Below are 57671 nucleotides of genomic sequence, written 5' to 3'. Positions count from 1 at the left end.
GTCGTCGGCTGCGCGGGTGGGCGTGAGCACGCCGTGGCGCAGTCGGAGCAGGCCCACCTGGCGCAGTAGGTCGTGCAGCACGGCCAGGGCCGGCAGGTTGTCCTCGGTGGCGGCGGGCCGCCCAAGTATGTGCCAGTGCGGGCGGTGTTGCTGCATGCTGCGCACCACGGTTCTGGGCAGCCGTCCGCCCGGAGTGAGCCGGATCCCGTCGGCGGCGAGATCGAGCAGTAGCCGCACGCTTTCGGGCACCGCACCGACGACGTTGCGCACGCGCTGGTCGGTGGCGGCCTTATCGAAGGGGCGCAGCCGGTTGCCGACCCAGCCGCGCGTGCGCTCGTGGTCGGGGCGGGTCGGGTCGGCGAGTACCTCGAGCAGTTCGGTGTAACCGCCGGGGCCGCCGCAGTCTTCGGGTGGGCAGGCGCCGGAGCCGTCCACGCAGCCCGGCGCTGGGCCGCCGGGGCCGAGTACTTCGATGTCGTGGGTCCAGTCGTCGCCTAAGTCGTAGAGGTACTCGAACCCGACGCCGAGGTCGGTGAGCGAGGCGCCGGTTTCGTCGCGTTGATCCTCCGGCCACACCTCTGCGCCGGGAATCTTCATCCCGTAGGTCGCTGTCGGCGTGACGAATTGGTGCAGATGCGAGTCGGTCCACCCGATCGCGACCTGCAGCACCGCGTGCAGCTCCGGCAGCGTCGCCGACGCGGGCACGTCGATCACCCGAACAACCGCTGGCTCGACATCGCGCAGCACCACCCGCAGGCGTGTGGTCTTCACTGTTCTGCGTCAATGAGCGACGTTGCGGCGCAACACTTCTTGTACTTGCGCCCCGACCCGCACCAACACGGTTCGTTGCGACCCGGCGGCCAGACGACCAGATCCGGGTCGGCTTGCGTCGTCATGTACGCGGCATAGGTGGCACGGGATTCCGCGTCATCGGGTGGCGCTCCTCGTTCGGCGCACCACGCGGTAAACGGTGCCACCCGCACCGGCGCGACGAGAAGCACGGGCACGCCGGCTCCCGACAACTCGCGGAACTGTTGTTGCATCGCGCGGCAGTACTGATCATGCGGCAGCGGTCCATCGGGGCCGGCCACCACATCGCTGGCTGCCAGTTCCGGCCAGATCCTGACCACCTGCTCGTAGTCGCCGGCCGGCAGCCAGGCGACCGCCACCGCGTCGATGGGTTCCACTCCCGCATCTTCTCCCACCACTGCGACGCGCGCCAGTGCCACACTGGGTCGTCGTTTGATCGCCTTTAGTTGCAAGGCCTTTCGTTGGGCGCCCAGTTAAGCCGGTTTGTCACAAGAGTCACAGCGGAGCTGGCATGTGCTTTTTGTCCACCTTCGAGCGACAACGCGTCGATGACCTGTCGCCACGCCCGTAGCCATCGTCCTACGAAGGCAGGATCGTCAGTGGGCAGCGGGGGCCATGCGCGCGGCTCAACGGCCCGTCGAGCGTCACCACCGCGCACCCCAGGTGTTCGGCCAACGCGATATAGGTCGCGTCATAGGCGGTCATGTTGCGGCGCAATTCCCACACGCGCTCCAACAGGGGGGCAATGACGTAACGCGTTACCGCCAAGCTCCGCCATCGCGCGACCGCGCGGAAGCCCTCGTCGTCGTCCAAGGCGCCGGCCAGCACGCGACGCCGCAGTGCGTTGGTCACCTCGGCGTCGATCAAGTGTGGGGCGTGCAACGCGTCCGACGCCAGGGCTGCGCGGGCCGCCCCGTTGTGCAGCACGGCGGCCACCGCAGCCGACGCGTCCACGACAATCACCGCCGATCGGCCTCGATATCGGCCACGATCTCCGCGGGGTCGATCGGCAGGTCCGGCCACGACGCCATCAGCGCCGCGTTGTCGACCCGCCTGGTAGAGGCGTCCAACTCACGGATCGCCGCCGCAGTCACCGACATCTTTTGCTGGCGGGCCAAGCGTTCCAGCCGCTCCACCACCTCGTCGGGCACGTTGCGCAAGTGCAATGTCTTCACAGCCGCCATGCTAGCAAAATGCTAGCTTGGTGCTTGCGTGCATGCACACCCGCAGGGTGGCCCCAGATGAGCTGTTTATCTTCATGGCATGAGTAAGCGACTCCAGGTTCTCCTCGATGCGGAGGAGTGGGAGCAGCTCCAGGCGATTGCGCGCCGGCATCGCACGACGGTCTCGGAGTGGGTTCGTCGCGCGCTGCGTGAGGCGCGGGAGCGCGAGCCGGCCGGTGATCTCGATACCAAGCTGCGCGCCGTTCGCGCCGCAGCATGTCACACGTTCCCGACCGCCGACATCGAGCAGACGCTCAAGGAGATCGACCACGGAGCCAAAGCATTGCCGGAAGCCGCGCAGTGATCCTGGTCGCCTCGAATATTCCGATGTATCTGGTCGTGGGTCGGCGCGGTGCTCGATGTCTGGCTGCTAGCCGCGCTTGGTTCCGGGCGTGAAGGTGACCGGCAGCGTGCCCAGCCCGGTCATGGCCGGGTTGCCGCGGTAGCGGTGGACGCCGTCGAGGTCGACCCGGTAGTCGGGGATGCGGTCGAGCACCGCGCGGACCATCACCTCCGACATCAGCCGCGCCAGGTGCGAGCCGATGCAGCGGTGCGGGCCCAGCCCGAACGCGAGGTGGCGGTTGGGGGAGCGGTCCAGGATGACTTCGTCGGCGCGGTCGAACTCGTTCTCGTCGTGGTTGGCGGCCAGCCAGCTGATGATGGCGCGGTCGTTCTTGCGCAAGTGTTGGCCGTTGAGCTCGACGTCCCGGGTGACGGTGCGGCTCAGTTGCTGGTTCACAGAGAAGTAGCGCAGGAATTCGTCGGTGGCGGTGCGGTACAGCTCGGGGTGGTCGATGAGTTGTTGGCGCAGCGGCGGGTGGGTGCCCAGGTGCAGCAGGGTCAGCGCGGTCTGCGAGGTGGTGGTGTCCACGCCGCCGCCGATGAGGTTCCAGACGATGTTGAGCAGCTGGTCGTCGGTGAGGCGCTGCCCGTCGAATTCGAACTGGATGAGGAAGCTGGTCAGGTCGTCGGTCGGGTTGCCGCGTCGTTCGGTGGCGAAATCGATGACCTCTTGCATCATGGCCGGGACCTGGGAGATGGCGGCGAGGTATTCGGGGCTGTCTTGCGGGACGGCCATGACGGAGTGAAAGAGGTTGGCGTAGAGCTGCCAGTTGTCATACGGCAGGCCCATCAGCTTCATGGTGAGGATGGCCGGCACCGGGCTCGCGTAGTCGAGCACCAGGTCCATTTGCCCGGTGGTGATTTTCTGGTCGAGGAACTCGTGGGCCTTGTCTTCCATGAACGGCTTGAGCTTGTCGACGGCGCCCGGGGAGAAGAACGGGGCCAGCGCGTGGCGCAGGGCCAGGTGGTAGTCGCCGTCGACCTCGCCGATGCCTAGGGCCGGTTGGCCTTCGGGACGCGGGACGCCCATCTCGCCCTGGTAGTCGACGCCGTTGGCCGCGTGGGGTTCGTAGCGGTGGGAGAAGGTGTCGTCGTCGCGGGCGGCGTTGCTCACCGCGGCGTAGCTGCTGAGGTACCAAAAGCCGTCGTAGTTGGTGTTCCAGGCGACCGGGCATTTCTGTCGGAGCTCGGCGTTGATGGCGCGCTGGTTGTCGTTGAAGTCGTCGGAGTGGTGGTCGAAGTCGACGACGGCGTCGTCGGTGACGTCGGGACGGGTCGTCATCTGCTTGGGGCCTCCACCGCGACGGGAGCTCGGCTATTTATGCTGTCTTTGCATTATTACGCTTATGGGTTCTGGCGAGAAAGGCCGCGATGAGTAGTCACCGGACGACCTTCAACCATGTCGGCTTGTGCGTCGCCGATGGCGCGCGGTCGCGGCGGTTCTACGAGAACGTGCTCGGGTTTCAGTTCTGGTGGGAGCTTGATCCGCCCGACGGGCCCACCGCCCAGCTGGTGCAGTTGCCGCCGCCGCTGGGGGTGCATGCGACGTATCTGGTGCGCGACGGGTTTGTGCTCGAGCTGATGGACTATTCGAAGCGGCAGGTGCACGCCGGCTCGGAACGGGTGATGGATCAGATTGGGCTGACGCACATTTCGTTGTCGGTATCCGACCTTGCCGGCGCGCTGGAGAAGGTTGTCGAGTTTGGGGGAGCGGTGGTCGACGCGACGGTGACCGAGGCCATGGCGATGGTCCGGGATCCGGACGGGCAGTTGTTGGAGTTGCTTTCGGATGGGTGGTTGTCGGCGCTGCCGCCTCGGCCTTAGGGCCGTTGGTTTGATTGCCGAGCGACCCACGACGACGCCGCAGGCTGTTTCCGGGACACCCTTGGCTGTAGTGGCGCTGCCCGTGGCGACGTTGTAGCCGCAATGCGACGAACAGGTAAGTGGCATGGTAGGGGCATGAATCGCATACGCCTGAGCACGACTGTGGACGCCAAACTCCTCGGCAGTGCACGGAGCGTTCGCCCGGGAATCACTGACGCCGCCCTAATCGATGAGGCCCTCGCGGCACTGCTCGCTCGGCACCGATCTGCAGAGATCGACGCCAGCTACGCCGCGTATGACGAGCACCCAGCTGCGGAGCCGGACGAGTGGGGGCACCTGGCCTCGTGGCGGCGGGCCGCGGGCGCCTCATGAAGTGCGCTGCCCGCTCGCGGGGAGGTGTGGTGGTGCGAACTGGCCGAGATCGGCGCCGCGCGTGGTTGTCCTATCCCGTGACGCGGCGGTCCCCGGCTGCGATGTGCCCTCGTCGCTCCATGCACGACGACCGTCCGGGGCCTCACCAGCGAGGTTGTCCTGGAACCGGACTCGACCCCATCTCGCGTCGTTCGGCGGTCAACCTAGATTTGGTCGAAAGCGTCTCGGTCGCAGTCTTGGTCAGCTGCCTCGGCCGGCTTGTCGACACCAGGATGCGTGAGATCTGCGGTCCGCTTGAGGTCGCGGTTGACTACACCGGCTGATCCCAAGCAGCCGCGGTTGGCCTCTGTTCCAGCCCGCGGGTCACCCGGTCGGTTGCCCGCCGCAGGTGTGGCTGCTCCTCCAAAGGCGCCAGGCGGCTGGCCACCTTCCAGAATGGACCAGCGATGTCGTGTAAAGAGTGGCTTCAGACCAGATGTTTGATGTCCACGCCTTCCCAGTGCCTTGCGAGATACTCTGCGACCAACCGACGGTGACAATAGTCCGGCTTATCCTCGCTGCACAGCAACACCGAGTTATCGAGTAACTCGCGTGAGGCAGTCTCCTCAATGCGCCGCCTCTTCATCAGCTGTAGAAATTGATGTTCGTATTCTGCCCAGGTGCCGCCGCCCTTCCGATAGGCATCGAGCATTGGTTGCGTCGGTGCTAAGTCCGATCGGTGAACATAAGCCATGCCGCAAATTTCCCTCAGGAAGTAACGAAGGTCGTCGCGCTTTGCGAATCCAGCTAGTTGTGAAACATTATTCAGTCGAACATCGACTAGCGTTGAGGCGCCCGAGTCGCGCAGCAACCCGAAAAATCCGTCAGCAGATTTCTTGGTAAAACCAATCGTATAAATGTTCATGTTGGATATGCGCCATCGCCGACACGCAGCGACTCGTTGACGTATGCGATGCGGTGCTCCTGGCGGATTAGAGCCTCTTCGAGGAGCTCGGCACGACTATGGAATAGGTCTGCCTCGGCTAGCCCAAATTTAGCCATGAGACGTTGCATAGCCATGGCATGGCTTTCGATATGCCCGTCGGCGTGGATGTGGTCGATTCTAATACCCCTCTCCGCAAGCACACGGGCAACTAGTACTGTGCGATGGCAATCAAGCGGTTCTCGCTCCGCACACATAATCGCGATACCTTCTCTCTGCATCCCATCCAGTAGCCGTTCTATTCCGCAGTTGAACTCGGGAGTTTGCGAGAGGCGGTCGTATTGGACCCGCCCGTCAACGTAACAGTCAGTGTCATCCGTACGTGCCCCCAGCTGCTTGCCCATAAAGACATACTTGATGCCAGCCTCGGCTAAGCTGCGATTCAGTGCGTCACGGTTGAAATGGGGCGCAAATCGACTTACCGGGACAGATCGTACATCTGCCACCGCCGTGACACCGCTCTGTCGAAGCAGTCTGCAAAATGTTGCGATATCGTGCGTGGAGTGGCCGATTGTAAGCACCTTATTTAGCATCATTACCTGCCGCTTCCGGTACTTGTTGCGCGTTCGATTATTGCTGCTACCAACTTATAAACATAGCCATCATACGGTTCGCCCAAGCTAATCGTCAGGAATGCCTCGCCCAATGTATAATTGCCGTCTGATTCTGCCAGATACTTCCGTTCATAAACCGGATCGGTTACTCGCAATGAATAATCGCAACCAGAGTATTCGAAGCCTGCTTGCACGACACGTTTTGGATTGCCGAATGCAGCACCGGGGCAGTGCACGCGTAAAGTGACGCGGTCTACTCGTATGAGTTTGAGTGAGTGCGTCAATGTGCGAGCTTGTCGCTCGGGCACACGATCATTCACCCCGTGGTAGGTGCTGTATCCGTTAATCCACAAAGACGCGGGCCGCTCCTCGAATGCGAGCAGTCGATCCCATTCCGCGCGCCCGGTCTTTTTCCAGTAATACTCAGGATCGAGTAGCCAATTTTCGCTTTGGTAGCTATGCGGCCGGGCCTCGATAAGCGGGACGGAGACGATATCGAGCACCTGTGGGTCGGAGCCATCTTCGTACTGTCGCTCGTATTCAGACACCTCATGATTGGGACGCGAGCTGATGGGACGTATCCACTTCGCACGGTCATGGGCAACGACTATTCCCGCGACGCATCGGCCCGACATCTTGCGGGAGTTCGCCAGGCACACGATGGTTTTGGCCTCTGTCACGCGAGCACGCACCCTCGGATCTTGGACTGGATCGACCAATAGAGCGACTGTAGCGCGCTCCACCGACGGGGCGACGCTCCAACTCGGCCCGCGTCGGCACCCAGTGCGATAGTGTCCCTTGGTGCTGCAGTGCAAGTTGGGGTGGTATAGGAGTGTCTGTAGTTAGTTCTCCGCCGGAACCCGGTCAAGTTGTTGAGGTTCGCGGATCCACCTGGGCAGTAGCAAATGTCCAGGCCCAAGGCCTGCCCCGCAGCCCAGCAGACGAGGCCGCAGCCCAGCTAAACCACGTCGTCGACCTTCAATCCCTCGATGAGGACCGGCTAGGCGAACAACTGTCGGTCATTTGGGAGCTGGAGGTCGGCCACACCGTCACGCCGGCGCAGGGCCTCCCAGAGCAGATCCATCCGGAAGCCTTCGACGACCCGGAAACCCTCGCAGGGTTTATCGACGCCATGCGCTGGGGCGCGGTGACGTCGGCGGACCCCAACCGGTACCAGGCGCCGTTCTGGTCCGGCGTCGCAGTGGAGGCCTACCAGCTTGAACCCCTACGCCGCGCCCTGGCCAGCCCGCGTGCGAACCTGCTACTGGCCGATGACGTGGGTTTGGGGAAGACGATCGAGGCCGGTCTGGTCCTCCAGGAGCTTTTCCTAAGGCACCGTGCACGCACGGCGGTGATCGTCTGCCCGCCCAGCCTGTCGCTGAAGTGGCAGGACGAGATGCGTGACAAGTTCGGCCTTCAATTCACCATCGTCAACAGCGAGCTGATTGCCCAGGTGCGTCGCAGCCACGGCCTGCACGCCAATCCGTTTCTGCTGTACCCGCGGGTGATCGTGAGCATGGCGTGGCTGCCCCAGGTGCGGGCGCAGCGCATGCTGCGTGACGTGTACGCGCAAGCCTCCAACCCCAAGACCGCCAAGCGGTTCGCATTCGACGTGCTGATCGTCGACGAGGCGCATCACGTTGCGCCATCGAGCCCATCGGCGGTAGCCAGCGGCCGCGGCTATGCGGTAGACACCCAACGCACGGAGGCGGTCCGCCAGCTCGCGGACAAATGCGAGCACCGACTGTTCCTGAGCGCCACCCCGCACAACGGGCATCCGGAATCGTTCACCGCGCTGATGGAGATGATCGACCCGCGGAGATTCTCCCGCGGCGCAATCCTTGACTCGGTCGCACTCAAAGACGTCACGATCCGCCGGCTGAAAAAAGATCTAAAAGCCAAGGGGTTCAAGGACCGTCAGGTCAAAATTCTGTCGTTCGATCCCGACGACGGCGAGCAGGCGATGTTCGACTTGCTCGACGAGATCGTCACCAACAGTGCCAAACAGAACGGCACCAAGCCGGGTGGTGACATCGTGACGATGCTGCTCAAGAAGCGGTTCTTGTCCAGCCCGTTTGCGTTCGGGATGACGCTGAGCCACTACCTCAGCGCCCAGGCGGGCCGCGGCCTGATCGATGACTATGACGACATTTTCGGCGATGGCCAGGCCGACGAGGAAGAGGGGCTGTGGGAGCAAGACGAGTCCGAGCGGCTGCGTGAGTCGAAGGGTTCCGACCCGCTCAGTGCCGCGGCGCCGGGCCAGCTGGAAAAGCTCAGAGACTGGGGACTGGGCTACGAGAGCCGCCCGGACTCGCGCCTGGACAAGCTCATCGACTTCCTCGACGCGATCTGCCGGCCCGACCGCAAACACTGGCTCAACGAGCGGGTCGTCGTATTCACCGAATACGCCCACACCGTTGATTGGCTGCAGCGGGTACTGACACAACGCGGCTACGACAAAGATCGGCTGGCGGTGATCCAAGGTTCGACGCCGACCGAGGACCGCGAATACATCCGCTCTCAGTTCACAGCCGACCCCGCCCAGGAGCCGGTGCGGGTGCTGCTGGCCACCGATGCCGCCGGTGAAGGCATCGACCTCCAGACCCATTGCCACCGTCTGGTGAATTTCGACATCCCGTTCAACCCGTCGCGGCTGGAGCAACGGATCGGCCGCATCGATCGCTACGGCCAGACGGAGACACCGGAAGTCTTCCACTTCGTCCCGGACGAAAAGTCGTCGACCTACGGTGCAGATGTCGATTTCATGGCCCGGGTCGCCAAGAAGATCGCTCAAGTCGAGCTGGACCTCGGCTCAGCGAACCAGGTGATCGGCGAGGAGATCCAGCAGCACTTCACCGGCCGTAAACCAGCCACGCGCAAGGCCAAAGGGGTCGATGCCAACGAGGTAATCAACTCCGCGCTCGCCGGAGGGATAGAGCTCAACGCCCGGCTCACCCAGCTGGAACAGGGCTACGACGATTCGCGTGTCCAGATGCATCTGGAACCGGGAAACCTGCGCCGAGTCGTGGACACCGCGTTGCGGATCAACCACCAGCCACCGCTGATCCCGGTTGGTGATGACCGCACCGACGCCGACGTGTTTGCGCTGCCGACACTGACACCGGGTTGGCACGACACCCTTAAGGGCTTGGACACACGGCTGAAACCTGGTGTGCTGCGCCCGATCACGTTTGACCCGGCCGCGGCAGAAGGTCGCAGCGATCTGGTCTATGTGCACCTGGGTCATCCGATCGTCCAGAAGGCACAGCGGCTGCTGCGCAGTTCGCTGTGGAGCGTGGACTCCCCGCTCAGCCGGGTGACGGCGGTCGTGGTTGATGACCTACCGGAGTCGTTCGTCGCCGCGGTGACCCGCATGGTGCTGGTCGGGCGCGGAGGCGTACGGCTACACGAGGAGGTGTTTCTAGTGGGTGTCCGGCTGAGAGGCCGCCGGACGATGGCCGAGGAGAAAGCCGAAGCGGCCCTGGACCAAGCCCTCGATCACGACCGGCTCAAGTCGGCTAGTAAGCAGTTGCGCGATCGGCTGTGCGAGTTGTGGAACCTTCCTGACGCGCCGCTGCGCGCCCGGCTGGAGGCGTCAATGCAGACTCGCGCGGCGCGCCGCCAAGAGCTGGTGATGGAGCAGCTGGCCAAACGCCAACAAACCGATACCCAGCGCGCACGCGACATCTTCACCGCGTTCCGAGCGAACCTCCATGACTCGTTGGCTCAGTTACGAAGCAAGGAAGCCGAATCCGAGGCGATGCTGTGGGCCGACGACCAGCAAAAGCAGTGGCGCCGAGACATCGAGAGCATGCAACGCCGCCTTGACGACCTCGATGATGAAGAGACCCGCGAAATCCAAGCGATCATGCACCGCTACGCAGACGTCAAACCACACACGACCGCAGCCGCGGTCGTGTTCGCACTCACCCCGACGGACGCGGCAGAGGGGTTGCGCTGATGCCCGCGCGACGAAAGCCTCAAAGCATCATTAATGCCGCCGACCTGCACCGGCAGTGGCTAGAACTGGTCGACACCGAGGGCCCGTTCCTGGCGATTCCACCGCTCAAGCGGGTGTGGCCGCAGGGCATGCCACGTCTTTCCGACGACCGCAAGGAAGCATTGGTCTACGCCCGCAAGGACTTCGAGCCCGCATGGGAGTCGCTCGACCGCATGCCCGACGATTCGGCGACGCTGGACGCCTACCGTATCGCGCGCGACAAGTGGGTCGAGGCAATCTTGCGGGAGGTGGCTGGCTGGGCAGAGTCGCTGTCGTGGGGTGAGGTGGCCGCTGTGCCGGCCCAATCCCCTAACCGTGCGGTGACGGTGACAGCCAACGCCGCACTCACTGGCCCGGATGGCATCGGAGCCCTCGTTTCTGTCATCGACCCGGTCGATTCGCTGCGGCAGGTACCTAACGATCTTTGGGCTGCCACCCCGGTCGACCGGATGGAGGCGCTGCTGCGCGCCAACGGCGTTGAGGTCGGCATCGTCACCGACGGACGCTGGTGGGGACTGGTGTGCGCCCGCGAAGGCAGCATGGCTGCCTCGGGCATTGTCGACGCACTGACGTGGATCGAAGAGCCCCGCACCCGCGACGCGTTCCTGACCGTCATCGGCCGCCAACACCTCGTGGGCGGCGACCCGAACGAGCGGCTGCCGGTGCTGTTCGCCGAATCTGTCGCCGCCGCTGAGGAAATCACCGAGGCGCTCGGCGCCCAGGTGCGCCGCGCCGTCGAGTTGCTCATCGCGTCGTTTTCTGAATCGGCAGCCGATGCGCAAAATCGGGGACAACCCAACCCGCTGCCAGACGACCCTCACCAAGCCTACGAGGCCGCGGTGACGATCATGATGCGGATCGTGTTCTTGCTGTTCGCCGAAGAGCGGGGCCTGCTGCCATCGGGAGAACTTTTCGAACAGGGCTACGGCATCTCGGCCTCGCTGGATCGGCTGCAGGGCCGCGAGACCGCCGAGGGCGAAGAGGCGCTGGATGCCACCTCGATGATGTGGCATCGACTGCTCGCCACCAGCCAGGCACTGTATGCGGGCGCCTCATTTGAAGGCATGCGGATGCCGGCCTACGGGGGCTCTCTCTTTGACCCCGTACGGTTCCCGTTCTTGACCGCGACTACCGAACACGGCACTCTCGCGCTGACGGTGTCTGATCGGGTGATGCTGCATGTGCTGCGCTCGGTGCAACAGGCCGTCCTCAAGGGCGGCGAGGCACGCCGAATATCGTTCCGCGACATCGATGTTGAGCAGATCGGTTACATCTATGAGGGCTTGCTCGGCTACACCGCGGTCACCGTCGACCAACCCTATCTGGGCTTGCAAGGCAAGAAGGGTGAAGAACCCGAGATCCCGCTCGCGGTGCTGGAGGAGCTAGCTGCCGGCTACGCCACCCCAAAGAAGCTCGCCGAAGCGATCCGCGCCTGGGTCGAGCGCGACCAGCCCGGTGCGACGCCGCAATCGGCGACAGCAATCACGAAAGGCCTTGGTACCAAGCCTGAGCCGGGTGCGGTCAGCGCTCTCGCTCAGGCCGCCGGCGACGACGCCCATTTGCGCGACCGGGCGCTGAAATGGCTGAGTTTGATTCGCCAGGACCTGCGCGGCCGCCCGTTCGTTGTGCGCGCCGGCGGATTGATAGTCAAAGAGACCCCCTCCCGCAAGAACGCCGGCGCCCACTACACCCCGAAATCGCTGGCCGAAGAAGTCGTGCTGCACGCGCTGCAACCGCTGTGCTACTGGCCCGGCCCACACCGGACCGCCGACGAAGCGAAGTGGAAACTCAAGTCCTCCGACGACATCCTGAGCCTCAAGGTTACCGACATCGCTTGCGGCTCTGGCGCATTCCTCGTCGGCGCGGCACGCTATCTCGCCGAACGAGTAGTTGAGGCGTGGACCGCCGAAGACCCCGCCAACAGCCAACGCCGCGATCTGTATCTGCGGGCCATCCGTGAAGTCGTCGCCAACTGCATCTACGGCGCCGACATCAACGACATGGCCGTCGAAATGTGCAAGCTCTCACTCTGGTTAGTCTCCCTCGATCGCGACCTGCCGTTCTCATTCGTCGACGACAAAATTTTCCTCGGCAACTCACTGCTCGGCCTGACCAGCCTCGACCAACTCCGCAAACTGCACATCGATCCGAGCCGTGTACCAGCCACGGCGATGATCGACATCTTCGACGTCGACATCGACGCCATCATCCATCGAGCCGTCGAACTGCGTCGCAAACTAGCCACCGAAATCGACGAAAACGATCCCGCTCGCAACAGCGCTGCCAAACACCGGCAGCTCGCCCAACTGCACGACGTCACAGCCGAATTGCGAAAGATCGCTGACGGCGTGATCGCCGCTGGACTGTCCCTTGGCGGGAAACCGGACAAGGCACTCGACGAGGCGTACGAGAACCTGCGCATCGCCGTCAAGACCGCACACCCCGAATCTGATCAACCGGACTCGACAATGCTCGGCTCGATCATTGACGCCGGCCTGAGGCCAACGGTGCAGACAGACTACGAGCGATGGCGGCCGAATCATTGGGTCATCGAGGCACCGGATGTTGTCGTTGAACGAGGCGGCTTCGATGCCATCATTGGGAATCCGCCGTTCCTCGGTGGCCAAAAACTCACCGGTGCTTTGGGAACCAACATTCGCGACTGGTTCGTTAACGTACTCGCTGAAGGGACTCGGGGAAGTGCTGACCAGGTGGCGTACTTCTTCCTGCGCGCGCAGTCGTTGCTCTCTTCAGAGGGGACCGTGGGGCTCATCGCCACGAACACCATCGCCCAAGGCGACACGCGCGAGGTTGGGCTCGATCGAATGGTCGCCTCCGGATTCACCATCACCCGCGCGATCCAGAGCCGGTCCTGGCCCGCCGCCAGCGCCAATCTGGAATACGCCGCGGTGTGGGGCACTGTCGGGCCGGTGGCCGACGACGTGCCACGCATCAGCGACGACACGCCCGTCAAGAGGATCAGTACCCTGCTGGAGCCCGGCGGGCGGATTGCGGGTAACCCCGTCCGGCTCGCCGATAACGCGGACGTCGCCTTCCAAGGGTGCATCGTGCTTGGCATGGGCTTCGTCCTCGAACCCGACGAAGCACAGGCGTGGATTGCCGAGGACTCTCGTAATGCCGAGGTTCTGTTTCCTTACCTTGGCGGTGAAGATCTCAACTCTCGGCCGGACTGTTCCGCATCGCGCTGGGTGATCGACTTCTATGGACTAGCCGTCGAACAGGCGGCGCAGTACGTGCAGCCTTTGAACCGAGTGCGTCTTCGGGTCAAACCCGAGCGCGACAGGAATAGTCGGCAAGCTCGCCGCGACAATTGGTGGCTTTTCGCGGAGAACGCATCGGGCATGCGGAAGGCGATCGCTGGCCTCGACGAGGTGCTCGTAATTGCGCTGGTGAGCAAGACGGTCATGCCTGCGCGCGTTCCGACAGGACAAGTCTTCGCCCACAAGCTTGCGGTCTTTGCGGTCGATTCGTATGGCGACCAAGCGGTGCTCTCGTCGAGTCTCCACCAGATGTGGGCCATTAAATACGGTTCGACGATGCGCACCGATGTGAACTATTCGCCAACTGATGTTTTCGAGACTCTCCCACGCCCTGAAACAACAGAGTGGTTGGAACAAATCGGTCGGACGCTCGATGCGGAGCGTCGTGAGATCATGCTTCGCCGCGACCTCGGTCTGACCAAGCTCTACAACCTCGTCAACAACCAGCAGCTCGCTGATGCCTCCGATCCAGATGTGGCCCGGATGCGGGCGATTCACGTCGAACTCGACGAGGCGGTCATGGACGCCTACGGCTGGTCGGATATTCCGCTCGAGCACGGCTTCCACACCTACCGCCAAATGCAGCGTTGGACGGTCAGCCCCGCTGCGCGAGTCGAGATCCTTGACCGGCTACTGGAGCAGAATCACCGCCGCGCCGCCGCCGAAGCTAAGCAGGCGGCCAAACCGAAACGCAGGGACGGCCGCGGCCGGACGGTGTCAGAACGGCAAGGAACACTGATCCCATGAAGGAGACCACCGAGAAGTCGAACGGCGCCGAGGCTACCTACCAGCTGACTTATGAGCCCGACGGCACGTCGTTCACCGTGCGGGAGAACCTGGTCGACATCTTGAAACGTGAGCTGCTCGGGCCGATCCACGGCCCGCATGAGGTGCTGCCGTTCAGCCCTCGCTCCCAGTACCTGGTTGGCCACATCGCCCCGGTGAAACTCACCGGCGCCGCGCATACCGACGACGATGCCGAAGGCGACGCCGAGCGCGGACCCTTAGTGGAGCCGCGCGCCGACGGCGAAGGACTTGTGGAAGGCCACGGTGTGCCGGCCATCGCTGCCGACGACAATGATGCTGACGGCGAAGACGACGACGCCGATGACCGAGCGCCCAAGCAGGGGTTGATGATCGCGGCGTCGATGGGCCTGCGGTTTCAAGTTCCGCTCGATCTGGGGTCGTTCACGGTGACCGCGTCGTGGGGCACCTACGAGAGCGTGCAGACCGACCAGGTCACCAAGTCCGGTCGCCCGATTCGCCACTACCAGCGCACCCCCGTGGAAGAGGCACGCACTATCGCGTTGGCCGACCTGATGCCGGGCCGTACCACGACGGTTCCGTTGCAAGAGTCCATCTGCCTGCGGATCGACCGCTACAACGACCCGGCGTGCGGGCGCGTGCTCATTGAGATCGCGCTGTGCAACGACCGTGCGGCGCCCCTGCCGATCCCGTTGGGGATGTGGATGTTTCAAACAAAACTTCATGTCGACGCGGGCGGTGCCGAGGTGTTCCTGCCGGTCTGCGACGTGTTGGAACAAGAACTCCCCGAACACGATCCGGAGGTCCGACGGCTCAACCTGCAGTACCGCAACCGGCTGGAATACGCGATCGGGCGGACCTGCTCGGTCGACTGGTCGGTCAAAACCGGCTCGCGGCGCGCGTCAGCGGTGTGGACAACCTGGCTACCGGTCGCCGAAACCCCGCAGACTCGAGCTCGGCCTGTGGAGAACGCGCTGCTGTCCATGGACAAACTGTCCCGCGTCACACCCGATGAGTTGCGCAACGGGCTGCAGCCCCTGGTAACGGAATACGGCACCTGGTTGGACGGCCAGCAGTCGATCGCTGCCGAGCTGCCCGAACATCTACGCGAGACAGCGGAGTTGGTGTTGTGGGAGGCGCGTCAGGCCCACCAGCGGCTTCAGGCCGGGCTCGAACACGTCGCCACTGACGACGAAGCGCTGCGCTGCTTTCGATTCATGAACCAAGTGATGCGCGACCAACGCATCGCCACCCAGGTTGCGGCGGAGCGCGCCTCCGATCCGTCACTGTCGATCCCGGATGCGCAGAAAAAGGTTGCAGACAAGGGGGAGACCGCCGCATCCTGGCGGCCGTTCCAGCTAGCCTTCATCCTCATGCAGCTTCCCGCGTTAACCGACCCCACGGTGCCGCTACGCAGCGCCGAGCATCAAGCGCGGGTCGAGTTGCTGTTCTTCCCGACCGGTGGCGGCAAGACCGAGGCCTATCTCGGATTGGCGGCCTACACTTTCGCGATCCGCCGCAGGCAGGGCGTCGTCGAATCGAGCGAAGGACCCCTCGACGGCCGCGATGGGGTCGCCGTGTTGATGCGATACACGTTGCGGCTGTTGACCGCCCAGCAGTTCCAGCGCGCCACCGCGCTGATGTGTGCGGCCGAGCTGGTGCGACGTGCCGATGAAAGCACCTGGGGCAGCGAACCATTCCGGATCGGACTGTGGGTCGGCACTGATGTGAGCCCGAAACGGTTCGAGGAGGCCGACGAGCAACTGGCCCGGGCCAACGAATACGGTTCGCACCGCCTGACGGTGCTGCAGCTCCAGCGCTGCCCCTGGTGCGGCACCCCCGTCTCCGCCGCACAGGTCAAAGCCGATGCGACGCTGCGCCGCGTATTTGTCTACTGCGGAGATGAACTGGCCCAATGTCCATTTGCCAAGGGCGGCAGCGTGACCGAGGGTCTGCCGGTGTTGACCGTCGACGAGGAGATCTATCGGCTCACACCGGCATTCGTCATCGCCACTGTGGACAAGTTCGCCCGACTGGCGCGCGAGGGCGAGGCCGCAGCGCTGTTCGGCTACGTTAGGCGGCGATGTGGACGCCACGGCTACGTGCACCCCGACTACGGCGGCTGCAGCATCTCTACCGCGCACCCGGCCACGAACGGACAGCCCGCGGCCACGATTCGCCCAGTCGACCGGCTGCGGCCGCCGGATCTAATCATCCAAGATGAGCTGCACCTAATCACCGGGGCGCTGGGCACCTCCGTCGGCCTGTTCGAAGTCGCCGTCGAAACCCTCGCCTCCTGGGAGCGCGCCGACGGCAAACCGGTGCGGCCGTTGATCGTGGCCTCAACCGCGACGGTGCGCAACGCTACGGAGCAAGTACGGGGCTTGTATGGGCGGCGCGTCGAAATGTTCCCGCCGCAAGTGCTCGATGTCGCCGACACCTACTTCTCCGTGGAAATCCCGGTCAGCAAAGAGAACTCGGGCCGCCGTTACGTCGGGGTGAGCGCGCAAGGCGTGCGGTTGGCCAACGCACAGATCCGCGCCTCGGAGGTGCTGCTGTCGGCCGGGCAGCTACTGTTCGACCGCTGTGGCGCCGACGCCGACCCGTACATGACGTTAGTCGGCTACTTTAACGCCACCCGCGAGTTGGCGGGCATGACTCGATACTTGTCGGACGACGTGCAGGATAGGGTCAGGCGGCCGCGTCGGGGTTCTGGTTTTCCGCGTCGGCTGGGTGCCGCGTTTGGTCTGCTACACAAGGGCGAGCTGACGGCGCGCATCGCCTCCTCGGAGATCGGCGCGACATTGGACCGGCTCGGGCTGCAATTCGACCCGACCTACGACACCAACGAAGCGGCGCGAACCCGGATGGCCGACCAGAAGAACGGCAAAGCCGTGCGTGTCCGCAATGAGGCGCAATCGCCCTTTGACGTGGTGCTGGCCACCTCGATGCTCCAGGTTGGGGTGGACGTGCAGCGCCTCGGGTTGATGCTCGTGGCCGGGCAGCCCAAGAACACCGCTGAATACATTCAGGCCTCGTCCCGTGTTGGTCGAGACGCGAACCGGCCCGGTTTGGTTGTGACGCTGGGCAACTGGGCTCGCCCACGCGACCTGGCCCACTTCGAGCAATTTCGCCATTACCACGAAACGTTCTACGCCCAGGTCGAAGCGTTGTCGGTCACGCCGTACTCACCGACGTCGCTGGACCGGGGCATCGACGGCCTGCTGGTCAGCGCCGCACGAGTCCTGCAAGCCCACCTGGAAGATGGTCTATCGCCTGAGCGCACCGCGTGGCGGATCAAAGACCAGCACAGCGCCGTCGAAAACATCGTCGCGCGGCTCAAGAAGCGCATCGCGGCAGCCGCACAAGACGACGATGCGACCAAACGCGCCAGCGACCTGCTGACCAATCGGATTGATCGATGGTCGGATCGAACCAAAAACGCCACCGAGATGGGCAAGACGCTGGTTTACGAACGTACCGGTGAGGGCGACAAATACCTGGCGCTGCTCGTCAGCCCCGAGCACGCCAAGGCGGCGGCAGGCGGATCGATGCAACCACCCTTCGTGGTAGCGAACTCAATGCGGGAAGTGCAGCCGGAGATCAACGTCTTAGTCAGCCCCATCCCCGAGCGGCTGTTCGTGCGGACACCTGACGGTGCGCCCACTTGGGTCCTGCCGGCCGGGAAGGGTGACGAATGACCGACACCGTCACCGAGATGCTCTATGACGCCACTGTATCCCTGGACCCCCTTGGTGACGTCGAAGAGGGCGTCGTCAAAAACCGTGCGAAGGTCGGGACCGCGCGCCCCTCGTCACTGCTCTACACCTACGGGCCCGGCGCAATCATGGACCTGCCTGGATTCTCGGTGATGCCAGCCGGTTTGGATGACTGGGAGCCGATTTGGAAGCGACGCGAACACGTGCCGACAATCATCGAGCCACGCCTGCTCAACGTCGTACGGCTGCACCTCGGCCCACAGGTGGATGCGCTGCGGCCGTTCCCCTGGCAGCCAAAGCAGCGCGCGTTTTCCAGTGAGGGCGCAGACCTGGGTATACCGGCGCGAGTGTTCCCGCAATGGTTGCGCTGCACCGGATGTGACTACCTCGGCCCGCTGCCGCGATTCAGCTACACCAACACCCACCCGTTTCGCCCAGACCTAGCCCAGTTCACCCACAAGAGCTGCCCCGGGCGCGGTGTGCAACGCGCGGGCTCAAGTTCGCGACGGCGGGAGAGTCCAGCCGTCCCCGCGCAGCACTTACTGACATGCGCCAACGGACATCTCGATGAGTTCCCCTACGGCCTATGGGTGCATCGCGGTGCACAGTGTCCGAAGGCCGAAGCCCCAGACCTGAAGATGCGCGATGCCAACGTCGGACGGAGCATCGGCTCAACCATCGAGTGCGCCTCATGCGGGGCGACGCGCAGCATGGCCGAAGCACAAGGCACGGCAGGGCGTGACAAATTGCCGCAGACATGTCGAGGCCGCCACCCGCACCTGAACGCCTTTGACACCAACTGTGATGGACGACCCGCGCTAATCATGATGGGCGCGTCCAACCTCTGGTTCCCCTCCACTCAGTCGATCATCGTGATGCCCACCCATGAGGAAAAGACCGAAGCGCTCGCCGACAGGCTCCGGGCTGAGCTCGGTGTGGAGCAAGTGAAGCAATTCGGTGCGCAGATCGACGTAATTCGTGCACTGGCCGGAGCCAAAAGCATCGACCTGGCAGATGTTACCGACGACGAGATCGCCAAGACCGTCGCCGATGTACTCAAACCTCCGGACTCCGAGGAGGAGCGCCACGAAAAGCTCGCCGCATGGGACCCCGTCGAGATGCTGGTTCCTGAATGGCGATATCTGCAGAAACCGGCTCTATTCCCCGAGCAACCAAATACCAGCGGCCTGATGGTGACCGAGCAACAACTCGGCCCCGAGTTACCCAGCCGGATCGGCCGGGTGGTTGCCGTCAACAAGATGAAAAAGGTCAACGCGTTCCTTGGCTTTACCCGTCTCGATGCGTTGGACCGCGTGAACGATGTGGTGCGCCGACTGGTGAAACTCACCCGCAATGGCAAACCGACGTGGATACCGGCAACCGAAGACCGTGGCGAGGGAATCTTCTTGCAGCTCAACCTTTCCGAGGTCGAGGCATGGGAGAAGACGATTCTGTCATCGCCGTTGTGGACCGCGCACCGGAACGCGCATCGGCGTAACTTCTGGAGTCGTTTTTCTGAAACGGCGGCCAAAGTGGACCCCGATACGCGGCTGCCGGCCCCGCGATACTGGTTGCTTCACACGCTATCTCATGTGCTGATCCGTGAGATGGCCATGTCCTGCGGCTATGGCGCGGCCAGCTTGAGCGAACGCATTTACGGTTGGCCAACATCCGAGCAGCGAGAAGGCGCCGCAGGACTGTTGATCTGTACCACGGCATCCGACAGTGAAGGCACGCTAGGCGGTCTGATAGCGCTGTCGGAACCTATACGGCTCCAAGGACTTGTGGCCTCGGCGTTGCGGCGTGCGGGGCGTTGCTCGTCAGACCCTGTGTGCGCGATGCGGATACCGCATGACCCGGAGGACTTCCTGCATGGTGCCGCCTGTCACTGCTGCTCTTTCGCGTCGGAAACGTCCTGTGAGAAGGCGAACCGGTTCCTCGACCGCCGGTTCCTCCTTACGCTGCCCAGCGCCGACGGCGACTCTGTGCCGGGCTTCTTCGGAGCCGTCGATGCTCTATGAGTCCGTTCGCGGCGCTTGGGGAATACCTCACTGCTAGTGAGGCCGAGGGCCTTGCGGTGCTAATCGAAGCCGGGGAACACACCGCCCATGCGCTGCAAGCGGTGGGCGCAGCCCACCGCGAGCGGGCTGCAGAATTGCTTGCTCTCGCGGGGCTGGGCCATACCAACCCTGCTGTGTCCGCCGCGGTACTCCGGGCGATCGCAGGTGCGAAGTCTATTCACCGCGAACTGGTTCCGGTGTGGACGATGCCCGGCAACGAGGCCACCGCCGGCCATCTCACTAGTGAGTTCCACCGTATTGTCAGTGGCGCGCGAGTGTCGGTTACGTGCGCAACTTACAACTTCTCAGCGAACTCGAACATGTGGACTGCGCTCAAGTATGTGTCCGAACAGCCGGGCGTCGCAGTCTGTGTTTATGTCGATGCCGACAAAGGCGACCCGTGCGCCGTGAAGGCGCAACTGCCCCGCGCCACGGTGTACCGATCGGCACAACTTCGTGACGGCAATCTAATCGTTAGTCATACCAAATTCATCGTGGTAGACCACGCGATGGTGTTACTGACCAGCGCGAACTTCTCCTACAACGCAGAGAACCGCAACGTCGAGTTCGGACTGCTGATCCAAGACAACGGCCTCGCGACATCGATCGAATCGACCATGTGTAGCAAGCATGGGACGTTGTACGAACTGGTGTGACCAAGTGGGAGAAGTTGCCCTATGTCCTTGATCTATCGAGCGATATGGCAGGACAATGCCATTGACGACATTCGCGGATTCGCGGCCGACAGGTTTATCCACTGGGTGAGCGAAAAATGGCCGGTAATTGTCGTGCCTACCACCGGGAAAGCTCACGGTGAAGGGCAACAGAATGGCGAGCGGGTCGATCTTGAGGTCCACACTATCGCTGGCGCCGACGCGGAAGTCGGTATTACCGAGGCGTACCGCGGTGATCTTATCGAGACCCGTTCGGGCGGTACACGATGGCACACGACGCTGCGTAGTTGGGAGGCCCTCGAGCAAGATGACACAGCAAATCGGTGGTTTTGGGTCGACGTCGAGGTGGTTGGCGACATCGACATAGCGCGCTTGGCCGTCGCGGCGCCCAAACTCGTTCGTGAACTACTCGCAGGGGGAAGATCCCCTCAGGTTGACGGTGATGCACTCGTGCCTGACCGTACCGTTATGACGGGAGCGGCCGACGGCGAACTGCTTGCCGAGTTAATCTCGCGTCCTGGTCGGACATTGCCGATCATCGTTGCCAACGACAGTCCGGCGGCGAGAGCCAAAGCAGCAGAGTCTGATCTCTATTACCCCAAAATCGTTGAGGCGGTGAGGCAGAGGACGTTTGGCATCGCTACCACTTACACAGTCGACAACGCAGCTGGCGACGGACTCATCGACGCGTTGGGCCGTTCCTACGGGGTGTGGGACGGTGCGATCCGCGTCTATCTGGCTGATGTGGACCCAGCCGAGCCTGGAAATGCTTGGCGCCACCGCTATTACACTTCTGACCGCTACACACGTTCGAATTTCGTTGCCGGTCAGGCGATCGCCAGGCTGCTTGGACCAGTATCAGCGGTGCGGCGACCACCTTCTAGCTATCCGGCAGTCAAACGTTTGCTGGAGGACGTCGACACCGGCGGCAGCTTTGATGAACTTCTCCAGCTCGCCGACGACCAGCTCCGCGAGGCTGACACGACGATCACAGAACTGCGTGAACACGTCAAACAACAGGACGAATTCATCGACGACTTGGCCATCGACCTGGGCGCCGCTCTCGAGGAACGTGCCCTTGCGCTCCGTGAGATCGAGGACCTGAGAAGCCATGTCGTATCACTGCAGGGCCAACTTACGGCTCCAGACAAGTTCCACACCGTGGTGGAAGAGGAACAACCTCCGGCGACTGCGGTTAGTGTGACGGAGGCCGTCAGCCTTGCCAGGGCGTATCTGGCCGATAGGCTGGTTATCCCCGAGGAAGCGCTGCACGATCTCGATGACCTCGACGCTTCACCGGCGGCGGCGGCATGGGGTCAGACGTCGTGGGAAGGGTTGCTGGCTCTTCACGCTTATGCCGTCGACCGCGCAGATGGCTGGGATGGCGGTGGGTTCTGGGAGTGGTGCGAGAACTCAAAGAACCCACGTGCATGGCGTGCTACCAATAAGAAGCTAGCAATGAAGGAATCGGAGTTTGTAAACAACTCGCCGAGACTTCGGCGGACACGCGAATTTCCGATTGCCACTGAGATCGCACCATCCGGCCGCATCTACATGGAGCCGCATCTTAAAATCGCCACGGGAGGTGGAAATCTGGCGCCGCGCATTTACTTCCACTTCGATGACAAGCAATGCATAATCCATGTCGGCTTCATCGGGCCACACCGACTGCTACCTAACACCAAGACGTGAACCGCGCCATTCCGACTGGAATCCGATCGCTTCTATCGTTGGGGATTGCCCAAATTTTCTATTCGCTTGTTAGGCCGCATAGCGGAACATCCCGGAGCCCAATCAGAGACGATTGCTGTCACCGGTCACCTGTTCATCGATCGTTGTCGGCGCCTTGTGGATTAGCGTTGTGAGCAGCGAACCCCAGCCTCGACTGGAGCTCACCGCTCAGCGGCGTCAGCAACCGGAACTTCACCAACATTGGCTCCGCACCTTCGTGGCTGATCGGAACCACGCGCCCAAGGTAGGTAAACGCAGGGTCATTGCCGCGCCGGCGCATCCACAACTCTATCGACTTCCCCGTCGCGAGGGCATCTAGAATCTCCTTGCCCTTCTTGCGTTCTGGTGACGTCGTTGTCTGCGAGCTCCACACGAAGATGTCCGGCCCTTCGAAGTGTTCGGTGTACTGGGTGCGGTCGGCGCGTTTTTCCAACGAAACAAACAGAATCACATGGCTTTTCAGCGAGACGTGACCCGAACGCCAGTTCCCCGGGTTATAGACCTCCCCGTAGAGGGCCGGGACCTCTGTGCTCTTGAATTGCTCGCCAATCCTGGGCGCCAGCGGATTGATGTCCTGCTGATCGAGCTTCTTCACCAGCCGCGCCACCGGCCGCATGTTCGACTCGCCGTGAATGGGTGCGACGGAAGGGTTGTTCGACCGCAGCACGTATCCGTCGGCCTCTCGGCTGAGCACCTTCAATGTCCCTGCGACTCCGCCCTTCCCGGACGTCTCGACGATGACGGGCTGGTTTAGATAGTCGCGGGCCGACCCGCCGGTGATCCACTCGAACAGGAGTGGATCACCGTGCTTGATCGGGTCGGGTCCGCCGTCCATCGAGTCGCCCTTGGCAAAGCAGACGAAGTTACGCGACGGTGTCAGGGGCTCTCCGCCTTGTCTTTTGATGGGGATCTCGGTTGCGGCATGGTCGGTCCATGACTGCTGTGCGCCGGGACCGCACGCGACGGTGTAGTCCCCGAACACCGGGACATAATCGATCTCAAGTCCTGTGTCGGTCGAATCAGCGGGCCGCAAAAGGAGCGTGCCGTCGACTTGCTCCAACGTGACCGTGTGTGTTGTTCCCGGATGGCCGGCCGACTGGCCGAACCACCCTCGAAGCAACCCGGGCAGCGCATTGCCCGTGGTATCGCTGCGGGTGGCGAATGTGACAGCGCCCTTCGCGAACGAGGCGCGGTAGTCCACGCCGTCGGCGATGATCTCGACGTCGTCGGTCGGCAGGTCGGCGGATTGGCGCCGATCCAGCCGGATGATCGGATGCCCATCGGCGTACGCGAGCCGGCATGTCCACGACCGAGTCGTCGACTTCTCCTTGTTGAGCACGTAATTGGCGAGGCGATACTCGATGAGCTCGGCGGCCAGCGCATCGAAGACCTCGCCCAGCTCGTCGCCGACGTCGAACGTCGGCATGATGCGGTCGCCGTCGAGTCGGAAAAGCTTTGGGGCGCGCGCTCCGTCGGGGCCCGTACCGGTGAGGTGCGCGATCGGCCACTTCAGCCAATAGTGAGCCCACTTCTCGCTCGGAGCCGCGGCGAGGTCCGGGAATTCCTTGAGCGGCACGTCACGGGCGAGGCGCGGGTCGGCCAAGAGCAGTCGACGCGATACGTCGGCGTTGGTGGCAATGTCGTCGCCTGTGCGCAGCGCGCCTTCGTGCAGCAATGCCCGGATGGCGATGAGCTTGTAGCTCTTGGTGATGCTTTCCGTTTGTATCGCACGAAGCGTATCGCCGTGGGCATCGACCAGCGCCGCCTCGCCTTCGCCAAGCAGGTCGATGGAACGTAAGAACTGAAACCAGCCGCCGTAGTGTGCCGTGACGACCGCGGGATCGAAGCCGGCTCGAAACGTTTGCGCCGCCGTCGGCCGAAGGCCTTCGTCTTCCATGTACGAGCGGCAGTATTCCTCGATCGCGTCGCGTGCACTGGTCCGCGAGAGCGTCTTGAGCATCTCGACGACTGTGAGGTCGTAGTCGACCGAACACCCTGCCGGCAAGCCAAAGTCTTTGCTTTCCAACGCCGCAAGCACCTGCAGTGTGCTCGGCGCTTCGCGTCGGCCGAGGCTGAGCAGCGTGCGCGGTTTGAGCAGGAAAGAGCGGTGGTTGCCGATGAAGTCGATAACGGCCAGCGCTTCCTTGCCCTCCTGGATGCGAAGTCCTCGGCCCAGCTGCTGCAAGAAGATGACGGGCGACTCGGTAGGGCGGAGCATGAGGACGGTATCGATGTCGGGAACGTCGAGGCCCTCGTTGAAGATGTCGACGGTGAAGATCACTTCGAGGGCGCCGCTGCGCAGCTCGCCGATGGATTGGTGCCGCGGCGCGCTGGACGGGCCGCTGTGCACGGACGCGCATCGCACGCCTCGCTGAACGAAGAAGTCGGTCATGAAGTCGGCATGGTGCTTTGAGGCGCAAAACGCCAAGGTCCGGCTTCCGCGATGCGATTGCCACTCCTCGAACGCTGACTGGGCCCGGTCCTGCGTCTCGATCGCTCGCTCGAGCGCTGCGGGGTCGAATCTGCCGTTGCGCCACGGGATCGGTTCGAAATCAACCGGATCCGGCACACCCCAGTAGTGAAACGGAACCAACTCGTCACGGCGGATGCCCTCGACAAGGTCACATTCGAAGACCACGTTGTCTGCGCACAGCGACAGCAGGTCGGCGCCGTCGAGGCGCTCGGGCGTCGCCGTCAGCCCAAGCAAGAACCGTGGCGTGAAATGATCGAGCACCTTGCGGTAGCTTGCCGCCGCGGCGTGGTGAAACTCGTCCACGACGACGTAATCGAAGGCATCTGGCGGGAATCGGTCCAAGCTACCGGAAAGTGTCTGCACCGTCGCAAAGACGAAGTCGGCATCGGGCTGCTTCTCTCCGCCGAAGTACAGTCCCATCATGGCTTCCGGGTTGACTTGTCGGAAGACGTCGCGACTTTGCTTGAGGATCTCCTCGCGATGGGCGACGAACAGCACACGGCCGGCCCGTGCCTGTGCGGCATCGAATGCAGCCAGCCACGTTTTCCCCAAACCCGTTGCCATCGTCACCATTCCGGCGCCGAACCCATCGGCACGGGTTTGCGCCAACGCGTGCAGCGCTTCTTCTTGGATGGGACGCGGCGTCGCGGGCTGCATGGGCCGATCAGCGGCTTCCACAGCGTCGGGGACCCAAGTTGGGGCAGGCGTGTAGGACGAGATCAGCTCGTCAGTCAGGGGAGCGCTGCGGTGATCGGTCCACAACACCGTGAACCGTTGTTTCAATTCGTCGATGGTACCCACCATGAGGTTCCATTCGATCCCGCCGTCGAGCCCGGATCCGCTGAGGTTGCTGCTACCGACGAACGCCGCCTCCGCGGCTTCCGCAGCGGAGTAGAACAGGTACGCCTTCGGGTGAAAGCTGACCTGCTTGTCGCGAAACACGCGGACGCTGATCGCATCGGGATCGTCATCCATGAGGTCATGCAGACGCGCGAGGGCGGCCGGCTCCGTGAGGCCGAGGTAGTCGGTGGTCAAGATGCGTACCCGCGCGCCTCGCTCGAGTGCGTCTTCGAGCGGTCCGATGAGAAGAGTCAGGCCCGACATCTTGATGAAACTCACGACGATATCGATGCGGTCGAAGTTGACATGGCGGAGATGGCGTACGAGTTCGGGCAGAAGCAGACGCACTTGACCATCGATGAGTACCGGCGTTGTTACTTCGAGGTCGTGCTCTGAGGGCTGTGAGCGGTTCGACGTGGGATGGGAGACGTTGCCGGCCAAGTAGTTTCCCCTTGCCGGAATCACCCCTCTTATCCCGCCGCGCGGATCCGCGACATCACCCAAATATCGGGGGATGACGTGCACGTGCAGGTGGTCGACAGTCTGGCCGGCGGCGTGACCGGCGTTGAATCCGACGTTGAAGCCATCGGGGCTGTGCAGCTCGTTGATCTTTGCCCGTACGCTGTCGACAAGCTCGAAGATGTCCGCACGCTCGCCCGGCGTCGCTTCCCACCAATCGCTGATTTGCCGTCGTGCAACAACCAGCGCGTGTCCTGGATTCACCGGATGGGCGTCCCACACCGCGAATGCCGATCGGTTGGCTGCGATCCATTCGGCGCGGGGGATCTCGAAGAACGGAGATTCGGGTGCGGTCATTGGCAAGCCTTCGCTGCTAATGATTTTCTGTAGTCGGCATATGCGTCTCCGCTAATCCGATTCGCTCACTATCCACCCAGAACCGTTCCGCCGCAGGACTCCTCGCTTAAGCGCGGCGTTTAGTGCGTCCCCGAGCCGCGCACCCACCGCCTGGGTGACCCGGCGACTTCCCAGGAGGTTGAGTGCCTCGCGTTTCAGATCGTCCGCCGCGATCCCGCCCGTCTGCTCGGCCACCACAATCATCGCGTTACCGATCTCGATCAGGCTGACGTATTCCAGCTGCCGAGTGACACCGTCCGGCGGTCGCCGCACAATGCGCCACTGTTCCGGCTCGACGCCGATCGGCCAATAGAATCCCTCGCCGTCTTTGCGCCGGTAGTCGGCGGGGACGAGGCGCTGAATCGAGTGGCTGCGGTTCTCATTGACCCGGGTGAGGCCGAAGGCGGCCGCGACGAGTTTGACCAGCCGATGCGGGTGGATGGGAGCCTCCGCAGCGATCACGCTGATGATGGCGTCAAACACGCGCGCTTTCATTTGCGGGTAATGGAGCTCGTCGAGCACGCTGATGTCCCCGAGACGTCGCGGCTTCCACTCCCGATAGGTCTGTATCATCGGATGAGTCTGCGGCGCATGTGCTTTCGGGGCCGGTGTCGTCGGAGGCGACGCCTGACGCAGGTGAGCGGCTGATAGGGCCGGCCGCCGCACCGGCGCAGCAACCGCCACGTTGTCCCCGGACAACGATCGCTGCCGGGCCTCCTCGACCGCAGTCTTGAGTTGCCCGACGACGACGTCGCGCCGCTTCAGCCAATCGGGCAACCACGCGCGTTCGACGGCAGGCCAGTGCATCATGTCGCGCAGCACCTCCACCGGAACGGCGTCGCGGTCGGCCACGGTGCGTCGCGCATACCATTCCGGGCCGTCGAGCAGCACGGCAACCAGCTGCCGGCCGGGCTCGGATGGGTCGGCGAGGGCGAGGTCAACGCGAAAGTCTGAGAGCCCGACGTCGGTCGTCACCACGAGTCCGTCGGCCGTCAGGGCACCCGCGATGTCGTCGCGATGCCGGTCAAAGACGGGCCTGCGCCCGGCCGTGTCGGCCGCCCCATCAACACCGCGCGCCGCCATCTCCAAGTAGGCCTTGAGATGTTTGGTGCCGGTCTGGCTGGTCTCCTCGGCCCGCAGATCCTCAGGATCGAAACTTGCATACAGCACCACCTCGCGGCGAGCGCGGGTGATTGCGACATTCAGGCGACGTTCGCCGCCGGGCCTCGACAGCGGACCGAAGTTCAGCGGCACCACGCCTTTGTCGTTTGCGCTGAACGCGACTGAGAACAGGATGACGTCTCGCTCGTCACCCTGAACGTTTTCCAGGTTTTTGACGAAAAGACCGTCCGGTTCGTCGAGAGCTCGCGCGATGCGCTCGTCGTCGCTGTCGCGCAACAGGTTCTCGATCAGGTCGCGTTGCTGTGCGTTGAAGGTGATTACCCCCAGCGACGGCACGACGTCCGGCGACTCCTTGAAGCGCTTCACCACATCATCGACAATCGCGTCAGCCTCGACACGGTTGGTCCGCAGTGTCTTGCCCCTTCCGGCGCGCTCGAACTTTCCGTCGACGCGTATCAACGAGATCGCCTGTGCGCCAGCTAAATCATCGCCCTTCCGCGGCGCGGGAAACGACGCCAGGCGGCGGTTGTAGTAGTTATGGTTACTGAACGCGATCAGCGACTCGTCCTGGCTGCGGTAGTGCCAGGACAGCCACTGCTGCGGCACTTGCGCGCCCACGCATTCGGTGAGGATCGATTCCTGGTCGAGGAAGAACTCCTGATCGGAGTCGTCTTCCTCGTCGACGTTGGCGTTCACCTCGGCGAAACTCGACGGTGGCATCTGTTTGCTGTCGCCCACGACGACCACTGAGCGGCTGCGACCCATCGCGCCGATGGCGTCGGCAACCCTAATCTGGGAGGCCTCGTCGAAAACCACGATGTCGAAGAGATCCGACCGTGCGGGGAAAAATCGCGCGACCGACTCGGGGCTCATCAGGGTGCACGGCATGATCTGAGTGATCAGGTCGCCGAAGTTCTCGATCAGACCGCGCACGCTCATGCCGCCGCGCCGCCGCTCGAGTTGCCTACGCAGCCCGCCGACCTGTCCGCTGGCGGCGTTAGCATCAAATCGCCTCTTCTGCACGAGTTTTGCCGGGATAGCCCTGGGCAGCTCGTCGCGGATGGCGCGCAGACTCGTGGTGTACCGGGCGATCATCTTGTCGTGGGCCTCGGCGTTGAAGCTGCCAAGCGCCGTCGCGTCGCGGCGTTCGGCGACGGATGCGATGGCCATCCCGCGTTGAAGCGCCAGACTGGCATCGTCGGCGTCGATGTGGTCCTTGAGGATCGCCGCCCGGGTATCGCTCATTCCGACGGCGATCAGGGGTTCGACCAGGCGGAGAAGGTCCGCCCAGTGCTGGATCGACGCCGTATCGCTGAGGTGTCGGGCTGCGCGCGTTTCCCACCATCGAACGAGGAAGTGTTCCGGTGCTGACCACTGCTTCTGCTGCTCGGCGTTCGTGCCGGTGGCTGTTGTCAGTGTGGTCCATGCCGGAGCGATTCGGGCGAGCTGATCAGCGCAGGCGCCGCAGGGCCGCGACGAGTAGTAATCCCGTAGATCCTGCGTGTGCGGGTCGGCGGGCTGACCACATAATGCGGCACTCGTCCACAGCAGCCAGTCCAGCTGCCGTCTGACGGCGGCCGTGTGCTCGGGGTTGAGTGGATTCCAAGGGCCATCAATGATGGTCGCCGGCAGCCGTGCCACTCGCTCACGGAGATCCTTCACCGCCGCATAGGAGTTCATGACGTCGGCGATCGTCGACGTCAGTGACTTCAGCTCAACGGAGCCCGGATCGACGACGAGCACGTCGGAAAGCTGCTGCAGCACAGCGCGGCGGCGCTTCTTGCGACCAAAGAACCCGGACTGATCTGCTGCCACGGCGGCCTGGTGGATCGCCGGTATGTCCAGGTCGACTGCGTCGAGGGAAACCACGGCACGCCACGCGGGCGGGTGCTCGATGAGGGTAAGCAGCTCGGCCTTCAAGGTACGCAGCTCCGCCGTCCACGGTCCTTCATGCAGCGCATCGAGCGCAGCAAGTGGGTAGCGTGGGGCCGCCGCCAGCTGCGCCCATCGTTCGAAGTTCGCGGCGGTATCGCAGCGGGCGAGACTGTCGATCGTCAGGCCGTTGTCCACGGCGTCGGCGAGCGCCGAGTCGAATTCGACTGCACAGCGGCGGATTTCGTCGATGTCGAGTCCGGCGGCTGGCAGTGAATCGATGAAGCCCCAGGGATGGTCAGCGCGTGGCTGCGCGAGGTCGGTGATTTCGGGCAGCTTGCGCAGGATGCCTTGGACGGTGGCGAAGGATTCCGGTGCGCCGTGCGCAACCAACTCGGGTGGTACTTCGATCGGGACGACGGTTTGATCGGCGGCCAGTTCGGCCGTGTGCGCGGTATACAACGACATGCCGGCGGCGTTCTCTTCGTGCAAACGACGCGCATACCGTGAGAGCGCATTTCGGCTGGACTCGGCGGCCTCGGTGTGGGCACGCAGCGACTCGGTGTCGGCGTTGACCCGCAGGTCCAGGGCGGCGCGGATCTGCTCGCGGACCGCGGCGGGACGCGACGACTTATCGTGCAGATCCAGTGAGATGTCACCCAACCCGACCGCTTCCAACCGTTTCTTGACCACGTCAAGGGCGGCACGCTTCTCGGCCACGAACAGCACCCGGCGACCGGCGGCCATCGCGTGCGCGAGCAGGTTGGTGATCGTTTGGGACTTGCCGGTGCCGGGCGGTCCTTCCAGCACGAAAGTACGTCCGGCTGCGGCTTCGGCGATGGCGTGCAGCTGCGACGAGTCTGCGGGCACGGGCACCTCGTCGCCGAGTTGGTCGAGGTCCACGTCGGCGCTGCCGGTGACCGGATCGATATACGGCTTATCGGGCGAATTGATCAGGTGATTCACCAAACTGTTGGCGGACAACACTTTCCACGAGTCGTCGAGGTCCTTCCACAGGGGGAATTTTGCGAATTGCAGAATGGCCAGGTGGACCGTCTCTTCCACCCGGAAATGCAATCCCCTCCGTGCAACGGCACGACGAACCGCGTCAAAGGTGGCGCCCAGGTCGATGCCTGATGCGTCCTGCGTAGGGTCGAGCAGCTCGGGCACTTCCAATCCGAAAGTCACCCGCAACTTTTCGACCAGGCAGTAGTTCGGCGTCGACGCACCCGCTTCGTCGAGCACTAGGTTGTACCGCTCACCGCGATTGGTCGTGCTCAGCGTCACCGGCACCAGCACCAGCGGCGATCGCAATTCGCGGTCGTCGAGTCGCCAATTCAGCATCCCGAACGTCAGGTAGAGATTGTTGGCACCGGTCTCTTCGAGGATCGTCTTGGCCTTATTGGCCAACGACCGCAACTTCGTTTTGTACGCGGCGGTGGTGATGTCGATATAGGCGCTGCGCTTATCGGCAAACAGAAGTTGGCGGTCGCGCTCGGGAAGGTCACGGCCGTAACGGATTCCGCGTGCAATGTCGATTTCCTTGACAGCGTCGGAAGGTTGCAAGACGATCCGGGTGCCATCGTTCACCGCGTCTTCGAATTGGCCGATCGCCGGTCCGGGTACCTCAAGGCGGAATCCCGCGCGTTCGGTGTAGTTGATCAGCCTGTTGCGAAGGCTCAAGTCCAGCAGCGCGTTCTTCCACTTGGCGACCCGGGGCGGGACCGCTTCCCGCGAGCTGTGCGTGGCCGCGTCCGATCCGGCGGGCTGGTAGGGGGCGATGACCGGATCCGCGGCGGGGGTGTATTCGGTGACGACGACATTGCCGTCGGGGTCGACCACCCGGCTGGGTAACGGAAAAATGTGAGACCGGCGGGCCTGGCGGATATCGGTGACGCCGAGGATCTTCGACAAGTCGCCACTGAGATGCGACGTTCGCGGCGCGTCGACCGCCGCAGAAAACGGAGCCGACTGATCGCCGCCCGTTACCGTCGTAGTCTCGACGAGGCGCAGATGCCCGAGGTCAACCAGATTGACGACATCGATCACCTCGGTCGTGCAGACAGTCGCCAGCGATGAGTCGATACGCCAATAGCCCAGCAGCACATGCCCTTCGAGCACCCAGAGCGTGGTGTTGACCCCCGTCTGTTCGAGTGCGGCGGCCATGGTGACGGCGGTGTCGAGACAGGTTCCGAGTCTGCCGTCGAGGACTTCTGCCGGGGTGCGGACTCTTTGGCCGTCCAATCCCCAACTTGCCGGGGGTTCGGCGTAACGGATGTCCCGCGTGCGCATCGCGTCGTAGACGGCCTGTGCGATGGCGTCCACCCGCTCGGGGTTCTCGGTTTGGTATCCGTCGATCGCGGAGCGGCCGGTCGCGGCGCCGAGGCGGTCGGAAACCTCGCGCATCAGCGCGGTAATCGCCGCGGCGTTGGGCTGCACGTGGGCGGCGAGCAATTCCATAGCCAGCTGCAGGGGTTTGGCCTTCCATTGGTTGGCGGCCAGGATGTTGACGTCTTTGGCTGACTCGGCCACCACCGTTCCGCTGGCGTCACGGAGTACCGCCTCGATGTGGCCTGGCCGCTGGTCTTCGACCGTGAGCATGGACGCCGGGTCCAAGGCCAGGTTGATGTCGCGCAGAGTCGTCGGCTTCGCTGCCGCGACGTCGAGGTGCCGCTCGCAGGGACCGCCGAGCGCGGCGCCGGCGCTGACGACGCTAACTTGCAGGACCGCTCCGCGCAGCTCCTCCGCGGCGCCGTGAATGGTGATGTGGTCGACCACCGGTATGCGGCAATGCGCCATCGGGTAGCTCAGGTCGGAGACGGCGTGGATTTCGATTCGGCCGCCCGTAGGGGCGGGCTCCGTTAGAGCCGTCGCGGCCGGTGACGGCGCGAATCGGACGGTAGAAGCGCTCGGCGCTTGAGTGGGCTCCGATGGGATCACCGTCGCCCGCTCGACCGAGGAGGGCTGATCCTCGGTGGCCGCGGCGGCAGACCGAACAGGATTCAGCGTCGATTTCAGCTCGGCGGCCTGCGCAGCGAAATCATCTGCGCCAATAGCCCTGAGGAGCAGTTCCACGGAGTCGATCGCTCGGTAGGCCTCCGGCTCAGTAAACGCCTCGGTGTGCGCCCACCTGTTGCGAACGTCGCGCAACTCGCTGGCGTAGGTTTGTCCAGCCCGTGACAGATGGCGAGTGAACGGGAATCCGTATTCCCCGAGCCGTTCGGTCATCGCACGCAGCATCAACGACAGGTCGCTGCTCCTGTAGCTGCTCATCTGTCGGCCGGCGGCGGCGTCTTTGCGACGCAACACCTCCGTCCACGCAACGCCGGGCGGTAACGCTTGCGCAAACACACGTTCGACAAACGGTCGGAGGCCGTCGATCAGGATTGACAGTGCTTCACCCACGACGGAGTGGTAGTTGTCCTTGATCACTGCAGATCTCCCGCGTTTTATCTCAGCAAAATGCTGTCGCCGCCTCGGGCGCGCGGCCAGCCTATGTCCCCCTACTGACATAGTTCGCGGTGGCAATAAAACCACGCGCGGCGACCTCTTCGCAGGCGCTTCTGCGATTGGCTTTGGATTCCGTGCTGGGACAAGGCTTACTGGAGTCACCAATCGATCAACCCCATGTGTTCAAAGACCTGATCTTGCACAGCCGGTTCAAAAGCATTGAGGGCGGAGTCCTCGTCTACGAGGTTCCCATCAACCGCGTGCACTGCACGGAGGGTCCATTCGGGATTGTCGATTGCGAGGATACTGGTGAGAGCGTGACGATGAGGATCGTGGCCAATATCAACGAAGGGCGTCCAGACGTGCCTGACGGGGGACAGAAAGGGGTTATCTCGATGTATCCGCTCCCGGGGGGTAGTGGAGTGGTGGAAGTGAAACCGAACTGGACGCTGACTCCGCCGTGGGTGAATAAGAATGTACCCATCAACTGATCCCGCTGACGCGCAACGCGAGTTCGCAACAGAGGTGCTGCGAAACCTGTTGCGGCGCATCGACGTTCAGAACAGGAAAGGATGCGATCCCTTTCTGGTCTCGCATGCGTGGACCGAAGGACCGATGATGTACCTGGTGTACACGGCTCCGCCGTCCGACATCACTTGGGGACTCGCCCGCGACACCAGAGAGTCGATCATCAACCCCGGTCCATGGCTGTCCCAGGATGATCCGGCGTTGTATTACTACCTCTGCGATCTTGAGGAGGGCAGGGTGTCGGCGTCTTTCCGCCATCCAGGGGATCCAGAGACCATCCTGTGGCACGGATTCCCGCGTGAAGGTCTCCCGGAGCGCCCGTCAGATATCCCTGAGGCGTATCGGTTTGCACCATCTGCACCGGCCTCAATCGAGGACGGCGGAGATCAAAATCGGCCTGTAATCATCGAGCCACGCCGATATGGAAATCCACTTTGAGCGAAGTGCTTGACTCGATGACAATCGGATCTCGGCGTTTCCCCGCCGGCGTGCGCATTTCCTCGCTGGGGCTATGTCACCAGTGCTGTAGCCGCTGTCTCTGCCGACCTGCTTCTTCAGGCCAGGAGCCGTTCTCGCCGGTTAGCGCTGACCGGTGTGGCCGGCATGGCGCGCCCACCAGCGGCTCCGCGTCGAGCAGTCGCTCATCTCGTCTCGTCGACGAACACCGCCATCGACGCGGTGAACGCGTGCAACGCATTGCGTCCGGCGATCGGGCCGATCTCCCCGGCGGCGAAGAAACCGGCCAGAGGAAGCCCGCCCAGCAGCTCCTCGATGGTCGACGCGTCGTGGTCGGCGACCCCGAACATCCGTCGCCCGCGCCCGTTGCAGGTGAACAACAGCGCGCCCACCGGACGCCCGGGCAGCTCGGCTGCCGCCCGTTCCACGGTCAGGCGCAGGTCCTTGTCGGCCCCCGCCGCGTCGCGGACCTGGAACTGCACGGTCGCACCGACCTCGACAACCTCGCCGATCTCGATCGCCCCGCTCGCGGCGTCGGCGCCGAGCAACCCGCGGATCAAAAAGTCGCCCTGACCCGGCGCGGCCAAATGCTCGTCGACGACGATCCCGACCTGCAGGCCGGTGCTGACCAGTTCCTGCTCGTCGGGCGGCAGCCCCACGACGATCTCGCGCAGCCGCTGCAGCGGCGGTCGCCCGCCCAGCTCGGTGATCCGTGCGCCGTCGGCGCCGGTGACGATGTACGGGTCGCCGATCGGCCGGCAGCCGTGCGACACGATCGGCACAGCATGCACGCCGGGTAGGCGCACCCCGACGAGGCCGGAGGTGAGCACGCTGTGGTCGCGGAACAGCCGCGTGGCGCCCGGTCCACGCGCGCCGCTGACCATGCCGCCCACCATGGTGGTGCCCGGCAGGTCGGTGTTGAGGTGCTCGATGAGCAGGCTCGACGGGAAGGTGTACGGGTCGGGTAGCAGCAGGTGCAGGTCGTGTGTGGTCCGGTCGAACCGGTAACCGGTGATCAGCCCGCCCGAACCGGTGCGCACGAAGTCCATCGCGAACGTCTCGGCGGCCAGCCCGGACGCCAGCCACACCGCCACCGCGGGCCCGTCCTCGATCTCGCGGTTCCCGGCGATGATCGCCTGGGCGACGCAGCCGATCAGCGCAGGCGCCTCGACCATCTGCTGCACCGCGTCGAGGATGTCCGCGGCCCGATCGGTGTGGGATCGCGAAACGAACAGTACGGCCAGCGACGGCGCCTCACCCGCCAGCTGGTGGCGCGCCTGCGCTGCGGCCCCCAACGCGGCTTCCCGCGCGTCGGGCGCGGTGGACACCCCGACTGCAATGCGCATCCTTCCATGGTGCGCCGCCCTGGGGGTTTGACGAAATATCTCGGGCCGGCGGGAGACCCGTTCAAGGCTAGTTGTACTCGGTGCTACCGCACATGGGGCCGCGATGTCAGTCCCAGGAGTTGACCTAGTCGACGCCCGTTCCTTCGAAGTGGCGAATAAGGCGGGTAGCCACAGTTGCGTGCCGGGTCGCGGCTATGCCAGTGATCTGCACATCACGAGTCTTCACCGCACACCCAACCGCTCCTTCATATCAAGCATTTGACCAAGAAATTCGGCCGCGAGCTGCGGTAACGTACATGCATCATGGCGAGGAAGACGATATCCATCGACTCCGAGGCATACGAGCGCCTACGGGCCGCTCGGCGTTCGCCCGGCGAATCGTTCTCTCGCGTCATCAAGCGGGCGTATTGGCGCAACGAATTTGCCACGACGGCAACGCTTCTGGATGCGCTTGCCGAATTGCCGACCGTGAGCGACGACGTTTTCGAGCGCCTCGATAAGGCGCAGCACCCGGACGCACCGCCCGAGGACTCATGGCACTCCGGCTGAGTGTCGACGCCGAGCGCCCTATCGTCACCGCGAACCCGGCAGGCTTCCGGCGCATCGACGGCCTCGGCATCGCGGAGGACCGATGATTTCCGGCTTGCACGCCTTCGGCCGCGGCGTGGATCGCCCGGAACACGTGGTGGTGGCCGGCGATGGCCGGGTGTTCGCCTCCGACAAGGCCTCGGCCGTCGCCGAACTCGTTGACGCGAACACCGTTCGGCGCATGGGGCAGGCCGGCGGTGAGCCGAACGGGATCGCGTGCGACCGGGACGGCCACTTCCTGATCGCCAACTGGGGCTTAGGGAAGCTCCAGGACCTCGACCCGGCGACCGGCACAATCACAACAGTGCTAGAAGGACAACTCGACGGACGCCCGCTGCGGTGGCTGAACTTCGTCCTGGTGGATTCCGTTGGGGCGCTCTGGTGTTCGGTGAGCACAACGGCCGATGACCTGCTTGATACCATCGCGCGCGGCACCGCCGACGGGTTCCTCTTCCGGGTTACACCGGACCGCCGATCGGCGCACGTGGTCGCCGAGGCGGTCAGCTTCCCGAATTGCATGGCGCTGGACCGCGACGAGGACTACCTGTACGTGGTCCGCACGCTCGCCGCCGACGTCGTCCGGTTTCCGATCGAAGGCGAAACACTCGGGCCGCCAGAGCGATTCGGCCCGCCGCTGGGCGGCCGTCGCCCTGACGAGTTCGGCCCAGACCACGGCCGATTTCTGGCCGACCCGCAGACGGGTCGCCGGTGGGGGATGGCCGACGGATGCGCGTTCGACGCCGACGGAAACCTTTGGGTCACACTCGTTTTAGCCAACAAGATCGTGGCGATCAGCCCGCACGGCGAGGCGATGCCAATACTCGACGACCCCGACGGCGCGGTATTAAATGCCCCGACCAGCATCGCCTGGGGAGGCGAAGACATGCGCGACATCTACATCGGCTCGATCCAGGCCCCGCATGTGCTCAAGGGCAGAAGCTCGATGCCCGGCCTGCCGATGGTGCACCAGCGCTAGCCGTTTGACGGCCCGGGTCTCATGAGGTTGCGCAGCGCCTCGTCCTGGTCGGCCGGGATCATCGACTCGGGCAGGTCCCAGAGCTGGCGAATGGTGGCACCGCCGTCGACCACGAGGGTCTGACCGGTGATGCGGGCGGCCAGCTCCGAGGACAGGAACAACGCGGCGTTGGCGATGTCATGCGCGCGCGGCGCCGCCAGCGGGTTAATTCCGTTGACGGCGTACTCGTTTGGCGGCTGATCCTCGTTGCCCGAACCCACATTGCCCGGCGCGACCGCGTTGGCGCGAATGCCGTAGCGCCCCAGTTCGTCGGCGAAGGACTTGACCAGCGAGATGACGCCGGCCTTGGCCGCGCCGTAGGCGGCATGGTGTCGGGCCGCCGCGATGCCGTCGACCGAGGTGAGCGCGACCAACGATCCGCCGGTGCGCTGGGCGATCATGTACCGCGCCGCCGCCTGGAAAAGGTAGAACACCTGGTTGAGGTTGTAGTGGATCGTCGCGTCCCACACCTCGGGCGTGAAGTCCTCGACCTTGCCCCAGGTCGCGCCGCCGATGATGTCCACGCACACGTCGACACCGCCCAGCGCCGCGACGGCGTCGTCGATCGCGCGACCGACCTGGACGGGGTCGGTCATGTCGGCGACGATCGGCACGGCAGTGCCGCCCCTGCCGGCAATCTCGGCGACGATGCGTTCGGCGCGCTCCTCGTCGATGTCGATGCAGGCCACCGAGGCGCCCGCCTCGGCGAGGGCCAGCGACGTGAACCGGCCGTGGCCCGCGCGCTGCGGGATGTAGCCCGCGCCCGACACCACCGCACGCTTACCGGACAGTCCAAGATCGATCACCACCAACCTCCTTGCGCCCCAACCAGTGCCGTACTGGTGGAGTATCGAGACCCCCTCGAAGGCTGTCAATGACGGCCAGGCGATAGGCCTCACGCCGTTCGGATACGCAGCCCGGTGGGTGGGGCGGCCGGCGGCGGGAGCGTCAGCGGCGCGTCGCCGGGAGAGATACGTCCGAGCACGTGCGGTCCGGTGAGCAGCGGCACCTGGTGCCAGGCGAGGAAGCCGAGCAGCGCCATCAGGTAGGCCTCCTTGGCCTGCGCCGGCAGGCCGTGGTCGTCGCTGACGGTGAGCGGGAGGCGGCGCTCGAGCGCGGCGAGTAGCACCGGGTTGCGGACACCGCCTCCGGACGCGACGACCTCGTCGGGCGCGTAGGGCGCGAGCGCATCGGCGACGGTGATCGCGGTCAGCTCCGTCAGCGTCGCCAACAGGTCCTCGGGCGCGAGATCCGGCAGGACCCCGAGGCGGAAGTGCTCGCGGCCGGTCGACTTCGGCGGCGCGAGCGCGTAGTAGGGGTCGTCGAGCAGCCGTTGCAGGAGCGCCGCGTCTGGCGTGCCGCGGGCGGCGAGCCGACCGTTTTCGTCGCACGGCTGGCCCGTGGTGCGGCGCGCCGCCTCGTCGAGCAGGCAGTTGGCGGGCCCGGTGTCGAACGCGAGCGGGGGACACCCGCGGCGGACGAGGGTCACGTTCGCGATCCCGCCAAGGTTGAGCGCCGCGCGCGTGTGCTCGCCCTGCAGCCACAGGCCGTCGAGAACGCCGGCGAGCGGGGCGCCGTGGCCGCCGGCGGCGATGTCGCGTGCGCGGACATCGGAGATGACCGGTAGCCCGGTCGCCTCGACGATCCACGCGGGCTGCCCGAGCTGCAGCGTTCCCTTCGCCTCGCCGCCCTGTACCCAGTGGTAGATGGTCTGCCCGTGGCTGACGACGAGGTCGGCGGGCAGCAGCTCAGCGGCGAGCGCCGCCGACGTCTGCCCGATCAGCTGGTCGAGCTCGCACAGCTCGCCCGCCGTCGTCGGGCCCAGCGAGGCGTGCAGGCGCGCGCGCACCTCGTCCGGCCACGGCCGCTCGATGTGACGCAGCGGCGCCATCGCCACGTTGTCGCCGTCCCATTCGACCGCCGCCACCGCCGCGTCAAGGCCGTCCATCGACGTCCCCGACATCAACCCGACCACCCTCATGCTCGTAGCCATCCTTCCTCGAATGTCAATTCCGCACTTAGGCTTTCGATCGACAGGTGGTAGGTTGAAAACCGGTGTCTGGTTGCGTTTGGGGGAATCGCATCAAGCTCGTCGCGCCCGCAAGGTGCGGCGATTTGACCTACGCCGAACCGTCGCCACCGGGCCCGCCGGAATCCTCGATCGATCCGTCCGCTACACCGACGGTGCCTTCCTTCGCCAGATGAAAGGTGGATCATGCCTAAGTTAAGCCAATACGCGCAGGGCACACCGAACTGGGTCGGCCTGCAAACCACCGCTCAGTCCGCGGCTAAGCAGTTCTACGCATCGCTATTGGGCTGGAGCTTCGATGACAGCCCGATGCCTCAAGGCGGCGTCTACTCCATGGCCACCGTGAAGGGCGAAAAGGTGGCGGCGATCACGCCGATGCCGCCGGGTGCGCCCGAGGGCAGGCCACCGATGTGGAACACCTACATCGCGGTGGACGACGTTGATGCGGCGGTCTACAAGGTAGAACCCGCGGGCGGGCAGGTGCTAATGGCGCCCGTCGACATCGGCGAAGCCGGCCGGATGGCCATCGTCGCCGACCCGACCGGCCCGGCGGTGGGGCTGTGGCAGGCCAATCGCCGCATCGGCGCCACGCTGGTCGGCGACCCGGGCGCGCCGATCTGGCACGAATTGATCACGGAAAACCCGGAATTCGCGCTCGCCTTCTACCAGGACGTGGTGGGCCTGGCACACTCCGTGGTGGAGATGGCACCGGGTCAGAAGTACACGCTGCTCAAGGTCGGTGAAAACGATGTCGGCGGTTGCACCGAACCGCCGATGCCAGGTGTGCCCAACCATTGGCACGTCTACTTCGCCGTCGACGATGCCGACGCCGCCGCGGCCAAGGCGGCCGAGGGCGGCGGGCAGGTCATGGTCGAGCCGTTCGACATACCGTCGGTGGGGCGCTCGGCCGTCTTGACCGACCCGCAGGGCGCAGTGTTCAGCGTGCTGCAGCCGGCCCAGCAGATGTAGGCGCCGGCCTCAACCCGCAAAGCCCCGCAGGATCCCACTCACCCCGACGTCCCAGCGCCGATTCACCGACGCCTTCGACTTGCCCAGCCAGCGGCCGCCTTCCTGGACCGCCAAACCCTGTGCCAGAGCGAGCAATACGTGCGCGATATCGACCGGGTCGCCGGTGAGCTGTCCGGCATCGGTGCACCGCTTGATTCTGCCGACGAAGATCTCACGCAGCGACGGCGATGCCGCCAGTTCCTCGGGGCCGGGGTCGAAATCCTGGAAGGGCCGCGAGAACATCACCCGCGCCAGTGCCGGGTACTCCAGGCAGAACCGGCGGAACACCGGAATGAGCCGTTGCACGTCGCCGACCGCGTCGTCGGTCTCGGGCACGGCGAGCAGCTGGCGGGCAAGCATCCGGAATCCCTCGAAGAACACCGCGCGCACCAATCCGGACTTGTCGCCGAACAACTCGTAGACCGCGGGCACCGAGGTGCCGGCCAGCTCGGCCACCCGCCGGGTGGTGAACCCGGACAGGCCGTCCTCGTTCAAGGTCGACATCGCGACCTTGAGCACTTGGTCGCGAAGCTCGGGGGTGCGCTGTTTGGGTCGGGGCATCCGGTCTACTGCGCGCCGATTTCGCGTGGCACGCCGTCGATTCCGGCGCGCAGCTCCTTGAGCGTGTCGGCGCGGGCGCGCAGTTTGGTGGCGGCGTGGGCCCGCTGGTCGAGCTTGGTGAATTCGAGGGCAGCCTCCTGCGCCCGAGCGAGTACCCGCTCCGGCAGGTCGATCTCGTCGATGAATCCGGCGGCCAGGGCGGTCTCGCCGAAGAACACCTTGGACAGCCCGACCGCTTGCTGATAGGCCGACCGCGTGAGACGCAGCTTCAGGATTGCCGAGGCCGCATGCGGCACGACCATGCCGATGGCCACCTCGTTGGCCTGAATGTTGTATCCCGGCGCGGCGATTCGGTGATCGCCGCTGCACAACAGGAACGATCCCATCGCGATGGCCGGGCCGGTGCACGCCATGACGACCGGCTTGGGGTAGGACAGCAGCCGGTAGGACAACTCGAATCCGCCCCGGAGCATGTCGATCGCCGGCTGCGCTTCGCCGGCTTGAAAGACCTTCAGGTCGAACCCGCCGCTGAACACGCGGTGGTTGCCGGCGATGACCACCGCGCCGACGTCGTCGCGGTCGGCGTTGTCGAGCGCGTCGTTGAGGGCTTGCAGCATGGTCGGCCCCAGCGCGTTGACCTTGCCGTCGTCCATGGTGATGGTCGCGATGGATTCGTCGCGACGGTAGGTGACCGGTCCGCTCATGAGTGCTCCTTTGCCCTTGGTGATTTGTATCGACGTTACGAAACAACGTTACGAAATGCAAGAGACACACCACACCGCACGTATGTCTCACCGGTGATACACTGCTGACGTGGAATCAGTAACTGTGCGCGACCTCCGCAATAAAGGTGGAGAAGTGCTGGACCGGGTGGAGCGGGGCGAACGTGTGATCGTCACGCGAGACGGGCGCGCGATCGCCGAGTTGCGCCCCCTGCCGCGTCGCAGCGCCAGTGCGGTCGAACTCATTGAGCGCAGAAAAGGGCTGCCTCGCGTCGATCCCGATGTGCTGCGACGCGACATCGACACCGTGATCGATCCGACGCTGTGACCGCAGACGCGGTGTCGAGGGGGATGCTCGACACATCAACCGTGATCCTGCTCGGGCGCATCGGAGACCCCGCAGATCTGCCGGACGAGGTCGTGATCAGCGCTATCACATTGGCGGAGTTGTCGGTGGGGCCACACGTCGCCCGTTCCGACGACGAGCGGACGGCACGCCAGGCGCATTTGCAGCAGGCGGAGTCGGACTTCGATGTACTGGCGTTTAACGCCGAGTCTGCGCGCGCTTTTGGGTCAGTTGCCGCGTCGTTGCGTGCGTCCGGCCGAAAGCCAGCGGCCCGCGCTTACGATGCACTGATCGCCGCCAGCGCGATCGCCTACGGCCTGCCGCTCTACAGTTGCAATCCGTCGGACTTTGCCGCGATCCCACGCCTGGACCTACGAACCGTCCCTCACCCCGATCACGACATTTCGTGAGGCCAGCAGCATAAGGTGCGCTGCGACTTGTGTTGAGCCTCAACGGCGTCAGTGGCAATTGCGACGGCCCCGGTGATCAGATCTTCCCCACACTCGCGCCTGGGTGACTACACAGTGTCGGACCCCCGGGGCAGACTCGGCTCAGCCGACGCGACATCGGAGCTCGCGTCAAGGGAAATCGGGGCGGCATGGGCAACCGGGCGAACTTCGTCGTTGTGGAGAATCAGGATTGGCAGCTCTATTACGCGCACTGGGCCGGCGGCCGCATACTCGATGCGCTGATCGGCGGTCCAGGCTTGGCGCTGCGGTATGTGCAGACGCTGCGGCCGTGTCCGAAGAATGAGTGGGTCGACCCGGCATGGGCTGACGGCGGCGCGTTGGTGGATCTCGATCGTAGGCGTCTGTTGTTCTTTGGTGACACGCTCATGGTTGTCATGGCCGAACGTCGGGCCCTGATGCGTGTGCTCGCCGCGGTCTGGCCGGGCTATGCGGTCGGTTGGGCATACGACGGAACTGTCGAGCTGGCGGGATACGTGGGAGCGGAGTTGCCGCCCGACACTTGGGACCAGCAGCCAACCCTTCGGCTCGCCCGCGACCGAAACACGTTGTGCCATCTTGTTTCTGTTGTCGACGACACGGGACAACTCCGCATGTGGCCGTTATGGTGGCACCTCAGCAAGGCGTGGCATGGGCCCACATTGCTGGACAAACTGCCTGGCCGCGGGGTGCGACGCCTGACGCTCGGGATGATCCCCGAAGGCGGCGTCCATATCGACGTGCCACGAAAGACATTGGGAGCGTGGCAAACCGCCGATACCATGGGCATTTTCGAGGCGCTTCCGCGCTTGTGGCGTGGTTGGCAGGCGGAGTGCTGGGAAGATCGCTTCGAGGAACAGGCCAGCCGATGCAAGGGCGCCCTGCGGCTTCCCGAATTGGACTTGGCCGCCGGTATCGACAGTGCTCGGCAGCGGGTCCGCGACAGGGTGTTTCAGAGCTTCGCGGATAGTCCGAGCGGGCAAATCCGCAAACTGGCCGAGATGCTCGCGCCAATCCGGCCCGGTCTGGTGGTGAGCGATGACGCCCTCGCCAACTGTGCGGCGCGTCCGACCGAGGCTGAGTGGGCCCGCTTCGTCGGCGCGTGCGATTTGCTGCGGGGGGTCCGTGCTGAGTCGGCCTAATCGGACGCCCCGAGCTCGCTCGGCGCATCTATGCATCATGATGCACAGATGCTAGGATGTGGCGTGCGTACCACCATCGATCTCCCCGCCGACCTGCACAAACAGGCGCTGTCGATCGCGCGGGACACCCACCGGACGCTGAGCGAAACCGTCGCCGACCTCATGCGTCGCGGCCTGCGTGCCGCCGCCGGCACCGCCGAGATCTCGATAGATCCACGGACGGGCTTGCCTGTTGTCAGCGTGGGGACGGTCGTGACGTCGGAGGACGTGCGGTCATTGGAGGATGAGGAGTGACGGCGCTGCTTGACGCGAACGTGCTCATTGCACTGGTCGTCAGCGAGCATGTGCATCACGACGCCGCCGCGGAATGGCTATCGGCATCCTGGACAGAATTCGCCACGTGCCCGATCACACAGGGGAGACTTGTTCGGTTCCTGGTCCGGACGGGTCAGTCCGCGACGGCCGCTCGCGAAGTCGTCGCCGCAGTCCGGAGTGCGAACGGCCACGAGTTCTGGCCTGACGCTGTCTCTTTCGCCGACGTCGACGTCGGCGGTGTGGTCGGTCACCGACAGATAACGGATGCCTACCTCGCGCAGCTCGCACGCAGCCACAAGGGTCAGCTGGCCACTCTTGATAGCGGCTTAGCGCACCTGCACGACGACGTCGCGGTGCTCATCCCCACGGAAAGCTGAAATTGCCTGATCCGCACATAAATATAGAAGTGCCGCGGCTGATCGCCGAGGCCTCTCGCGGGGCATCGAGGTCCGCGTCTTCTACGTCGGGCTGGCCAGCGCCGACGCGCACATTGACCGGGTCCGCCAACGCGTCCGTGCCGGCGGGCATGACATTCCCGAAGACGCGATCCGCCACTGCTGCCCGTGCTGACCGAAGTGAAGGTCTACGACAACTCCGCGGACGCCGTGCTGCACCTGCGGCGACAAGCTCGCGCGCGTAAAAAGTTGTCGCTGTGAGGTGGACAAAGGTTGTGACAAGTGGGAAATTCCGCACAATGTTCCGAAATGCAAGAAGGCGGCGGTCTCAGCATCCCTGGCTCGCTACCTTCGCTTCGGTAGTCACATCCGCCCCAAGCGTCCCGGCTCCCGGGACACTCGACTGTTTGTCCACCTCTGAGCGACAACCGGGTTGAACACGAGCCGAACTGGCGCCCAAGGGATCTGAGCTTCACGACCACCGCCAGCACCGCCCGACATTGTCGCTCAGAGGCGGACAATTAGTCGTATGCCGCCCCGCCAGTGGCCACTGTGAAAGGTGAGAAAACGCCGGCGCCGGCGCGTCGCGTGTTCAGCCCGACGGAACGGGTTCCTCAAGTCCTGCGCCGACCACATCTGGCTCGGCTTCGTTAGGTTTGCCCCGGAACGGCTCGGCCAGCTGTGCCCCCAGGAACACCAGCCCGCGGCCGACGATCGCGAGTGCGCGGTTGGTGGTGCTCGCGGCGGCTCCGATGGTGGCGAATGCGGCATCCAGGACGCTGGGAACGTGAAAGTCCTCCCAGGCCTCGACCTGGTGGTGGCGGGCCTTGGCGAAATTGTCGAATTCGTCGCGCACGGCGCAACCGTGTCGGGCCAACTCGCGCACCGACCAGAATCGGAAGCCGTCGAAAGTGGCCGGCTTGACGAACCGGTCGAGCACTTCCCGCGCGCAGCCGTAGATAGAGACGTCTTCGCGGAGATGCCCGTCGACGAGCTCACGAGCCTCATCGATCGCTCGCAGCAGCTGCTCGGGTTGCGTCGCCTCGATTCGCGCGAGGTTGAGGCGCTGCCATTGGTGCAGCGCGCCTTCGGCGATAACCAGCAATCTCAACGTGTCACCAAGTCGGTTGTCGTTGAGCGCGTTTCGCAGCTTTCCGGCGCGGTGCTGCACGCCCAGGGCCTGATCGAAGGAGGCCAGGACGCGTCTGACATGGTTGCGTAATTGCTCGACGGTCACGTTGAGCGCCGGTCCCAAGGCGGCCACCGAATCCCAGTACGCATCGGGCAGCGACCCGTACTTGTCCAGCGATTCCACCATCCACGAAATCGTCAGACTATTGCCGAGCACGTCGCCGGCCCGCTGTGCCCGGGCCACTTCGAGCACCGACTCGACTTTGTCTTCCACGCGCCGGACGGCGTCTTCCACCTGGGCCACCGCGGACGTCAGCGCCACCTGCACCGCGATCATCTGCGCCGACATCATCGCTTCCGGGCCGAGCCCCGCCGGTCGCCACCGCAGCGGTGCCAGGAACTGGCCGGCGTCAGCGTCCGTCGTCATCCGAAAGCAGCCGTCGCCCAAGGGAATTAGATTGGCGTCCTTCAATGCATCGAGGCTGTCGCGATGCAGCTGCACGTACCGGCCGGAGTCGGCCAGTAGCGAGCCCAGCCTGCCCGCCGCGTTCGTGAGCGAGGCGCGCTCGACCCCGGCGACGCGCATGGCGTACCCGGCGGCCGCCCGCAGCCGCACCAAATAGGACTCGACAGCCGCGTCGTCACCGCCGACCAACAGGGTCTCGTCGTGGAGCGACACCACGACCTCGTCCGTATCGGTTGTGATCCACGGAGCGGACACCTCGGATGTGCTCATGGCACCCCCAAAAAATCCGAGAGTTAGCACAGATTTGACGACCAGTGATTGCGGACGTTACACGCGTGTGCCTACGCCGACTAGCGATTGGCCGTCTGTTGGGTAGGAATTCACCCGGCGGGCTGAACCGCAAGGTTGCGGGCGCCCTTGACATTGCGCAATCCCGAACAGTTGACGCAACCGACGCACCCGACGCAGTCGACGCAGCGCACACAGGCGACACAGCCGATGCAGCGGGTGCAGGCGATGCATGCCACGCACGCCACGCACTCGCGCACAAAAAGACACAGCACGGTCAAGAGACTGGTGACCACACCGACGCTGCCCGCCGTGCCCGCCGAACCCGCCACCGCGACGCTGCCCGCGGTGCCCGCCGAACCGGCCACCGCGACGCTGCCCGCGGTCGCCACCGAACCCGCGACCGCGACGCTGCCTCCGGTGGCGACCGACCCGGCCACGGCGACGCTGTCCATGGTGGCGATCGAGCCCACAATCGAGCCGCTTTCAGACGAGACCACCGAGTCGGTCAGGAGTGTCACCAGCTCATCATGTCAGTCGGAGCGCGCCGCACGTTGACGCGCCACGATGCACCTCCACCACAACGCGCCCATTCCTACGTTCGTAGCATGTCCGAAGTGGCGTCCCGTCAGTTGCGCAACGACACCGCGGGCGTGCTGCCGCGTGTGCGTGCAGGGGAGGACGTCACCATGACTGTTAACGGCCGTCCTGTCGCTGTTCTCACCGCAGTCCGACCGCAACGTCGGGGTTGGTTGTACAAAACAGAGTTCCTGTCGCGATTGCGCCGCGCTCAAGCCGATCCCGGGTTACCCGACGACCTGGCGGCTCTGGCAGGCGACACCACCGACGATCTCGGTCTGATCCGATGACGCCACGCCGGCCACAGGAGTGCTCGACACCTCGGTATTTATCGCGACCGAGAGCCGCCGCCAACTCGACGATTCGCTCATCCCAGAGGGTCGCACCATTGGTGACTGACGCAGAAGTCCGGCGCGCAACTGGCCGCCAAGCCCTGTCCTAGCTGGGCCTGCCCGGTGCGGGCCAGTAGCCGATGACGCCGCTGAATTCGAGGTCGGTCTGGGCGAAGGCATTGCCGATGGCTAACAGTGGTTCGCGGCTCAGCTGGGCGGCCGCATAAGTCATGCAGTCTCCGAAGTTCAGAGCCGCGGGGTGCCGACCCTTACCGTACTGCAAGAAGGCCCGTTGAGCCGCTGTGGCATGTTCTTCAGTGAAATGAACTACGCCTAAGGAGATTTCGTTGCGTAGGCGTTCAAAAACGGTGCGCGCCAACGGACCATGACGGGCGGTCAAGACGATTAAGCATTCGGCCACCGTGGGTGCCGACATGACCCGTTCGCGGGCGTTGGCCAGCGCGGCGACCACCTGGGTGGCGTAAGGTTCCTCGTCTTGAACCAGCGCCACGATGGCGCTTGTGTCGATCATCATCGTGGCGCTCAGACTCCGGTATCGGCGTCATAGCCAAGGATTTCCTCGCGTTCGCGCTTGGTGATCGGGCTGCGGTCGGTGAGTAACGGCCAGATTTCGGTGCGCATCACGTCCAAGAGCTGTGTTTCGCGGTCGCCAGCGCGCGATTCCAACAGTCCAAGCTGGGCACGAAGGGCTCGGCGAATGGCGTCGGTTTTGTTCGTTTGAAGCCGTGTCGCGAGTTCGTTCGCGAGCCGGTCCACCTCGGGATCTTTGATGTTCAGCGCCATATGGTAGATGGTACCATTGAGACCTAACTTCTACCATCGGGGTCAGCGTGGACCAGCGGGACCGGCTGCGGTAAGCACCATGTCCTTCCACGTCTTCGGTTTTGACGACCGCGCCAGGTCAGCCTGCCGGAACATCAGACCGTCGGGGGTGACGTACCGCCCGGTCGCTGGGTCATAACGAGCGGTGGCCACCGAAGGCCCAGAACCGTTGGGCACGAACGCACTTGGCGCCGTCGGCGGTTGGTTCACCGACCCCGGCGGTGGCGGCCCCGGCGGTGTTCCGGCCGGCGTCGCTCCCGGCGGCAGGGGCGTCCCGTCCAACGGACCGAAAATGTGTGGCGGGACCGTCACCCGGTCGTCGGGTGGCACACCCTGCGCCAACAGATTCGGGTCCAGCGGCGACGGCCCCAGCACGTGCTGCCGCATCGCCAACGGCTCGTAGGGCTTGTCGCTGTTGCAGATCTCGACCGTCGGCGCCCGCTTTCCCGGGTGGCCCATGCACGGATTGTTGCGCACGCCGCGCACGGCGATGGGAGCGTCTTGCGGCAGTTTGCAATACAGGTTGTCGGGGGTGTCGATCGTGGTGGTGTCGGCCGGCGAACGCCACTGCGAGGGCGGCAGGAATCCCACCGTGCACGCGGGCGGGTCGGCGATCGTCAGGGTGAATCCGCCGACGGCCAGCCCGGTCGGGTTGTTGGTGACGCCATAGGAGCTGTACGCCGCGACCGTCGGGGGCAGCAACACCAGCAGTTGCTCCAGCGACGGATGGTAGGTCACGCCAATCTGGCCGATGGTCGTCAGGTTGGCCAGCAACACCGGCAGGGTGGGCTTCAACTGGGTCAGCAGCCGCGAAACCTCTTGGGAGAAATCGGGTCCGGTGCGCAGCAGCTTGCGAAACTGCGGATCGTCGGTCACCAACTGATCGGTGACACCGGCCAGGTTGTGCGCCCAGCGCCGCGTCGCATCGCTGGTCTGGGTCTGCGCATCCAGGAACGGGACGGCGTCATCGGCCAGCGCGCGGGTATGGCCGGCGGTGTCGTTAGCGTCGTGCGAGATTCTGGTCGATGAGTCGAGCAGGGTCTGCAGGTCGTAGCCGGATCCGTTGAAACCCCTGAATGATTCGTCGAGCAGTTGGGAGAGTTTGTCTTTGGGGATGCTGTCGGTCAGCGCGCTGAGCTTGTCCAGCATCGGCCCCACGGGTGGCGGGATGGAGGTGTCACGCGCCTGGATCACCGACCCGTCGCGCAGGTAGGGTCCCGATTCCGAGCGCGGCACCAGGTCGATGTATTGCTCGCCGACCGCGGAAATGCTGCGCACCGCGGCGTGCACATCGGCCGGAATCTTCGGCGAGGTGTCGATCGCCAGCGTCGCCTCGGCACCGTCGGCCGTCGGACCCACGGCGGTCACCTTGCCGATCTGCACGCCCCGGTAGGTGACGTTGCTGAACCGGTACAGGCCGCCGGTTTCGGGCAACTCCAGCTTCACGTTGAGCTTGCCGATCCCGAGCAGCGTCGGCACCTGCATGTACTCGAAGAACATCGCCGCCATGCCGGTGAGCCCGACGGCGATGAAGATCGCCAGCTGAATCCGGACGAAACGCGTGAGCATCAGCCGGGTCCCGGATGATCAAGCGGCGCAATGGGACTCATGTCGGACCCCGCGAACGCCGGCGGCGGCGGCGCCGCGGCCGGCGGCCCGGATCCCGGCAGCGCCGGCGGGGTGAGGCCCACGCTCATCGGGTCCCTGGTGTAGCTCTGATACCACGGATCGCCCGGGGCGGGCACCAGCGGCGCGTCGGGATCTCCCCAGCGGGTGCCGCCGCCGATCGTTCTCTTCAACCGGGGCACGGTCATGTCGATGACGGCGAAGACATTGAAGTAGTCGCCGCGGATGGCGCGGTCGACGAAGTTCTGGGTGAACGGGAAGGTGGGGATGTAGCCCAGCAGAATGGGCAGCTCCGGTCCCACGTCGACGAGCGCGCGGATGGTCGGCTCGAGATTTTGCAGATTCTTGACCAGGTCGGCCTGGGTGTCGTTGACCAGCCGGGTCGCGGTATCGCTGAAGACGTGCAGCTTTTCCAGCGCGGCGGTCAAGCGTGGGCGTTCCCGAATCAACACATCCAGCGCCGGCGGTATCTTGCGCAGCGCGTCCGAAATCACCTCGCGCTGCGACGCGAACGTGCCGGCGAGTCGGTTCAACGCGTCGATGGACGCGATGATCTTCTCGCGCTGCTGATCCAACACTCCGACGAAGTCGTCGAGCCGCGTCAACAGTTCCCGGACGTCGTTCTCGTGGCCGGACAACGCGGCGCTGAAGTTGTGCACGATGTCGCCGACCTGCCCCAGGCCTCCGGAGTTCAGCACGACCGAAAGCGCCGAAAGCGTCTGCTCCGTAGAGGGATACGATGACGACCTGTCCAGCGGAATCGTTGCCCCGGCCTCGAGCCGGCCCTGCGGTCGCTGGCCGAGCGGGGGATTGAGTTCGACGTGCATCGAACCCAACAAGCTGGTCTGCCCGACGGTGGCTACCGCGTTCGCGGGCACCACGGCATCGGGTTTGACCGAGACCTCGATGTCGGCGTGATCGCCCCGGACCCGCATCTTGCCGACGCTGCCCACCACGACGTCGGCCATCATCACGGGCGAATTCGATTCCAGCGTACCGATATTCGCGACCTCGATGTGGTAGACGTTGGCGTGCGGTCCGCGGCCCACCGCGCCCGGCAGCGGCAGCGAGTTGACACCCTGAAACGCGCAGCCGCCGACAGCGGCGGCGCATGCCGCGATGCCCAGTGCCCGAGTGACGCTCACGGCGCGGTCCCCTGAGCGGGGGGAGGCGGACCTACCGCCGGCAACAACAAGTCGGACAAGCTCTTCGGCGCCGAATCATTCATCCCGTTGTACGCCGAAATTGCCGGGGGAGCCTCGGGTGGTCCCGGAGCCGGCCCCCCGGCGCCGGGCGCGAGATTCGGCTCGGCGTAGATGATTTTGCCGGGACTCGCGATCTGTTGCAGGATCAGGTTGGTCGGAATGGGTAGCTCGTTGAAGTTCGCGGTGCGGGCTCCGGGGCCGAGGTATTCGGCGCACAGCTTGCCCGTTTCGCCCGCGGTGACGTTGGCCAGCGCCCCGATCTCATCGCAGATGAAATGCGTTGGATTGGCGAAGTTTTGGATGATGAAGCTTCCCATGGCTCCGGGCACGTTGGGGTTGTAGATGTTGTAACCGTTGGCGAACGCGGTGGGCGCGGCGTGCAGGATGTTTTCCACATCCAGGTGATGGTCGACGAGCACCTGAGTGACATCGGCGAGCCGCTGCAGCTGCGTGGCGGCCTTGTCGCGGCTGCCGGCGATGAAGCGTTTCACCTCGCCGACCGCGACGGACAGATTCGACAGCGCCGCATCGAGATCGGATCGGCTGTCGTTGAGCACGCTGCTCAGCGTCGCCAGCCGGTTTTGGAATTGCACGATCTGTTGATTGCTGTCGCGCAGCGTGGTGACGAAGTTTTGCAGGTTCTTGATGACATCGACAATGTTGCCGCTGCCGTTGGCCAAAATGCGGCTGATCCCGGACAGCTGCGCGAGGGTCTGGTGCAGCTTTTCGCCGTTGCCGTCCAGCGCGTTGGCGGCGCTGTCGATGAACCGGCTGACCGACGTCGACGATACCGGGCCTGACGGCCCCAAATCGGTTGCCAGCCGGGTCAATTGCGTGGTGACCTCGTCCCATTCGACGGGTATCGCGGTGCGGTCTTGGTCGATCACCGCGCCGTCACGCATCTTGGGTCCGGTCTTGTGGTAGGCGGGCGTGAGCTGGACGTAGCGCGCCGCCACCAAATTCTGCGCGACGATCACCGCCTTCGCGTCGGCCGGGACCGGCACGGCGCGATTGACCCGTAAGACCAACTTGGCCCGGCTCGGCTGGGGCTGCACCGACGACACGGTGCCGACCTTGACGCCGGACACGCGGACGTCGTCACCGGCATAAATGCCGGTCGCCGACGGGAAATAGGCGGTGATCGTCAGCGGCCGAAAGAACGTCTCGCGAACCAGGAAGGCGCCGGCGCCCACGAGAAGCCCCACCAACAGCACCGCCGTCGCCAATCGCCTAATCATCGTGTGGCCCCGGGATGCCTTGCGGAATACCATTGTGCGGCCAGGGGAACAGGGCGCGCGGCAGGTGCGGGTCATGGCGGCGGAACCCGAAGTAATAGTCGAAGAACGGCTGGATCAGTTCCGGGATCGCCAGGTTGGGCACGAAGGCGTTGTAATAGAAACCGTTGGCCACCGCCTCGCCCGAGGTGAACTCGTATTTCTTCAGGCCGGGCAACGCCTTGGAGAGGTTGTCGCGGTTCTTTTCCAGCACTGCGGCAACGGAATTCAACCGGTCCAATGTGGGCGCCAGCTTGCTTTCGTTGTCGGCCACCAGCCCGGACAGCTCCTTGGCGACGGCGGACACGTTGGCCAGCAGGTCGCCGATCGCATTGCGGCGCTGCACCAGCACGTCGAGCAGCGCGTTGCCGTCCAGGATCAACGAGTTGACCTGTTGGTTGTGCCCCGAAAGGATTCCCGTGAGATCGGAGGCGCTCTTGAGCAGCGCGTCCAGGGTTTCACCCCGGTTGTTGATCGCCCGCGACAGCTTGGTAAGCCCTTCGAACGTCGGACTCAATTGCGGGGCAATCTGGTCGATCGTTGCCGAAAGCGCGTCCAGCGAGTGGTTGAGGCTGTCGGTGCTCGTCGAAGCCAGATTCGTGGTCAGCTCCGAAACCGCCGCGCTCAGCGAGTAGGGCGACGATGTCCTCGTCATCGGTATGACGTCGGACGCACGCATCCGGCCGCTACCCGTCGGCTCCAACGTCAGCACCCGTGCGCCCAGCAGCGAACCGGTCCGGATGTGGGCACTGGTCAGCGATCCGAGCCGCACCTTGCTGCTCACCCCGAACGTGACCAGCGCGTCGCCGTCGCGCAGCGAGACATCGGAAACCGTGCCGACCTTGACGCCCGACACCAACACGTTGTTGCCGGCCGCGAGCCCGCCGGCCTCGGAAAACAGCGCCTGATAATGGATCGTCGTCGCCCAGGCCAGCAGCCGCTCGGGTGCCAGCCCCACCGCGGTGACCAGCACGATCAGAACCGCGCCGATGAAGCCCGACCGAATGTGTTTGGCGTCACGGTATCTCAGCATCAGGGCTCCGCACACCTTCCCTCGGTTTGCCGCAGCCACGGGAAAACCGCGGTCCGGCCCTGCAGATCGGAGACGCGGAACATCAACCCGCAGATGTAGTAGTTGACGAAGCTGCCGTAGGCACCGGTCCGCGCGATCTTGCGGTAGTTGCCGGGCGCCCGCTGCAGGGCGTCATCGAGGTAGCCGTTGCCCTTTTCGAGCACCGGCGCCAAGCGATTCAACTGGTCGACCGTTCCCGCCAGCGGTGGGCGCGCTGTGCTCAGCAGGTCGGCGATCGACGCGGTACCGGTGTCCAGCGCCGTGATGGCGTCACCGATGGGGTCGCGGTCGTGGGACAGATCGGTGACCAGACGCTGCAGGTGCTCGATCGCGCCGGAGAACTGATTGCCTTGTTGGGCAAGGGTTTGCACCACGGTGTTGAGGTTGTCGATCAACTTCTCGACGGCTTGATTTTTGGCGGCGACATCGTTGGAAAACGACGACGTCTTCGCCAGCAGCGACTGCAGAGTCTGGCCCTCGCCCTGAAACACCTGCAGCAGCGCGGCGGCCAGCGCGTTGACGTCATGCGGATTCAGGCCTCGGATAACGGGTTTCAGCCCGCCGAGCAGCAAATCGAGATCCAGCGAGGGCATGGTGTGGTCGACCGGAATCTGTGATCCGGCGGGCAGCACCCGCATCGATCCCGGGCCGATGATCAGTTCGAGGTAGCGATCGCCGACCAGGTTGAGGTAGCGCACGGCGGCCTTGCTGCCCGACGTGAGGGCGACGTCGTCGTCGGCGTCGAATTTCACCAGGACCGTGTTGTCGGGCCGCAGCGCGACGGCGCGAACCGTGCCGACCCGAATTCCGGCTACCCGCACCGAATCTCCGGTCTTCAGCTGCGAGGCGTCGGCGAAGATCGCGGAGTACCCGTGCGTGGGGCCGTTGCGGAACTGGCCGAAGATGAAGAATAGCGAGGTGGTCAACATGATCATCACGACGGCAAAGATGCCGAATTTCACCAGTATTCGGCTCATCCGGGTTGCCCGATCTGTGCGGTGTTGCGCGGTGGCCCATCGATCGGTCCGTACAGGATCTGCTTGAGTAGGTCGGAGTTCAGCAGAATCCCCGGGTTGTTGTACTGCCAGGGGTCGGCGCCGACGTTGGCGACATCAAACGGCGGAAACGTGTTGTATGCCACCGGCAATTCGTGTTCGCACTGCGGGCCGCCCTTGGCGGCGACCTTGGGCAGGTTCCTCGGGTAGCGGTAACGCTCGGCGCCCAGCGCGATGCCGCCCAGCACTTCGAGGCCGGGCACCGGGGTGGGCGGCTGCTTGGCCAACGGGAACATGCCCTTCAGCGAGCAGGTCAGCGCCTCGTGGTACTCGTTGGTCAGATCGGTGGTGGGCACCAGCAGGTGCATGACATCGGTGAGTGCCTGCCGGTTGGTGCCCACGACGTCGTTACCCATGTCGGCCAGGCCGATCGTGCTGATCAGAAACGCGTCGAGGTTTTGCTGCTCGTCGACGATGGACTGGCTGACCTTCGTCGTATTGGCAATGGTCTTAACGAGATCCGTTGCCGCATCGGCGTAACCGAGGGACACGTCGGCGGTGGCTGCGAGGTCGTGGCTCAGGTTCGGCAGGCTCGGCTCGAACTTGGCCAGAAATGCGTTCAGGTCGGTGAACAGTTGGCCGAGCTGACCGCCCCGCCCGTTGAGCGAGGTGGCCAACGCGCCGAGCGTTTCGTTGAGCTTGGCCGGGTCGATCTTGGCCAGCACCGAAGTGAGTTCCTGGAAGACCGTGTTGATCTCGACGGTGACCCGATCGGCGTCGAGGACCTGGCCGGCGCGCAGGCGTTGCGCGGAGGGGTCTTGGGGCGGGATCAACTGGACGAATTTCGCGCCGAATGCCGTCGTCGCGACGATGTTGACGAGGACATTGGCGGGAATGAGGCGGAGCCGGGACGGGTCGAGGGCCAGTTGAATCGCCGCCTGGCCGTTGGGCATGTCGTGGATGGACGCGACGGCGCCGACCGGAGCGCCGTGCAGTTTGACCTTGGCGCCGGGGTTCATCATCAGACCCGCGCGGTCGGAAACCACCGTCACCGGCACGGTCTCGGTGAATCCGCCGCGGAACTGTGTCAGGGCGATGGCGACGACCGCGGCGAAGACGACGACGGTGGCCAGGCCCGCCAGCGGACGACCGTACGAGCGGCGGATCGCCCGCTGTCCGGCCGGAACGCTGAGGGTCACCTACGCTCCTTTGCCGCAGGGGAGCACGAAATGCCAAGTGCCCCAACGGCCTACTGCAGTCAGAGCTCGCGATGTGATACAAATCTCATGTTAGTAGCGAGCAGAACGATACAACCGTTGTGCTCAAAGTACAAGACTGCTTTACACGAGAGTGTCGTTCTACACTGGCCACTGCCGACACGCCAGCAGAGGAGCATCGTGACCGGTTTCCCCGTCCGGACCGTCTCGCCGGAATTGGCGCAACGCTACGCAGACCAAGGATGGTGGACCGGCGACACCCTCGGCGACCTGCTGGGGCGCGGGCTCAAGGACAACCCGCAGGTCACGTTCCACGTCCACTCGGCGCAGCGCCCGTTTTCCGGCACCTATGGCGAGGTCGAACTGCAGGCGCGCCGGCTTGCCGCCGGACTGCGGGCGCGCGGCGTCGGTCCCGGCGACGTCATCGCCTTCCAACTGCCGAACTGGGTGGAGGCCGCGGTCACCTTCTGGGCGTCGGCGTTCCTCAGCGCGGTGGTCGTCCCGATCGTCCACTTCTACGGGCCCAAGGAGCTGCGCTACATCCTGGGCACCGTGAAGCCCAAGGTGTTTATCACCGCCGAAGGGTTCGGGCGGATGACGTATGAGCCCGATGTCAGCGCCGACGTGCCGATCGTCGGGGTGGTGGGTGCGAGCTTCGACGCGCTCCTGGACACCGAGCCGATGACCGACACGTTGGCGACCGATGCCGCCAACCCCGCACTGATCGCGTTCACGTCGGGAACCACCAGCAATCCCAAGGGCGTGATCCACAGCCATCAATCGCTGGATTTTGAGACCCGCCAATTGCTTTCGAACTACCCGCCGGGACGCGGCCGGCAACTCACGGCACTGCCCGTCGGACACTTCATCGGCATGCTCGGCGCCTTCCTGATCCCGGTAATCGAGGGCGCGCCAATCGATCTCACCGACGTCTGGGACCCCGACAAGGCGATCGACCTGATGGAAAGCGACGGCGTGGCGCTCGGCGGCGGGCCGCCCTACTTCGTCACCAGCCTGCTCGACCATCCTCGGTTCACCGACGAGCACCTGCAGTACATCAAGTACCTGGGCCTCGGCGGGTCCACCGTTCCCGCGGCCGTCACGCGCCGGCTGGCCGATCTCGGCATCCTCGTCCACCGCTCCTACGGCAGCAGCGAACACCCGTCTATCACCGGCTCGCACTGGACCGCGCCGGAGGACAAGCGGCTGTTCACCGACGGCGAAGCGCGGCCAGGCGTGGAGGTCCGGCTGGCCGACGACGGCGAAATCCTCTCGCGCGGACCGGATTTGTTCATCGGCTACACCGATCCCGCTTTGACCGCGAAGGCCTTTGACGACGACGGGTGGTATCACACCGGCGACATCGGGGTGATGGACGAGGATGGCTTTATCACCATCACCGACCGCAAGTCCGACATCATCATCCGCGGCGGCGAGAACATCAGCGCGCTGGAGCTCGAGGAGATCCTGCTCGGGCTGCCGGCCGTCGCCGAGGCCGTGGTGGTGTCCGCGCCCGACGCCCGGCTGGGCGAGCACGCCGCCGCGATGCTGCGCCTCAAGCCGGGGCACACGAAGCCTTCGTTGCCCGAGGTCCGCGCGCACTTCGAGCGCGCGGGCGTCGCCAAGCAGAAATGGCCCGAGGAGCTGCACGAGGTCGATGACTTCCCGCGCACGGCCAGCGGCAAGGTGCAGAAATTCGTGGTGCGTGAGCGGATTCGCGACCAATCGCCCGCGAGCCGAACGTGACTGCGAAATTCCGCGTGAGTTTCCGCAGTGCGGTTCGGCTCGCGAATGGCGAGAGTTGAACTTCTGTGGCGAGTAGAATATCGTTCTACCTCGAGCTGATTGTTTAGGAGTGTGGTGACCATCCTCGCGGAGCAGCGCACCTATATCGCCGGCCGCTGGGTTACCGGCGATGACGTGGTCAGCGTCGAAAATCCGGCCGACGAGAGCCACGTCGCCGACATCACCGCCACCCCGCTGGTCGAGGTGGAGCGCGCGATCGCCGAGGCGCGCCGCAGCTTCGACTCCGGCGTGTGGGCGGACATGGCGCCCGCCGAGCGGGCGCGGGTGCTGCACGCGTTCATCGATCACATCGAGGGCGCCAGCGAGGAGTTGGTGCCGACGATGGTCGCCGAGGCCGGTCAGTCGACGTTTTTCGCCGACTGCACCCAGCTGCGCGCTGGAGCGACGATCGGGCGCCAAACGATCGGGCTGTACCTGTCGATGTCGCACGAGGAAGCCAGCCCGGTTCCCGTCGACGACCTGACGCGCGGCCGGGTGGCGCTGAGCATTCGCCGCCACGAACCGGTCGGCGTGGTCACCGCGATCACGCCGTACAACGCGGCGCTGATCATGGGCTTTCAGAAGCTGATTCCCGCGTTGATGGCCGGCAACTCGGTGATTCTGCGGCCCAGCCCGCTGACGCCGATCTCGTCGCTGATCTTCGGCCGTGCCGCGGACGCCGCAGGCCTGCCGCCGGGGGTGCTGAGCGTGGTGGTGGAGTCGGGCACCGCCGGCGCGGAGCTGCTGACCAGCCACCCGGGTGTGGACATGGTGTCGTTCACCGGGTCGACGCTGGCGGGCCGCAAGATCCTGGCCCAGGCGGCCCCCACCGTCAAACGGGTGTCGCTGGAACTCGGCGGCAAGTCGGCGCAGATCTATTTGCCGGACGCGGTGGAGCGCGCGGCGGGCGGCGCGATGATCGTGGTCGCCAGCACGGCCGGGCAGGCCTGCGTGGCCGCCACCAGAATGCTTGTGCCGCAAGACCGTAAGGCCGAGGTGCTGGAGGCCGTCA

At 64.6% G+C, this 57671-nt stretch carries 45 protein-coding genes and 4 pseudogenes (2 of these 49 only partly in view); 24 read left to right on the top strand and 25 right to left on the bottom strand.

What is annotated here, in order from left to right; translation table 11 throughout:
• The 4 genes and pseudogenes from G6N66_RS16625 to G6N66_RS16610 form a co-directional block, all read right to left on the bottom strand.
• On the bottom strand, positions 1-771 hold the 5' portion of the coding sequence (locus G6N66_RS16625; protein WP_085231174.1) for a plasmid pRiA4b ORF-3 family protein. Its footprint begins 342 nt before the window's first position; 771 of the gene's 1113 nt are visible here — the first part of the coding sequence; the start codon lies at positions 769-771; its stop codon lies beyond the left edge, outside the window.
• Positions 768-1184, bottom strand: a pseudogene (locus tag G6N66_RS16620) (SEC-C metal-binding domain-containing protein); the annotation flags it as partial. The gene G6N66_RS16625 and the pseudogene G6N66_RS16620, both read right to left, overlap by 4 nt.
• 205 nt (positions 1185-1389) lie before the next feature.
• Entirely contained in the window at positions 1390-1764 is a 375-nt protein-coding gene (locus tag G6N66_RS16615; RefSeq protein ID WP_232079333.1) for a type II toxin-antitoxin system VapC family toxin, read from the bottom strand.
• Positions 1765-1769: 5 nt separating this feature from the next.
• A complete protein-coding gene (locus tag G6N66_RS16610) occupies positions 1770-1985 on the bottom strand; it encodes an antitoxin (RefSeq protein WP_085231281.1) in 216 nt (71 codons plus the stop codon).
• Between the two features lie 88 nt (positions 1986-2073).
• Here G6N66_RS16610 and G6N66_RS16605 point away from each other — a divergent pair, with 88 nt between their 5' ends.
• Entirely contained in the window at positions 2074-2337 is a 264-nt protein-coding gene (locus tag G6N66_RS16605) for a ribbon-helix-helix protein, CopG family (protein WP_085231171.1), read from the top strand.
• Between the two features lie 66 nt (positions 2338-2403).
• Here G6N66_RS16605 and G6N66_RS16600 read toward each other — a convergent pair whose 3' ends face one another.
• Positions 2404-3657: a cytochrome P450 gene (locus tag G6N66_RS16600; RefSeq protein WP_085231170.1), complete on the bottom strand. Its 1254-nt coding sequence runs from the start codon at positions 3655-3657 to the stop codon at positions 2404-2406.
• An 89-nt stretch (positions 3658-3746) separates the two neighbouring features.
• On the opposite strand from G6N66_RS16600, the gene G6N66_RS16595 reads away from it, so the two are divergent.
• The 3 genes and pseudogenes from G6N66_RS16595 (at position 3747) to G6N66_RS16585 (ending at position 4894) form a co-directional block, all read left to right on the top strand.
• Positions 3747-4199: a VOC family protein gene (locus G6N66_RS16595; RefSeq protein WP_085231169.1), complete on the top strand. Its 453-nt coding sequence runs from the start codon at positions 3747-3749 to the stop codon at positions 4197-4199.
• A gap of 108 nt (positions 4200-4307) precedes the next feature.
• Positions 4308-4571 (top strand): annotated as a pseudogene (locus tag G6N66_RS16590) (type II toxin-antitoxin system antitoxin MazE5); the annotation flags it as partial.
• A 6-nt stretch (positions 4572-4577) separates the two neighbouring features.
• A pseudogene (locus G6N66_RS16585) lies at positions 4578-4894 on the top strand (type II toxin-antitoxin system PemK/MazF family toxin).
• Positions 4895-5037: 143 nt separating this feature from the next.
• Here G6N66_RS16585 and G6N66_RS16580 read toward each other — a convergent pair.
• From G6N66_RS16580 to G6N66_RS16570, 3 genes are read right to left on the bottom strand one after another with little or no spacing between them, the layout of a single operon-like run.
• Positions 5038-5475, bottom strand: a complete 438-nt coding sequence (locus tag G6N66_RS16580; protein ID WP_085231167.1) for a DUF488 domain-containing protein — start codon at positions 5473-5475, stop codon at positions 5038-5040.
• A complete protein-coding gene (locus tag G6N66_RS30450; RefSeq protein WP_372515753.1) occupies positions 5472-6086 on the bottom strand; it encodes a DUF488 domain-containing protein in 615 nt (204 codons plus the stop codon). The genes G6N66_RS16580 and G6N66_RS30450 overlap by 4 nt, the downstream gene beginning before the upstream one ends.
• Positions 6087-6088: 2 nt before the next feature.
• Positions 6089-6766 carry a dual OB domain-containing protein gene (locus G6N66_RS16570; protein ID WP_372515751.1) on the bottom strand — a complete coding sequence of 226 codons (678 nt, stop codon included), beginning with the start codon at positions 6764-6766 and terminating at the stop codon, positions 6089-6091.
• 173 nt (positions 6767-6939) lie between these two features.
• On the opposite strand from G6N66_RS16570, the gene drmD reads away from it, so the two are divergent.
• Genes drmD through G6N66_RS16540 form a run of 6 tightly spaced genes read left to right on the top strand, consistent with a single transcriptional unit; the run spans position 6940 to position 22298 of the window.
• Positions 6940-10068 carry a DISARM system SNF2-like helicase DrmD gene (gene drmD / locus G6N66_RS16565; protein WP_232079332.1) on the top strand — a complete coding sequence of 1043 codons (3129 nt, stop codon included), beginning with the start codon at positions 6940-6942 and terminating at the stop codon, positions 10066-10068.
• Positions 10068-14135 carry a DNA methyltransferase gene (locus tag G6N66_RS16560; RefSeq protein WP_085231164.1) on the top strand — a complete coding sequence of 1356 codons (4068 nt, stop codon included), beginning with the start codon at positions 10068-10070 and terminating at the stop codon, positions 14133-14135. Before drmD ends, G6N66_RS16560 begins: the two co-directional genes overlap by 1 nt.
• Positions 14132-17854 carry a DISARM system helicase DrmA gene (gene drmA / locus G6N66_RS16555; protein WP_085231163.1) on the top strand — a complete coding sequence of 1241 codons (3723 nt, stop codon included), beginning with the start codon at positions 14132-14134 and terminating at the stop codon, positions 17852-17854. The genes G6N66_RS16560 and drmA overlap by 4 nt, the downstream gene beginning before the upstream one ends.
• Complete coding sequence (gene drmB, locus G6N66_RS16550; RefSeq protein ID WP_085231162.1) at positions 17851-19893, top strand: DUF1998 domain-containing protein; 2043 nt, start codon at positions 17851-17853, stop codon at positions 19891-19893. The genes drmA and drmB overlap by 4 nt, the downstream gene beginning before the upstream one ends.
• Positions 19890-20588 carry a DISARM system phospholipase D-like protein DrmC gene (drmC, locus tag G6N66_RS16545; RefSeq protein WP_085231161.1) on the top strand — a complete coding sequence of 233 codons (699 nt, stop codon included), beginning with the start codon at positions 19890-19892 and terminating at the stop codon, positions 20586-20588. Before drmB ends, drmC begins: the two co-directional genes overlap by 4 nt.
• A 21-nt stretch (positions 20589-20609) precedes the next feature.
• Positions 20610-22298: a hypothetical protein gene (locus tag G6N66_RS16540; RefSeq protein WP_085231160.1), complete on the top strand. Its 1689-nt coding sequence runs from the start codon at positions 20610-20612 to the stop codon at positions 22296-22298.
• Between the two features lie 133 nt (positions 22299-22431).
• On the opposite strand, the gene G6N66_RS16535 is transcribed toward G6N66_RS16540, so the two are convergent.
• On the bottom strand, positions 22432-26466 hold the full coding sequence (locus G6N66_RS16535; RefSeq protein WP_085231159.1) for a DUF3427 domain-containing protein: 4035 nt from the start codon (positions 26464-26466) through the stop codon (positions 22432-22434).
• Positions 26467-26517: 51 nt separating this feature from the next.
• Positions 26518-32931, bottom strand: coding sequence for a DUF3320 domain-containing protein (locus G6N66_RS16530; protein ID WP_139825023.1), 6414 nt, complete (start codon positions 32929-32931; stop codon positions 26518-26520).
• Positions 32932-33074: 143 nt separating this feature from the next.
• Here G6N66_RS16530 and G6N66_RS16525 point away from each other — a divergent pair, with 143 nt between their 5' ends.
• A complete protein-coding gene (locus G6N66_RS16525) occupies positions 33075-33440 on the top strand; it encodes a hypothetical protein (RefSeq protein ID WP_179968280.1) in 366 nt (121 codons plus the stop codon).
• On the top strand, positions 33424-33915 hold the full coding sequence (locus tag G6N66_RS16520) for a hypothetical protein (RefSeq protein WP_085231157.1): 492 nt from the start codon (positions 33424-33426) through the stop codon (positions 33913-33915). The genes G6N66_RS16525 and G6N66_RS16520 overlap by 17 nt, the downstream gene beginning before the upstream one ends.
• A 203-nt stretch (positions 33916-34118) precedes the next feature.
• On the opposite strand, the gene G6N66_RS16515 is transcribed toward G6N66_RS16520, so the two are convergent.
• On the bottom strand, positions 34119-35279 hold the full coding sequence (locus G6N66_RS16515; RefSeq protein WP_085231156.1) for an FIST signal transduction protein: 1161 nt from the start codon (positions 35277-35279) through the stop codon (positions 34119-34121).
• A gap of 303 nt (positions 35280-35582) precedes the next feature.
• Between G6N66_RS16515 and G6N66_RS16505 the strand changes: the two genes are divergently transcribed.
• A complete protein-coding gene (locus G6N66_RS16505; protein ID WP_085231155.1) occupies positions 35583-35828 on the top strand; it encodes an antitoxin VapB family protein in 246 nt (81 codons plus the stop codon).
• 82 nt (positions 35829-35910) lie between these two features.
• On the top strand, positions 35911-36843 hold the full coding sequence (locus G6N66_RS16500; protein WP_085231154.1) for an SMP-30/gluconolactonase/LRE family protein: 933 nt from the start codon (positions 35911-35913) through the stop codon (positions 36841-36843).
• On the opposite strand, the gene G6N66_RS16495 is transcribed toward G6N66_RS16500, so the two are convergent.
• A complete protein-coding gene (locus G6N66_RS16495; RefSeq protein WP_085231153.1) occupies positions 36840-37688 on the bottom strand; it encodes an SDR family NAD(P)-dependent oxidoreductase in 849 nt (282 codons plus the stop codon). The two genes, G6N66_RS16500 and G6N66_RS16495, sit on opposite strands and share 4 nt — an antisense overlap.
• A gap of 89 nt (positions 37689-37777) precedes the next feature.
• Complete coding sequence (locus tag G6N66_RS16490; protein WP_085231152.1) at positions 37778-38863, bottom strand: anhydro-N-acetylmuramic acid kinase; 1086 nt, start codon at positions 38861-38863, stop codon at positions 37778-37780.
• A 234-nt stretch (positions 38864-39097) separates the two neighbouring features.
• On the opposite strand from G6N66_RS16490, the gene G6N66_RS16485 reads away from it, so the two are divergent.
• The gene (locus G6N66_RS16485) at positions 39098-39880 is read left to right on the top strand and encodes a VOC family protein (RefSeq protein ID WP_085231151.1); all 783 of its coding nucleotides are present in this window, start codon (positions 39098-39100) and stop codon (positions 39878-39880) included.
• A gap of 9 nt (positions 39881-39889) precedes the next feature.
• On the opposite strand, the gene G6N66_RS16480 is transcribed toward G6N66_RS16485, so the two are convergent.
• Positions 39890-40480 (bottom strand): TetR/AcrR family transcriptional regulator, encoded by a 591-nt coding sequence (locus G6N66_RS16480; RefSeq protein ID WP_085231150.1) that lies wholly within the window; start codon positions 40478-40480, stop codon positions 39890-39892.
• A 5-nt stretch (positions 40481-40485) separates the two neighbouring features.
• Positions 40486-41184, bottom strand: a complete 699-nt coding sequence (locus G6N66_RS16475; RefSeq protein ID WP_085231149.1) for a crotonase/enoyl-CoA hydratase family protein — start codon at positions 41182-41184, stop codon at positions 40486-40488.
• Between the two features lie 109 nt (positions 41185-41293).
• On the opposite strand from G6N66_RS16475, the gene G6N66_RS16470 reads away from it, so the two are divergent.
• From G6N66_RS16470 to G6N66_RS16450, 5 genes are all read left to right on the top strand, one after another.
• On the top strand, positions 41294-41530 hold the full coding sequence (locus G6N66_RS16470; protein ID WP_179968279.1) for a type II toxin-antitoxin system Phd/YefM family antitoxin: 237 nt from the start codon (positions 41294-41296) through the stop codon (positions 41528-41530).
• Positions 41527-41958, top strand: coding sequence for a type II toxin-antitoxin system VapC family toxin (locus tag G6N66_RS16465; protein ID WP_232079329.1), 432 nt, complete (start codon positions 41527-41529; stop codon positions 41956-41958). Before G6N66_RS16470 ends, G6N66_RS16465 begins: the two co-directional genes overlap by 4 nt.
• Positions 41959-42146: 188 nt before the next feature.
• Positions 42147-43136, top strand: a complete 990-nt coding sequence (locus G6N66_RS29595) for a hypothetical protein (protein ID WP_232079328.1) — start codon at positions 42147-42149, stop codon at positions 43134-43136.
• 63 nt (positions 43137-43199) lie between these two features.
• Complete coding sequence (locus tag G6N66_RS16455) at positions 43200-43430, top strand: antitoxin (RefSeq protein ID WP_085231147.1); 231 nt, start codon at positions 43200-43202, stop codon at positions 43428-43430.
• Complete coding sequence (locus G6N66_RS16450) at positions 43427-43828, top strand: TA system VapC family ribonuclease toxin (protein ID WP_085231146.1); 402 nt, start codon at positions 43427-43429, stop codon at positions 43826-43828. The genes G6N66_RS16455 and G6N66_RS16450 overlap by 4 nt, the downstream gene beginning before the upstream one ends.
• A 610-nt stretch (positions 43829-44438) precedes the next feature.
• Here the strand turns inward: G6N66_RS16450 and G6N66_RS16445 are convergent.
• Entirely contained in the window at positions 44439-45713 is a 1275-nt protein-coding gene (locus G6N66_RS16445) for a hypothetical protein (RefSeq protein WP_085231145.1), read from the bottom strand.
• Between the two features lie 110 nt (positions 45714-45823).
• A complete protein-coding gene (locus tag G6N66_RS16440) occupies positions 45824-46186 on the bottom strand; it encodes a hypothetical protein (RefSeq protein ID WP_085231277.1) in 363 nt (120 codons plus the stop codon).
• 153 nt (positions 46187-46339) lie between these two features.
• Between G6N66_RS16440 and G6N66_RS16435 the strand changes: the two genes are divergently transcribed.
• Both G6N66_RS16435 and G6N66_RS29030 read left to right on the top strand, forming a co-directional pair.
• Positions 46340-46600 carry a type II toxin-antitoxin system Phd/YefM family antitoxin gene (locus G6N66_RS16435; RefSeq protein ID WP_085231144.1) on the top strand — a complete coding sequence of 87 codons (261 nt, stop codon included), beginning with the start codon at positions 46340-46342 and terminating at the stop codon, positions 46598-46600.
• 19 nt (positions 46601-46619) lie between these two features.
• Positions 46620-46688: pseudogene (locus G6N66_RS29030) on the top strand (VapC toxin family PIN domain ribonuclease); the annotation flags it as partial.
• 60 nt (positions 46689-46748) lie between these two features.
• Here the strand turns inward: G6N66_RS29030 and G6N66_RS16425 are convergent.
• Genes G6N66_RS16425 through G6N66_RS16390 form a run of 8 tightly spaced genes read right to left on the bottom strand, consistent with a single transcriptional unit; the run spans position 46749 to position 54856 of the window.
• A complete protein-coding gene (locus G6N66_RS16425; RefSeq protein ID WP_085231143.1) occupies positions 46749-47177 on the bottom strand; it encodes a type II toxin-antitoxin system VapC family toxin in 429 nt (142 codons plus the stop codon).
• Between the two features lie 8 nt (positions 47178-47185).
• Complete coding sequence (locus G6N66_RS16420) at positions 47186-47446, bottom strand: type II toxin-antitoxin system VapB family antitoxin (RefSeq protein WP_085231142.1); 261 nt, start codon at positions 47444-47446, stop codon at positions 47186-47188.
• A gap of 42 nt (positions 47447-47488) precedes the next feature.
• Positions 47489-49054 (bottom strand): MCE family protein, encoded by a 1566-nt coding sequence (locus tag G6N66_RS16415; RefSeq protein ID WP_085231141.1) that lies wholly within the window; start codon positions 49052-49054, stop codon positions 47489-47491.
• The gene (locus tag G6N66_RS16410) at positions 49054-50256 is read right to left on the bottom strand and encodes an MCE family protein (protein WP_085231140.1); all 1203 of its coding nucleotides are present in this window, start codon (positions 50254-50256) and stop codon (positions 49054-49056) included. Before G6N66_RS16410 ends, G6N66_RS16415 begins: the two co-directional genes overlap by 1 nt.
• Complete coding sequence (locus G6N66_RS16405; RefSeq protein ID WP_085231139.1) at positions 50253-51554, bottom strand: MCE family protein; 1302 nt, start codon at positions 51552-51554, stop codon at positions 50253-50255. Before G6N66_RS16405 ends, G6N66_RS16410 begins: the two co-directional genes overlap by 4 nt.
• Positions 51547-52623: an MCE family protein gene (locus G6N66_RS16400; protein WP_085231276.1), complete on the bottom strand. Its 1077-nt coding sequence runs from the start codon at positions 52621-52623 to the stop codon at positions 51547-51549. The genes G6N66_RS16405 and G6N66_RS16400 overlap by 8 nt, the downstream gene beginning before the upstream one ends.
• Positions 52623-53639: an MCE family protein gene (locus G6N66_RS16395; protein ID WP_085231138.1), complete on the bottom strand. Its 1017-nt coding sequence runs from the start codon at positions 53637-53639 to the stop codon at positions 52623-52625. The genes G6N66_RS16400 and G6N66_RS16395 overlap by 1 nt, the downstream gene beginning before the upstream one ends.
• Positions 53636-54856: an MCE family protein gene (locus G6N66_RS16390; RefSeq protein ID WP_085231137.1), complete on the bottom strand. Its 1221-nt coding sequence runs from the start codon at positions 54854-54856 to the stop codon at positions 53636-53638. Before G6N66_RS16390 ends, G6N66_RS16395 begins: the two co-directional genes overlap by 4 nt.
• Before the next feature lie 198 nt (positions 54857-55054).
• On the opposite strand from G6N66_RS16390, the gene G6N66_RS16385 reads away from it, so the two are divergent.
• Positions 55055-56620, top strand: a complete 1566-nt coding sequence (locus G6N66_RS16385) for an AMP-binding protein (RefSeq protein ID WP_085231136.1) — start codon at positions 55055-55057, stop codon at positions 56618-56620.
• Positions 56621-56734: 114 nt separating this feature from the next.
• A protein-coding gene (locus G6N66_RS16380; protein ID WP_085231275.1) for an aldehyde dehydrogenase family protein crosses the window boundary here: on the top strand, positions 56735-57671 show its 5' portion. It continues 530 nt past the right edge of the window; only the first 937 of its 1467 coding nucleotides appear in the window; its start codon is at positions 56735-56737; its stop codon lies beyond the right edge, outside the window.

It is taken from the genome of Mycobacterium conspicuum (assembly GCF_010730195.1).
GTDB lineage: Bacteria > Actinomycetota > Actinomycetes > Mycobacteriales > Mycobacteriaceae > Mycobacterium > Mycobacterium conspicuum.
Note: the sequence above shows the minus strand (reverse complement) of the source record. Positions and strands in the feature narration are given on the sequence as shown.

Coding starts and splice junctions, on each gene's coding strand:
- G6N66_RS16420 (WP_085231142.1), bottom strand. CDS start 47,446: ATGGCGCTGAACATCAAAGATCCCGAGGTGGACCGGCTCGCGAACGAA.
- G6N66_RS16580 (WP_085231167.1), bottom strand. CDS start 5,475: ATGAACATTTATACGATTGGTTTTACCAAGAAATCTGCTGACGGATTT.
- G6N66_RS16475 (WP_085231149.1), bottom strand. CDS start 41,184: ATGAGCGGACCGGTCACCTACCGTCGCGACGAATCCATCGCGACCATC.
- G6N66_RS16440 (WP_085231277.1), bottom strand. CDS start 46,186: ATGGACAGCGTCGCCGTGGCCGGGTCGGTCGCCACCGGAGGCAGCGTC.
- G6N66_RS16600 (WP_085231170.1), bottom strand. CDS start 3,657: ATGACGACCCGTCCCGACGTCACCGACGACGCCGTCGTCGACTTCGAC.
- G6N66_RS16535 (WP_085231159.1), bottom strand. CDS start 26,466: ATGACCGCACCCGAATCTCCGTTCTTCGAGATCCCCCGCGCCGAATGG.
- G6N66_RS16595 (WP_085231169.1), top strand. CDS start 3,747: ATGAGTAGTCACCGGACGACCTTCAACCATGTCGGCTTGTGCGTCGCC.
- G6N66_RS16445 (WP_085231145.1), bottom strand. CDS start 45,713: ATGAGCACATCCGAGGTGTCCGCTCCGTGGATCACAACCGATACGGAC.
- G6N66_RS16485 (WP_085231151.1), top strand. CDS start 39,098: ATGCCTAAGTTAAGCCAATACGCGCAGGGCACACCGAACTGGGTCGGC.
- G6N66_RS16505 (WP_085231155.1), top strand. CDS start 35,583: ATGGCGAGGAAGACGATATCCATCGACTCCGAGGCATACGAGCGCCTA.
- G6N66_RS30450 (WP_372515753.1), bottom strand. CDS start 6,086: ATGCTAAATAAGGTGCTTACAATCGGCCACTCCACGCACGATATCGCA.
- G6N66_RS16605 (WP_085231171.1), top strand. CDS start 2,074: ATGAGTAAGCGACTCCAGGTTCTCCTCGATGCGGAGGAGTGGGAGCAG.
- G6N66_RS16425 (WP_085231143.1), bottom strand. CDS start 47,177: ATGATGATCGACACAAGCGCCATCGTGGCGCTGGTTCAAGACGAGGAA.
- G6N66_RS16540 (WP_085231160.1), top strand. CDS start 20,610: ATGTCCTTGATCTATCGAGCGATATGGCAGGACAATGCCATTGACGAC.
- G6N66_RS16400 (WP_085231276.1), bottom strand. CDS start 52,623: ATGCTGAGATACCGTGACGCCAAACACATTCGGTCGGGCTTCATCGGC.
- G6N66_RS16500 (WP_085231154.1), top strand. CDS start 35,911: ATGATTTCCGGCTTGCACGCCTTCGGCCGCGGCGTGGATCGCCCGGAA.
- G6N66_RS16560 (WP_085231164.1), top strand. CDS start 10,068: ATGCCCGCGCGACGAAAGCCTCAAAGCATCATTAATGCCGCCGACCTG.
- G6N66_RS16415 (WP_085231141.1), bottom strand. CDS start 49,054: ATGCTCACGCGTTTCGTCCGGATTCAGCTGGCGATCTTCATCGCCGTC.
- drmA (WP_085231163.1), top strand. CDS start 14,132: ATGAAGGAGACCACCGAGAAGTCGAACGGCGCCGAGGCTACCTACCAG.
- drmC (WP_085231161.1), top strand. CDS start 19,890: ATGAGTCCGTTCGCGGCGCTTGGGGAATACCTCACTGCTAGTGAGGCC.
- G6N66_RS16435 (WP_085231144.1), top strand. CDS start 46,340: ATGTCCGAAGTGGCGTCCCGTCAGTTGCGCAACGACACCGCGGGCGTG.
- G6N66_RS29595 (WP_232079328.1), top strand. CDS start 42,147: ATGGGCAACCGGGCGAACTTCGTCGTTGTGGAGAATCAGGATTGGCAG.
- G6N66_RS16480 (WP_085231150.1), bottom strand. CDS start 40,480: ATGCCCCGACCCAAACAGCGCACCCCCGAGCTTCGCGACCAAGTGCTC.
- G6N66_RS16515 (WP_085231156.1), bottom strand. CDS start 35,279: ATGCGCATTGCAGTCGGGGTGTCCACCGCGCCCGACGCGCGGGAAGCC.
- G6N66_RS16395 (WP_085231138.1), bottom strand. CDS start 53,639: ATGAGCCGAATACTGGTGAAATTCGGCATCTTTGCCGTCGTGATGATC.
- G6N66_RS16490 (WP_085231152.1), bottom strand. CDS start 38,863: ATGAGGGTGGTCGGGTTGATGTCGGGGACGTCGATGGACGGCCTTGAC.
- G6N66_RS16520 (WP_085231157.1), top strand. CDS start 33,424: ATGTACCCATCAACTGATCCCGCTGACGCGCAACGCGAGTTCGCAACA.
- drmB (WP_085231162.1), top strand. CDS start 17,851: ATGACCGACACCGTCACCGAGATGCTCTATGACGCCACTGTATCCCTG.
- G6N66_RS16405 (WP_085231139.1), bottom strand. CDS start 51,554: ATGATTAGGCGATTGGCGACGGCGGTGCTGTTGGTGGGGCTTCTCGTG.